The sequence below is a fragment of the Pseudomonas lini genome (assembly GCF_964063345.1).
In the GTDB taxonomy this organism is placed as follows: Bacteria; Pseudomonadota; Gammaproteobacteria; order Pseudomonadales; family Pseudomonadaceae; genus Aquipseudomonas; species Aquipseudomonas lini_B.
This window is the reverse complement of sequence record NZ_OZ061318.1, coordinates 3842799-3900469: the sequence shown is the minus strand read 5'-3', so window position 1 is coordinate 3900469 and position 57671 is coordinate 3842799. Positions and strand designations below refer to the sequence as shown.

Here is a 57671-nt window from a genome sequence, read left to right as displayed (position 1 = left end):
AAATGGCAGCTGCGTTTGCCGCCGCTGGTGTTGTTGTATTTGCAGGTGTTGGTGGCGGTGGTGGTGCTGTTTCCGCTGTTCCTCGTCTCACCGAAAATCGGCCCGACCCTGCAGAACATTCCGCTGGTGCTCTATGCCTGCCTGCTGGCCTCGATGCTTGCGCCACTGGCGTGGATGCAGGCCGTGGTGCGCCTCGGGCCGAGCCGGACCACGCTGTTTTTCAACTTGCTGCCGTTGATTACGGCGCTGATTGCGGCGGTGGTGCTGCATGAGCAGTTGGCGCTGTATCACCTGGTGGGTGGGGTATTGACGTTGGGTGGGGTGATTTTGTCGGAGCGCTGGATCATGGTGCTGGGGCGTAAGGTCAGCGCTGCCTGACCGGACGCCTTCGCGGGCAAGCCACGCTCCCACAGGTTTTGTGTCGTGCCTGTTACGGGCGTCCGACACAAAACTTTCCACAGGTTTGGCGTCGTGCCCATTGCCGGCGTCCGACACAAAACCTGTGGGAGCGTGGCTTGCCCGCGATGAACGATAACGCGGTCCAACTGCCGTTCACACACCGGCTGCTTTCAACCGCGCCGCATGCTCGACAAACAACCGCACCGGTTCTGCCCCCTTGCCCACCAGCCCAAGCGATTGGTTGACGATATCGAAGTGATCCATCGGGTATTCATCACCAATCACCGTCCCCAGATGCGAGCTGTAACGCCCGACCATTCCGTCGCAATGCCCCGCTTCACGCACGAAGGTTCTGGCAAACAACCGGCAACTGCGATTGGTCCCGTCGAACAGGTTGCACCCGCGATCGGTCTTGCCCGGCTGCAAGGTTCCGGACCAGGAGTAATACCGCACGCCATTGACCACTTCCGGGCCGTTCCCGCCCCAAGTGTCAGGCAGGCCCTGTGGATAACGCTGATTGAACAGCGCCACGCCCGCCGTGGTCAGCGACTGGTGCGAAGCCGGGATATCCACTGGCAATCTCGGCCCGCGATAGCCGGCTTCCAGCAGGCACATCAGCGCGCTGATCAGCCACAGTAAAAAGCTGAGTAGCCGGCCCTTGGCGCTGTCAGCTGGATAATTTTCCTGCAGATGGTCCGCCAGCTCCGAGCCGTGATTCGGCCCGGCCACCGAGGTCACTGAAGCCACTTGATCCGGGCGTTTTGCCGCCGCATAACGGGCGGTCAGCGAGCCCTGGCTGTGGCCGATCAGGTTGACCTTCTCGGCCCCGGTTTCGCGCAGAATCTCCTCGATCCGCGCCAGCAATTGCTCGCCGCGCACCTCGCTGGAGTTGAGCGGCGAGACTTGCACCGCAATCACGGTCGCCCCATCCCGGCGCAGCGCCGAAATGATTCCGTACCAATAGGGATAGAGCAACAGACGGATAAACCCGAGCATCCCCGGGACCAGCACCAAGGGGTAACGCGTGGCGGAACCTTGCGACATGGATGAACATCCTTGTGATCGGTGAGATGAAGCAAGGCCGGATGCAAGGCCTCAGCCAAGCATCGCCACCCAAGATGACAACTCAACGACCAGTCTATGACATCGCTTACTTCAACCCCACCACGCCCGCCACAATCAGCCCGACCGACACCAGCTTGAGCGCGGTCAGGCTTTCGCCCAGCAGCGCAAAGCCGAGAAACACCGTGCCCAGTGAACCGATGGCGGTCCAGATCGGGTAGGCGATGCTCACCGGTAATTCGCGCAGGGCCAGCGTCAGGAAGTAAATCCCGCCCACCGCGGCCACCACTGTCAATACTGACGGCCAGAGCCGGGTGAAGCCTTCGGCGTACTTCATGCCCATGGCGAAGGTGACCTCAAACCCGGCGGCGATCAGCAAGAACAACCAGGCCATTTAGAACTCCCTGGCCAGCGCCAGCAAACGCTGCTCGGCCTCGGCCACGGACACCTGGAAAGTGCGTTCGGCGGACTCTTCGCCCTCGGCGGCAACAACGGTGACGTCGGTGATGCCGATGAAGCCCAAAGCGGTACGCAGCAACGGATCGGCATGGTTCATCGCTTCAAGTTCACCGCCGGGGCCGAAACCAAAACCGCCGCGACTGGTGACGATCAACGCCTTCTTGCCCCGCACCAGCGGCTCGTACTGAGCGACGCCGTTGTCCAGGGTGTGATTGAACGTTAGCCCGAGCCGCACAATCTGATCGATCCAGGCCTTGAGACCGCTGGGCACGCTGAAGTTGTACATCGGTGTGGAAATCACCAACAGATCATGGCCGAGCAACTCCCCCACCAATTCATCGCTGAGTGCCAGGTCGGCCTGCATCGACAGCGGTCGCGCCTCAGGTTCCGGATGAAAAGCAGCCGCCACAAACGCTTCGTTGACGGCCGGAATCAACGCCCGACCGACTTCACGGCGGGTCAGTTGCGACTGCGGGTTGCGCACCTGCCAGGCGCAAAGAAACACCTCGGCCAAACGGCGCGAATGTGAACGGTCGCCACGGGGGCTGGCGTGAATGGCAAGAATTCTGCTCATCTGAATCTCCTTGAGGGGCTAAACTGAAACGGCTTGTGCTTGCAGCTTGAAGCGCGTAACCGCCTGTCTTCAAATGAACAAAAATCAGTCTGGATGAATCTATTTCATCCATGGAGTTTTAAATGTTTGCTTCGTTGCCGCTGACCGCCCTGCGCGCCTTCGAATCCGCCTCGCGCCTGTTGAGTTTCAAGGCCGCCGCCGAAGAGCTCTCCGTGACGCCGACGGCGGTCTCGCACCAGATCCGCTCCCTGGAAAACTGGCTCGGCGTGCCGCTATTCGAACGACTGCCACGGCAGGTACGGCTCACCGAATGCGGCGAACGGCTGTTCCGTAGCCTGCACGGCGCCCTGCTGGAAGTGGCGCAGAGCGTCGATACCTTGCGCCCGCAACGCAGCGGCACGAACCTGACGATTTCCACCACGGCCGCCTTCGCTGCCCTTTGGCTGGTGCCAAGGCTCGGCCGGTTTTATGCCCGCCACCCGAGCATCAGCCTGCGCCTGGACACTCACTGCGAAGTCATCGACCTGCATCAGGACGCCAGCGTCGATCTGGTGGTGCGTTACAGCCTTGACGATTACCCGAACCTGTATGGTCTGTGCCTGTTCGATGAGTCCTTCGGGGTCTACGGCTCGCCTGAACAAGTGGCCCTGGCGTCCAGTCGGGTACCGACCCTGATCAGCGTGCGCTGGCACAACTCCAAGCTGTACGCCCATGGCTGGGAGGCCTGGTGCGCGCAGTCCGGCGAAACCTGGCTGGCCGCGCAACCGGCGGTGCGTGAATACGACGAAGAGCATTACGCCTTGCAAGCGGCCATCGCCGGGCAAGGCCTGGTGCTGGCGAGCAATATTCTGGTGTCGGAAAGTGTGGCCAGCGGCTTGCTACGGCCTTATCGGGGGGACATTCAGGTCGACGGGGCCGGATACAGCGCACTGTGTGTACCAGGCCGTGAACGGCATCAGCCGGTGCGGGCGTTTTTTGCGTGGCTGCAGGAGGAGGCTCGATTGTCTGGTCTATTGCCAAGATCGCAGCCTGCGGCAACTCCAGGGGAACGCATTCCAATGTAGGAGCATCGAAGACATTCTGGCCTGAGACGTAGAGCCTGCCGATGACATGGCCGATATTCTGAAAGATCTATAACGACTATCGAACCGCCATCGCGGGCAAGCCACGCTCCCACAGGTTTTGCGTCTTGCCCATTGTCGGCATACGACACAAACCCTGTGGGAGCGTGGCTTGCCCGCGATGGCGTCTTTACAGACGCCGGAGGTTACTTGGTGGGCTTGACCGTCACCGGCGCCTTCCCAGCCTTCATCTGCTCCAGCAACGGTGCACACTGATTCGGCTCTCCAGCGCTGGGCGCTATCAGCGCCAGCAAACCCGCCGCCGGCGCGGCGATCACACCCAATGCAACCATCCCGGCCCCGCGCAGCATCAACGGCACCGGTTTCACACCCGCATCCGGCTTGATGAACTTGCCCCGCACATACAGCGGCGAACGCAGCGAAATCAAACGCCAGCCCTTGGATTCCGGGGAGATGGTCAGGTCCAGTTGCTCGGTCGCCATGTTCGCCGTGCCGTCGACGTAGACGATCGCGTTCTCGGTATCGAAGACGAATAGCCGCGTGGTCGCCAGACCGGCCTTGATATCGAAATCGGCCGCCGCGCAGTTGATCTTCACTTCCTTGTCGCCAAAGATCTTGCCGACCACATAGTTACCGACGTTGAGCCCCGCCAACTCCATCAACTCGCGACTGATAGCGCCGTCATTCATCAGCATCTTCAGATTGCCGTCGGCAGTGCCCAGCAGTTTGGCCACCGAGTTGCCCCGGCCGGTCAGGTCGGCGTCGCCATTGAGCTCACCGAAACTGGTTTTCATGATTTCAAAGGTGGGAAACAGCTGCTTGAGCTTGAACTTGCGCGCCGTCAGTTTGGCCTGGCCCTCTAAAGGCTCAGTGCGCCCGTTCAGACGAATCTGCGCATCCAGATTGCCGCCAGCCACGCCGAAACGCAGGGGCTCGAGGCTGAGTACACCATCGGTCAGCACCAAATGAGTGTAGAGATCATTGAACGGCAGCTTTTCGCTGTGGACGATACGTTTGCCAGTGAATTCAACGTCGGCGTCCATCGCGCGCCAGCGCTCGGTCTTGAATTCCTCGACCGGCAGCACCTTATCCGCCGGCTGCTTGCTTTCACCGCCGCGGTCCTTTTGCTTGGTATTGGAGTCGGCGCCGATCAGCGGGGCCAGGTCGGTAAACAGCAGTTGATTGGACTCCAGCGCCCCGCTGAGTTTGGGCCTCGGCTGGCTCGCAACGTAGGTCAGGTTGCCATGGATGTCACTCTCGCCGATCTTGCCGTTGAAGCCCTCATAGCGATATACCGCCCCGCCCGGCTCATGCAGCTTGGCGATCAAATGCCCGTCGGTGGCGTAAGGCGGAGTATCCGGCAGCGTCACGCCGATCAGGGGATACAGATTGCCGAGGCTGGCACCGGCCAGTTTCAAGCGCAAATCCAGGGCGCCGAGGTTCAATGGATCGGTGAGCGTACCGGCCAGCTCGACGCTGGTGTCGGCGATCTTCGCTTGCGCCTGAAGCGGGAACGGCTTGGTGGCGTCCTGTAAAGCCAACAAGCCGCCGGTCTTGCCCTGGCCCGCCAGATTCTGACCGTGGTATTGGCCTTTGACCTTCAACGCGAAGGCGTAATCCTGTGGCGAACCACCCTTTTCAACCGTTTTTTTTGCCGCTTTGTCGCCAACAATGTCGCTGAATGGAATCGGTTTGCCCAACGGATCGATGAGCAGATCAAGCTGAGTCTTCAGCTTCTGGTCGTCGAGCGTGACGTGGCCCTTATCGAAGCCGATGGCACCGATGTCCAGCGCCCAGTTCGAAGGCTCCGCGTTCGGGTCTTTGGGGTCGAACTTGAACGTCCAGTTGGCGCGGCCGTCGGCCAGACGCTGCAGGTCGGCATTGGGTTCCCTCAGGTCGATACGCGGGATCACCACCCGCTGCGCCAGCAAGGCCAGCGGCGAAATGCGCAGCTCGACGCGTTTGAGGGTGGCCATCTGTGGTTGCTTCGACCAATCCGGGTTGCCCAGGCTCAGATCTTCAGCCACCACATGCGGCCACGGCACCCAGGCCCGCCAGCCGCCCTCGTCGGGCTCGCGCTGCCAGATCACCGCAAGGTTGCCATTGATGGCGAACGGACGATGCAGTTCTTCGGACACTTTGGCGTTCAGGGGCGGTTTGATCCGGTTCCAATCGAAGAACGCGATGATCAGAACCAATACCGCTAGCAAGACAATCAGGCTGGCGAAGGTCCAGGCGAGAATTTTACGAGTGCGCGTCATTGCACAGGGCTCCTGAATACGACTGAGCGCCCTGACTGCGACGCACTGATGAAACGTTAGGCCAGAACCGGCCTGCCATGAAATCTACGACTGACAAATGCGCCGCAGGTTTAACCGAAAGGCCATATGGACGCAAATGTCCGCCCCCACCCCAGTCATTTGACGTTACCCGCCCCGCACTTTTGCGAGGCAAAAGTGAGTTGAAAATACCCACTTCAGGGCAAAAACGCTCACCGGAAACGCCCGGTCTAGAGCCTTTCGGCGAAACAATCAATTCTGTTGATTATTACCATTGCGTTTATGAACTTTTATATCGACTTATCGAGAGTAGCATTGCCCTCGTACCCACTTTATCGCCCTCCCAAGGAGCAACCCATCATGAAACGCCAACTACTGCTTAGCCTGACCCTCTCGATGTTAGCCAGCACCGCTTTTGCTTTGCCGGCCGCTGATCAAGCCACTCCACAAGCCAAAGACAGCCACTCGGTGTTCAGCCAAACCGTTGCCGCTGAGGGTTCCGACCGCACACCACAAGGTCAGACCCTGGCCGAAGGTGGTAATGATCGCCTGAAAGAAAAAGGCCTGATCACTCAAGATGGCTCGGATCGCACCCCACAAGGGCAAACCCTGGCTGCCGATGGCACCGACCGCACTCCACAAGGCCAGACCCTGGCTGCCGATGGCACCGACCGCACCCCACAAGGCCAAACCCTGGCTGCCGACGGCACCGACCGCACTCCACAAGGCCAGACCCTGGCTGCCGATGGCACCGACCGCACCCCACAAGGCCAGACCCTGGCTGCCGATGGCACCGATCGCACTCCACAAGGCCAAACCCTTGCTGAAGGTGGTGGTGACCGTGTAATCGAACGCAACAGCGCTGTGAGCTAAGCCCATGGCGGCCCCGAAAAAAAGCCCAATCCCCGGATTGGGCTTTTGACTTTATAGAAGCTGCATTTCCCCGCGTGATCTCCCGATAGTCGTTCGACGCCAGCGAAGCCGATTTGCTAGAGTGCGCCGCTGTCCTTATCCAGAAAACACCCTTGCGATGCTGCCCCGCGCCGAACAGAAACAACAGACCCGCAACGCCCTGATGGACGCTGCCCGCCACCTGATGGAAAGCGGCCGAGGATTCGGCAGCCTGAGCCTGCGCGAAGTGAGCCGAACCGCCGGGATCGTCCCCACCGGTTTCTACCGGCATTTCGCCGACATGGATGAATTGGGCCTGGTGCTCGTGAGCGAAGTCGGTCAGACCTTCCGTGAAACCATCCGCCTGGTGCGCCATAACGAGTTCGTCATGGGCGGCATCATCGACGCCTCGGTGCGGATCTTTCTCGACGTGGTCACCGCCAATCGCTCGCAGTTTCTGTTTCTTGCCCGCGAACAGTACGGCGGCTCGCTGCCGGTGCGCCAGGCCATTGGCCGCTTGCGCGAAGACATCAGCTCGGACCTGGCGGCGGACTTGTCGCTGATGCCGAAACTGCAGCATCTGGACATCGCGGGGTTGGGTGTCATGGCTGATCTGATCGTTAAAAGCGTGTTCGCGACCCTGCCGGACATTATTGATCCCCCGGCCGAGGCGCTCCCCGAGCATTTGACGCCGCAGGCGAAGATCACGCAGCAGTTGCGCTTCATCTTCATAGGCCTAAAACACTGGCAAGGCCTCGGCAGCACCGAGTAAATACACCTCCTGTGGGAGCGAGCCTGCTCGCGATAGCGTCGCCACAGTCAACACTTGATGTGACTGATACTCCGCCATCGCGAGCAGGCTCGCTCCCACATTGGTGCGCGAAAACACCACGCGCACCAACATGATCCAAAATTCTGAACCATCCCCTACGCTCCGACAGGCATTTCCTACGCCTCCCCCGATTGGCAAGCCCCTTGCTCTATCCCTGAGCATTGCCCATTGCTGGAAGCCTTCCGATGCTGGTGATTCATCGCAGAATCGACTCTCAACCCGTCTGGGTCGCCGAGTTGCACCTGACCTTCGAAGCCCGGAGCAAAAGCCGCTTGCGCTGTTTCAGTGCCGAGGGTGAAGACGTCGGGTTGTTTTTGGAGCGCGGTCAGCCGCCGCTGTATGACGGCGAATGCCTGCAAGCCGAAGACGGGCGCGTCGTTCGCGTCTGCGCTCGCCCCGAACAATTGCTGCACGTTACCTGCGCCAACGCCTTCGAACTAACCCGCGCTGCCTATCATCTGGGCAACCGCCATGTGGCCCTGCAAGTCGGCGATGGCTGGTTGCGCCTGCTCGACGATTACGTGCTCAAGGCCATGCTCGAACAACTGGGCGCCAATGCCGAGAACATCGAAGCGCCATTCCAGCCAGAACACGGTGCTTACGGCGGCGGTCATCACCATTCGCGCCATGGCGATGAGGATTTCAACTACCCGCCGAAACTGCACCAGTTCGGCGTGCGCTTATGAACCCAGCCTGGGCGCTGCTGCGTCTGGCCAGCCCGCAGCTGCCGATTGGCGGCTACAGCTACTCCCAAGGTTTGGAGATGGCTGTGGATAACGGCCGCGTGAACGATCCCGATAGCGCGCGGCGCTGGATCAGCGATCAGTTGCGGCTCAATCTCGCGCGTTTCGAAGCGCCGCTACTGCTCGCCCATTGCACCGCTGCGGCTGAAGAAAACTGGGCCGAATTGCTGCAACGCTGTGAAGAGCATCGCGCCAGCCGGGAAACCCGTGAGCTACATCAGGAAAGTCGGCAGATGGGTTATTCGTTGAAGCAACTGCTCAACGGTTTACCGGAACTGGATGCACCTGCCCGGGCCTTTCTCGACCAATGCCCTGAACCACACCTGGCCCTTGGCTGGGCGCTGGCGGCCCGCGCCTGGCAGATCAGCCCGCAAGATGCGCTGGCCGCCTGGCTCTGGAGCTGGCTGGAAAACCAATTGGCGGTGTTGATGAAAACCCTGCCCCTGGGCCAGCAAGCCGCCCAACGCCTGACCAGTGAACTGCTGCCGCTGCTGCAACAGGCCCAGCAAGACGCCACCCGAATCAACCCCGAACACACTGGCAGCGCCGCTTTCGGCCTGTCCCTGGCGTGCATGGCCCATGAGCGCCAGTACAGCCGACTGTTCCGTTCCTAGGGCCTTTTACTTTGGAGAATCACATGAACGCACAACCTCTGCGCGTCGGCATCGGCGGCCCGGTCGGTTCCGGCAAAACCGCCCTGACCCTGGCCCTGTGCCTGGCCTTGCGTGACCGCTACAACCTCGCCGTCGTGACCAACGACATCTACACCCGCGAAGATGCCGACTTCCTGGTGCGCAACGAAGCCTTGGCGCCCGAGCGAATCATCGGCGTGGAAACCGGCGGCTGCCCGCACACGGCGATCCGCGAAGACGCCTCGATCAACCTCGAAGCCGTGGATCAACTGAACCGACGCTTCCCGGGGCTGGACCTGATCCTGGTGGAGTCCGGTGGCGACAATCTCTCAGCGACCTTCAGCCCGGAACTGTCCGACCTGACTATCTACGTGATCGACGTTTCGGCCGGCGACAAACTGCCGCGCAAGGGCGGTCCCGGCATCTGCAAATCCGATCTGCTGGTGATCAACAAGATCGACCTCGCGCCGCTGGTGGGTGCCTCGCTAGAGATGATGGACAGCGACACTCAACGCATGCGCAACGGCAAGCCATTCGTCTTCAGCAATCAGAAAACCGGCCAGGGCCTGGAAGCAATCATCGCCTTCATCGAACGCCAAGGCTTGCTGACTGCGGCCTGATCACACTTATCAACAAGGAAGCTTATCCATGACACTGAAACGCATTCTGGGCGCCATGGCCCTGCTGCTGACCCCGGCCATCGCGTTCGCTCACCCGGGCCACGGCGACAATGGTTTGATGGCCGGCATCAGCCACCCGATCGGCGGACTCGATCATTTGTTGGCAATGGTTGCCGTGGGGTTGTGGGCCGCACAACAGAAAGGTGCCGCGCGCTGGGCGCTGCCCTGCACGTTCGTGGGCACTATGCTGATCGGCGGCCTGCTGGGTTTTGAAGGGCTGAACCTGCCGGCGCTGGAAAGCGGGATTGCGGCATCGGTATTGGCATTGGGCCTGGCGGTGGCTTTGGCGGTGCGTCCGCCGTTGAGCCTGGCGGTGGGTGCGACGGCATTGTTTGCGCTGTTTCATGGCGTGGCGCATGGACTGGAGTTGCCGGAGATATCGAGCCCTTGGGCGTATGCGGCGGGGTTTGTGGTGGCGACGGCTGCGTTGCATGCAGCGGGTTATGCGGTGGTTCGAGTGCTGCCTCAAGCGGCAGCGCCGTTGATTCGGTTAGCGGGTGCGGCTTCGGCGGCGACTGGGGTGTGGTTGCTGGCGGGTTGATTCTCTAGCGCCTGAACTGGCCTCTTCGCGGGCAAGCCTCGCTCCCACAGGATATTCGTCGCCAACACAGATCGTGTGAATACCGATGATCCCTGTGGGAGCGGGCTTGCCCGCGATAGCGTCCGATCAGACACCGCCTCTCTCAAGCCTGCCTCTCTGCTACCATGTCGCGCAATCGCCCCTGCCGTGACGACGCCAGCCAATGCCCTCTGTTTCCCGCTCTGCTTCCCAGCCTGAATTGACCGCCCTGTTCGCCTCGGTGCAACAGCACTTCCAGGACGTGATCGTGCCGCTCTGGCAAGGCCCCGGCTGGAATGCCGACATGGCATTGCCGTATGAAGCGCTGGACGCCGAGCATCAGCCGCTGCCACCACAGCGCTACCGGGCCATGGCTTGCGCGCGGCAGCTGTATCTGTTTTCCAGCCTGATCGGCCAAGTGCCTCAGGCCGAAGAACGGGCGGCGGCGCTGTTCCGTTCCTTGCAACAGCATTTCCACGATGCCGAGCATGGCGGCTGGTTCTACAGCATCGACCCGCAAGGTGCGCCGCTGGATCAACGCAAAGACCTCTACACCCACGCCTTCATCCTGTTCGCCTGCGCCCATTACTGGGACAAGGTTCGCGAACCGCTGGTGGCGTCGGTGCTCAACGCCACGCTGGAAGTGTTGGCGCAGCGCTTCGCCACAGGCGACGGCCTGTACGAAGCCAGCCTGGAGCGTGATTGGTCCTCGCTCAACTCCGGGCCGCTGCAGAATCCATTGATGCATTTGGCCGAAGCCTTCCTCGCCATCCTTTCGGTGCGCGAGGACGCCGCTGTGCAGAGCGCGCTTGTCGAGTTATGCACAGCCATGCAGAAGCGCTTCATCGACCCGCAACACGCGGTATTGATGGAAAAGCCGCTGGGCGCTGTGGATAACTGGTTCGAACCGGGCCATCAGTTCGAATGGTATTTCCTGCTGGAATCCTCACCGTTGCTGCGCGGCTCGAAACTGCACGCCTCGCTGGACCGCGCGTTTGCGTTCACCGAGCAACTGGGCGTGGATCAGCAGACTGGTGCGGTGCGAGCGATGCTGGAACTGGACGATGAACCTCGCGACGCGACCCAACGCATCTGGGCCCAAGCCGAATACCTGCGTGCCCTGACTTTGCGTCCGGGCAGCGAAGCCTCTGTGCAGCGTCAATTGCTGGCGCTGCAACAGCGCTTTTTGCATGCGGGCGGCTGGTATGAGTGTCGCGATGTGCAGGGCGAAGTGAGCCGCAAGGACATGCCTTCGACCACGCCTTATCACTTGGCGACCTGTTATCGCGGGTTGGCCGAATATCTTCGCTGACTGAGAGATAGCCATCGCGGGCAAGCCACGCTCCCACAGGGTTTGTGTCGTTCGCGAAATGGCGATTCAACACAAACCCTGTGGGAGCGTGGCTTGCCCGCGATGGCCGTTACGCAGTCTTAAGCTTTGGCATTACGCTCAATGGCAAACCCGCTCCAGGTCTGGCTCACCGGCATCAGCTCGAGGCTGTTGATGTTGATGTGGGCCGGTGCGTTGAGCACCCAGAAAATGGTCTCGGCGATGTCTTGCGGCTGGATCGGCTCGGCGCCGGCGTAAGTGGCGTTGTAACGCTCCTGGTCACCGGCGAAACGCACCAGCGAGAATTCGCTCTCGCACAGGCCCGGTTCGATGTTGCTGACCCGCACGCCCGTACCTTGCAGATCGCAACGCAGGTTCAGGGAGAACTGTTTGACGAACGCTTTGCTCGCGCCATACACGTGGCTGCCCGGGTACGGGTAGTTGCCGGCGATGGAACCGAGGTTGACGATGCCGGCGCCACGACCGTGGGCGATCAAACGCGGTAACAACAGGCGAGTGCTGTACATCAGGCCTTTGATGTTGGTATCGACCATGGTGTCCCAATCATCAAGATCGCACTTGGGGGCCGGGTCCACGCCCAAGGCCAGGCCGGCGTTGTTGATCAGCCCGCGCAGCTTGGCGAAGGACGGCGGCAGGCTGGCAATCGCCTCCTCCATGGCCTTGCGATCGCGGACGTCGAGCACCAGCCCATGGACCTCGGTCTGCTTCGACAACTCGGCGCACAGGGCGTTGAGGCGCTCTTCACGACGACCTGTCAGCACCAGTTTCCAGCCGGCTTCGGCAAAACGACGGGCACAGGCTTCACCAAAACCGGAAGTCGCGCCGGTAATAAACAGGGTGTTGGACATCGTGTTCTCCTTGCTTCGGCTGATCGACAGCCCTTGGAATAGAAAATCAATTGCCAGCATGCCCGGCCTTGTCCACAGCGGCAACCATCGCAAAAACCGTACAAAAAACAATCAACACCGGCAACGCCATATGCGCTGGGGCTTGCAGCCATGTACGCGCACCTTATCCACAGGCCGGTCCACAGTTTCCGGGGGCAAGTGCAAAAGCTGCAAGCCGCTGCCCACAAGGCTTTGCGGGCAGATTAGAAAGTTTTTTGCTTGACCCTCGGGTACCTGCTGTGTAACCCCGGGCAATTTGCACGACCGGGCGGTCAAACCGACGATGGCTCCAAGCCAGTAACTACGGCCCTCAGCCGACTCTTTCCAGAGTTTAACCACAGACTTATCCACAGGCTTGTGCACCTCGATTCATACCAGGTTTGCCCCTAACAAAAAGGTTGACAAAGGCAGCTCGAGGTCCAGCAAAAACACCTGATCAAAAAACAACCATATCTCTGTAAGCCACGGATTCAAAGGCTTTCAGCCAGCTACTCCCACGTTATTCACAGCCAGCTCCACAGCAAACGGGGACAAGTCAAAACCGTGATAAAACAGCAATTTGCAGCGGTTTTATGTCGCGCTTTGAGAGGTCATGAATATTGTTTTCCACAATTTGCCCGCGGTCCCTGTGGGAGCGGGCTTGCTCGCGAAGAGGGAGTGTCAGTCGACATCAATGTTGCCTGGCCCACCGCCTTCGCGAGCAAGCCCGCTCCCACAGGGTTAGTGGTGTTTGATAGATAGAAAAAAGCCCCGGCGATTGCTCGTCGGGGCTTGTTTGTTGCAACGGCGAACTCAGTGGCCGCCGAGGTAGGCGTTGCGCACCTCATCGTTCACCAGCAACTCCTTGCCGGTGCCGCTGAGGCGGATCTCGCCGTTGACCATCACGTACGCCCGGTCCGACAACTTGAGGGCGTGGTTGGCGTTCTGCTCCACCAGAAAGATGGTCATGCCGGTGCTGGCCAGTTCCCGCAGGGTCGCGAAGATCTGTTTCACCACAATCGGCGCCAGCCCCAGGCTCGGCTCATCGAGCAGCAACAGCTTCGGCCGGCTCATGAGCGCCCGGGCGATGGCGAGCATTTGCTGTTCGCCGCCGGACATGGTCATGGCGCGCTGGGTACGCCGCTCTTCGAGCCGTGGAAACAACTCGAACATGCGCTGCATGTCTTCCTTGGCGTACTTGTCACCGATTGGAATCGTACCCATCAGCAAGTTTTCCTCGACGGTCATGTCAGGGAATACCCGCCGGCCTTCCGGCGATTGAGCGATACCGTTGGACGCAATGTAGTGGGACGACTTGTGCGTGATATCCACACCCTGATAGATGATTTGCCCGTCAGCGGCCCGCGGCTGGCCGAAGATCGACATCAGCAGGGTCGATTTGCCGGCACCGTTGGAGCCAATCAGGCTGACGGTTTCACCTTCATTGATGTGCAACGAGACTTTCTTCAGGGCCTGAATCGGCCCGTAGAACACGTCCAGATCCTTGAGTTCGAGGATGGGTGCACTCATACCACTTCCTCTTCTTCGGCGCCCAGGTAGGCGGCAATCACTTTCGGATCGTGTCGAATCGCTTCAGGCCCGCCCTCGGCGATGACAACGCCGTGGTCCAGCACCACGATGTGGTCGGAAATACTCATTACCATGCCCATGTCGTGTTCGATCAGCACCACGGTCAGATCGTGCTCGTCGCGCAGCAGCCGGATCATCGCGCTCAGCGCTTCGGTTTCCTGAGGGTTGAGGCCGGCGGCCGGTTCGTCAAGGCAGATGATCTGCGGCCGGGTGCACATGGCCCGGGCGATCTCCAGACGGCGTTGCTGACCGTAAGACAGCTCACCGGCCAGGCGGTTGGCGCAGTCCACCAGGTTCACCACTTCCAGCCAATAGAACGCGTGGTCCAGCGCATCGCTTTCGGCCTTGCGGTAACCCTTGGTGTTGAGGATGCCGGCCAGCATGTTGCGGTTGACCCACATGTGTTGGGCCACCAGCAGGTTTTCCAGCACCGACATTTCCTTGAACAGGCGAATGTTCTGGAAAGTCCGCGCCAGACCGGCACGGTTGATCAGGTGCGTGCCACCGAACATCTTGTAGCGGAGCCGGCTGACGAAGCTTTTCGGCGAAACGAAATCGATGGCCTTGAACGGTTCCCCGAGCATTTTGATGACGTCGGTTTTCACCCCACGGGCATTGAGTTCGATATGCCCGCCGGACGCTTTATAGAACCCGGTCAGGCAGTTGAACACAGTGGTCTTGCCCGCGCCGTTGGGGCCGATCAATGCGAAGATCGAGTTGCGTTTGACTTGCAGGCTGACGTTACTCAGGGCCTTGATGCCGCCGAAGTGCATCATCAGATTTTCGACTGAGAGAACGATTTCTTCGCTCATGGCGCCACTCCTTTACGTGGGGTCACACCGGTGCGGCTGATCCGAATCAGGCCGCGCGGTCGCCAGATCATCATCAACACCATCAGGATGCCGAACAGCAGCACGCGATATTCAGCGAAGCCGCGCAGCAGTTCCGGGGCTACAGTCAGCACGAACGCCGCAATCACCACGCCGATGGTCGAACCCATGCCGCCGAGTACCACGATGGCGAGGATCAGTGCCGATTCGAAGAAGGTGAACGAGGTCGGGTTGACGAAACCCTGATAGGTGGCGAAGAACACACCGGCCAGACCGGCAGTCGATGCACCGATGGTGAATGCCGAGAGTTTCACCAGAACGTGATTCAGGCCCATGGAGCGGCAGGCGATTTCGTCTTCACGCAAGGCTTCCCAGGCGCGACCGACCGGCATGCGGGTCAAGCGATGCTTGATGTACAGCACGGCCAGAACCACCAGGAACAACACCGCGTATATGAAGTAGTACTTCACGTCCGGGTTATAGGCGATGCCGAAGAACTCATGGAACGGGACGCCCCCCTCCTTCGCTCTTTTGCCGAACTCGAGGCCGAAGAACGTCGGCAATGGAGCCGCCATACCGTTCGGGCCGCCGGTCAGGGACAGCCAGTTATTGAGGATCAACCGGATGATTTCACCAAACCCCAGGGTCACGATCGCCAAGTAGTCACCGTGCAGGCGCAGCACCGGAAAACCCAGGATGCAACCGGCCAACCCGGCAGTGATCGCCGCCAGCGGCAGCACCGTCCAGAAACCCAGCCCCAGGTATTGATAACCGAGCGCCAGCCCATAGGCACCGATGGCGTAGAACGCCACGTAACCCAGGTCGAGCAGCCCGGCCAGGCCGACCACGATGTTCAGCCCAAGCCCCAGCAGCACGTAGATCAGCCCGAGGATGACCACACCCAGCAGGTAGGAGTTGGAGAAAAAAGGAAACACCACGGCGATAACGATCATCACCGGGATGATCCAGCGCAAGCGGGATTTGTAATCAGGCGGCAGTACATGAACCCCGGAGCCGGTGCTTTCAAAGCCTTCAAGAATTCTCAGGCCCTTGGGGGTTTGCAGGAACAGGCTCAAGGCAAAGCGGCCGGCCATGACGATGGCGACAATCCATGCCACCCGGGTCGCTTCCAGGTTGAAGCCGTAGCCGTCGAGGACTATGCCGACAATCGGGCCGAACACAATCAGGGCCACCAGACCGGCAAGAATCGCGTCAACCAGGCTTTTTTTGAGATCAATGGTTTTTTTAGTGGTTGAAGACATCGCTTACACCTTCGACACAAGAGGACGGCCGAGCAGGCCTTGGGGCCGAAAGACCAGAACGAGAACGAGCAGCGAGAAGCTGAAAACGTCTTTGTAGTCCGAGTTGACCAATCCTGAGAACAGCGACTCGGAGATCCCGAGAATGATCCCGCCGAGCATCGCACCTGGCAGCGAGCCGATCCCACCGAGCACCGCGGCGGTGAACGCCTTGATGCCAATGATGAAGCCCGCGTAGAAGTCGAATGTGCCGTAGTTCATGGTGATCAGCACGCCGGCCAGGGCCGCCATCGCAGCACCAATGATGAACACGTAGGAAATGACGCGATCGGTGTTGATCCCCAGGATCGAGGCCATCTTGCGGTCTTGCTGAGTGGCGCGGCACATGCGGCCGAGCTTGGTGTACTTGATGACGTAGGTCAGCAGGCCCATCCCGACAAACGCTGCGACCAGAATGAAGATCTTGGTGTAGGTAAGCTGGACGAAGCCGCTCCCGACCTCAACGCGCCATGCACCGGTCAGCAGTGTCGGTACGCCTTGTTGACGGGCGCCTTGGGCAATCTGTGCATAGTTTTGCAGGATCAGCGAAATACCGATGGCGCTGATCAGCGGTGCCAGCCGGGTGGAGTTGCGCAGCGGTTTATAGGCGACGCGTTCGATGACCCAGCCATACACCGCCGTGACGATGATGGTGAAGACCAGTGTGCCAAGCATCAGCAGGGGGAAGGATTCAATACCGAAGTATGCCAGCAGAGCCAGACTGATTGCCGCGAGGTAAGCGGAAATCATGTAAACCTCGCCGTGGGCGAAGTTGATCATGCCGATGATGCCATAGACCATTGTGTAGCCGATGGCGATCAGGCCATAGACCGACCCGAGGGTCAGGCCGTTGACCAGTTGCTGCAGGAAAATACCATCCATAACGCAATCTCACGCAGTGAGAACCTGCACGCCTGAGGGTGTGCGGTTCTTCTAGGGAAAATACAGATTTACGTCGGAGCAATGTCAGGCGCGATCAGCCCAGACACCATCGCCCCTGTGGGAGCTGGCTTGCCAGCGATAGCGGTTGAACATTCAACAAAGTTGTCGTCTGCCAGGCCGTCATCGCGGGCAAGTCGGATCGCTGCACCGCCGCTCCCACAAGGAACTGAGGGATCAGGCGATCGCGTCAGCCCTTACTTCTGTTTTTCCAGCTGGTGGTATTTGCCATCCTTGTCCCACTGGTAAACCACGTAGTCGGAGACTTTCAGGTCGCCCTTGGCGTCCCAGGTCTTCTCGCCCATCACGGTTTTGACCGGATTTTTCTTCAGCCACTCGGCGGCTTTCTCGCCACTGTTGGATTTGGCGCCATTGAAGGCTGCAGCCAGGGTCTGGACCGAAGCATAGGCGTACAGGGTGTAGCCTTCAGGCTCGGTGCCTTTCTTGCGGAACTCGTCCACGACGGTCTTGCTCTCTGGGAGCATGCGTGGGTCGGCACCAAAGGTCATCAGCACGCCGTCAACGAATTGCGGACCGCCAGCGGTGGTCACCAGTTCGTCGGTCACGATGCCGTCGTCGGACATGAACTTGACGTCTTTGAGGCCTTGCTCGCGCAGTTGACGAACCAGAGGACCGGCTTCCGGGTGCAGGCCACCGAAGTAAACGACATCGGCGCCAGCGCCGCGGATTTTGGTGACGATGGTGCTGAAATCTTTTTCGCCACGGGTCAGGCCTTCATACAGCACCGGTTTCACGCCGCGTTTTTCCAGCTGGGCCTTGGTAGCATCCGCCAGGCCTTGACCGTAGGTGTCCTTGTCGTGCAGGACCACCACTTTCTTGCCCTTGAGTATGTCGACGATGTAGTCACCGGCCACGATGCCTTGCTGGTCGTCACGCCCGCACATACGGAACATGGCACTCAGGCCGCGCTCGGTAACAGCCGGGTTGGTGGAACCTGGAGTGATCGCGATGATGCCTGCTTCGTCGTAGATCTCGGAGGCCGGGATGGTCGACGAGGAGCAGAAGTGACCGACTACGCCAGCGACTTTCTGGTTGGTCAGGTCCTTGGCGACCGTCACAGCCTGTTTCGGTTCGCAGGCGTCATCGCCTTTGACCAGTACGATTTTTTCCCCGTTTACACCGCCAGCGGCGTTGACTGCATCAGCCGCTGCCTGCGCACCCTTCATGTACTGCTCGCCAAATGCGGCGTTGGCGCCCGTCATCGGCCCCGCCACACCAATTTTCACATCAGCCTGTGCAAACGCAGAAACACCCAATGCAGTTGCCACTGCGAGGGCAAGAAAGCCTTTCTTGTAAAACGTCTGGGACATGAGGTGGTGCTCCAAGGTTTTTTTTAGTTGGCACTGCGACTTCTCTGAATGCTCAGAGCAAGGGCCGTGCCATCGGTTTTTTATTCTGGGAAAAGTCGCTGCCTTATTGTTTTTTCGACTGTTTCGGGCCCATTTTCATTGGGCGTGCAACCGTCTAAACCGCGAGAGGTGAAACCTTTTATGTTTAAAGGCGCAACCCGCACGCGCCATCATTGCAACCGCAGCCCCAAACGATGTGCAACCAGCCTGTAACAGCTCGCGTCACCGAACTGCACACTGCTGGTGCGGGGACTGCTACAACCCGCACCATTACAGGCTAGCCGCTTCGCTGAAAATCGCCGCTTCCAGCAACATATTTCAACAATCAGATCACGATCCGCAGGCACTGGCCCGCGTGATACAACGAAAATCCAGCCTCATACAGGCAGCTTCGCAGCCCGACACCCGCCAATGGCTGCATGGGGGCGAAGGGAATCGGCAAAGCCTGAGGATTTCCGTTACATAAATAATCGGCAAAGGCTTTGCCGACCACTGTACCGGTGGTTACGCCGCGACCGTTGTAACCGGTGACGGCCACCAGCCCCGGCGCCGGCTCGAACAGGCGCATCAAATGATCAGGGGTGAAGGCGATGCAACCGGTCCAGGTGCATTCCCACTCCACCGGTTTCAGGTACGGAAAGTAATGCTGCTGAACCCGGTCGGCCCAGGCTTTCAGGAACCAGGTCGGTTTCTGGTTGCCATTGCCGAGACTGCCGAGCAACAACCGTCCTTCGGCATCGCGACGGATACTGCTGAGTACCTGCCGGGTGTCCCAGGAACCCTGGCCGCCGGGCAGAATCTGTTGCGCGGCGTCTTCGGTCAGCGGCACCGAGGCCACTTGATAGTAATAACCGGGGAAGAAATTGCGCCGCAGCTCCGTCCAGTCACCTTCGGTATAGGCGTTGGAGGCGATGACCACCTGCTCGGCCAGCACCGAACCCTGGGCGGTTTGCACCGACCAGCGCTGGCCCTGACGTTCAAGTCGGGTCACCGGGGAATGATCGAACAGCTGACCGCCGAGGCTGATGGCCGCATTGGCCAGCCCCGTGGTGTAGGCCATCGGGTTTATCGTGCCGGCACGCCGATCGAGCAGAGCGGCGGCGATCTTTTTTGTGCCGGTGGCTTGTTCGCAGGCTTGACCGGTTAACAGTTCCACCGGTGCACCGCGACGCTTCCATTGTTCTTCGCGACTGCGCAGATCCGCCTCGCCCCGCGCGTTGTGCGCCATGTGCAGCGTGCCTTCGCGGCGTAACTGGCAATCGATGTTGTATTTGTCGACCAGGCTGAACACCAGCGACGGCGCCGCACCCAGCATGCGGTTGAGCTGACTGCCGACCGCCTCGCCGAAACCGGCTTCGATTTCATCCGGTGGAATCCACATCCCGGCGTTGACCAGCCCGACGTTACGCCCCGAACCGCCATGCCCGGCGCGATGCGCTTCCAGCACACAGACACTTTTACCTTGTTCCAGCAGATGCACCGCCGCCGACAGGCCGGTGAAACCGGCACCGATGACGCAGACATCCACCGTCACCTCGCCCTTGAGCGCCGCGTTGTCGGGCCTTTGCGGCGTCAGTTTTTCCCACAGACACTCTTCGCGTAACGGCATTGCCAGACTCCAATCCGAAACCTAACCAACACACCATTCCCCTGTGGGAGCGGGCTTGCCCGCGATAGCGTCAGCACATTCAACATCTGAGTGACTGACAGATTGCTATCGCGGGCAAGCCCGCTCCCACAGTGTTTTTCATGGGTTCAAAGGAAGCCGTCAGTCGAACGTAATCCCCTGAGCCAACGGCAACTCCAGCGAATAGTTCACGGTATTGGTCTGCCGGCGCATGTACCCGCGCCATGCATCCGAACCGGATTCACGACCACCGCCCGTTTCCTTCTCACCGCCAAACGCGCCGCCGATCTCTGCGCCGCTCGGGCCGATGTTGACGTTGGCGATGCCGCAATCGCTGCCCACCGCCGACATGAACCGCTCGGCTTCACGCACATCGGTGGTGAAAATGCACGACGACAGGCCTTGTGGCACGGCGTTGTTCAGGCGCAGCGCCTCTTCAAAATCGTTGTAACCGATCACGTACAGAATCGGCGCGAAGGTTTCGTCGCGTACCACATCGCTCTGCTCCGGCATTTCGACGATGGCTGGCGAAACGTAGTAAGCGTTGGGGAATTTTTCTTCCAGCTGACGCTTGCCGCCAAACACCCGGCCGCCTTCGCTCAAGGCCTGCTCAAGCGCGTCCTGCATGTTTTCGAAGCTGTGTTTGTCGATCAGCGGACCCACCAGATTGCCTTCCAGCGGATGGCCGATGCGCACCTTGGAGTAAGCGGCCTTGAGGCGGGTGATGATTTCTTCCTTCACCGACTCATGGGCAATCAGGCGACGCAAAGTAGTGCAACGCTGACCGGCGGTGCCGACGGCGCTGAACAGAATCGCCCGTACGGCCATGTCCAGATCGGCGCTCGGGCCGAGGATCATTGCGTTGTTGCCGCCCAGCTCGAGAATGCTGCGGGCAAAACGTGCAGCGATTTTCGGCGCCACTTCGCGGCCCATGCGGGTGCTGCCGGTGGCGCTGACCAGCGCGACACGCGGGTCATCGACCAGGGCTTCGCCAGCATCGCGACCACCAATAATCACCTGGCTCAGGTGCGGCGGTGCATCGCTGAAATTCTTCAGGACGCGGTCGAACAACGCCTGGCAGGCCAACGCGGTCAGCGGGGTTTTCTCCGACGGTTTCCAGATCACCGGGTTACCGCAGACCAGTGCCAGCGTCGCGTTCCAGGCCCAAACGGCGACCGGGAAGTTGAACGCACTGATCACGCCGACGACGCCCAGCGGATGCCAGGTTTCGCGCATGTGGTGGCCAGGACGCTCGGAGGCGATGGTCAAACCGTACAGCTGACGGGACAGACCGACCGCGAAGTCGCAGATGTCGATCATTTCCTGAACTTCACCCAAACCTTCCTGAGTGATCTTGCCGGCCTCCCAGGAAACCAGCTCACCGAGGTCGGCCTTGTACTCGCGCAAGATGTCGCCCAATTGGCGCACCAATTCGCCACGGCGCGGCGCTGGAACCTTGCGCCACAGTTCGAACGCATGATCTGCGCGACTGATGTGCTGCTCGACTTCAGCGGCGCCTTCCCAGTTCACGGCAGCGATACGGCTGCCATCGATAGGCGAATGCACCGGCACTTTGCCGTTCTGATACAGGGCCGGGTTCACACCAAGACGATCAAGCAATGCGGCAACCATGGGTCACTCCTCAAGCAAAAAACAGAAAACGTTCAGCCGGATTCATTCGGCTGATCAGACCTGTAGTTTTAGCTCCCCGGAGGTTACCCAACAAACGACCTTTAAGAGAGATATCATTCCGTTTATTCATGCTGCGAATCTGCCGGTAAAAAAGAGCACAGAGAAACAAGAAAAAGGACCACCCATGCTGAATAAACGCTACTTGCCGTCGATCACCGCGTTGCAGTGCTTCGAGGCCGTGACCCGGCATTTGAGCTTCACCCGTGCCGCCGAAGAGCTGAACCTGACGCAGAGCGCCGTGAGCAAACAGGTCGCGCAACTTGAAGAATTGCTGCAACACCTGTTGTTCCGCCGGGTGCGCCGACGCCTGCAAATGACCCCCGCCGGCGATTTGTACCTGGTGGAAGTGCGAAAAATCCTCACCCAAGTCGAAATGTCGACCCATTACCTGCGCTCCTACGGCGGTGAAACCGAAGTCTTGCGAGTCTCGACGCCTCCGACCTTCGGCGCGCGCTGGCTCGTGCCGCGCTTGAAAGGCTGGCGCCTGCGCCATCCGTCGATCCATTTGGACCTGTGCAGCGAACAGGAAGCCGATGATCTGCTGCAAGGTCGTAGCGACCTGGCGTTCTACTTTGGCCAGGGCTCACGGCCCGGCACCGAATGCCTGAAGCTGTTTGGCGAGGAGCTGGTGCCTGTCTGCGCACCGGGCAGCCTGCCGGACACGCCGTTCACCGACCCTACGCAACTCACCGACCTGGTCCTGCTGCAGAACGCTTCCCGGCCCCAGGCCTGGCACGACTGGTTCGACAGCCAGGGCTACCACACCGAACACAGCTACCACGGCCCGCGTTTCGAAACCTTTTACATGTGCATCCGCGCCGCCCAAGTCGGCTGCGGCGTGGCGCTGCTGCCGAAGTTTCTGGTGGAGGAGGAATTGGCCGACGGCAAACTGGTCATTCCCTGGAAACATGCGATGCCCAGCACCGACGCCTATTACCTGGCGTATCCGGAGCATTCGGCGGAAGTACCCAAGGTGCGGGATTTTGTGAAGTGGATGCTGGAGCAGATTGATAGCCCGGACATACCGCAAATTTAGGGTTGCAGCCAATACCTGTGGGAGCGGGCTTGCTCGCGAAGGGGCCGGCACACTCAACATCAATGTTGACTGGCAGTACGCTTTCGCGAGCAAGCCCGCTCCCACCGGGATCTGCTGCGATCTAAAAAATTGCTGGCAATACCTGCCGTTGATATGCGCCACTAGCCCCATTCATTGAAACAGCTGCAACGTCGCTGCCACGGGCCGCGGCCAGCCTGGAGACCCCTTATGAGCGAGAGTGTGTTTGCCGATCGCATCGTGCAGAACCTGCTCGACACCGACTTCTACAAACTGACGATGATGCAGGCGGTGCTGCACAACTACCCGAACGTGGAAGTCGAATGGGAGTTTCGTTGCCGTAACAGCGAGGATCTGCGCCCGTACCTGGCGGAGATCCGCTTTCAGATCGAGCGGCTGGCCGAATTGAGCCTGAGTGCCGATCAGTTGAGTTTCCTGGAGCGCATCAGCTTTCTGAAACCGGATTTCCTGCGCTTTCTCGGGCTGTTCCGCTTCAACCTGCGCTATATCCATACCGGCATTGAAAACGGCGAGTTGTTCATCCGTCTGCGCGGGCCGTGGCTGCACGTGATTCTGTTCGAAGTGCCGCTGCTGGCGCTCGTCAGCGAAGTGCGCAACCGCTATCGCTACCGGGAAATCGTTCTGGAACAGGCCCGCGAACAGCTCTATCGCAAGTTCGACTGGCTGACCGCCAACGCCAGCGCGGACGAATTGTCCGAGTTGCAAGTAGCCGATTTCGGCACCCGCCGTCGCTTCTCGTACCGTGTGCAGGAAGAAGTGGTGAACGTGCTCAAGCATGACTTCCCCGGCCGCTTCGTCGGTACCAGCAACGTGCACCTGTCACGGGAGCTGGACATGAAGCCGCTGGGCACCATGGCCCACGAATGGATCATGGCCCACCAGCAACTCGGTCCGCGGCTGATCGACAGCCAGATTGCCGCCCTCGACTGTTGGGTCCGCGAATACCGGGGTTTGCTGGGAATCGCCCTGACCGACTGCATCACCTCCGATGCCTTCCTCAATGATTTCGATCTGTTCTTTGCCAAGCTCTTCGACGGCTTGCGCCACGATTCCGGTGACCCGGTGCAGTGGGCGGAAAAAGCCATCGCCCACTATCACAAGCTTGGCATCGACCCGATGAGCAAAACCCTGGTGTTTTCCGACAGTCTGACGCTCCCCAAATCTCTGGAGATTTTTCGGGCATTGCGCGGTCGGATCAATGTCAGCTTCGGCATCGGCACCAACCTGACGTGCGATATTCCGGGTGTCGAACCGATGAGCATCGTGCTTAAAATGACGGCCTGCAACGGCCAGCCAGTGGCCAAGATTTCTGATGAGCCTGGCAAGACTCACTGCAAAGACCCGAATTTTGTCGCCTATTTGCGACATGTTTTCCAAGTACCTGCCGCCATTTCCAGCCCATCTAGCAAGGAGTGAATTCATGCAAGCCGTACAGCGTGAGATTGCTGAACAGCTCAAGGTCCAACCGCCCTTCGCGGATCAACTCGCCCTCGAGGCTGAAGTTGCCCGGCGGATTACCTTCATTCAGGACTGCCTGGTCAATGCCGGGCTCAAGACGCTGGTGCTTGGCATCAGCGGCGGCGTTGACTCCCTGACCGCCGGCCTGCTGGCCCAGCGCGCCATGCGTGAACTGCGCGAGAGCACCGGTAATGCCAGCTACAAGTTCATCGCCGTGCGCCTGCCTTATGGCGTCCAGTTCGACGAACATGATGCCCAGGCCTCAGTGGACTTCATTGTCCCCGATGAGCGCCACACCGTAAACATCGGCCCGGCAGTCAAATCCCTGGCCAGCGAAGTGGCGGCCTTCGAGGGTAAGGAGGCGGTGCAGAAGGATTTCGTGCTGGGCAACACCAAGGCGCGGATGCGCATGGTCGCGCAGTACACCATCGCTGGCGCGGCTCATGGCCTGGTGATCGGCACCGATCACGCGGCAGAAGCGGTGATGGGCTTCTTCACCAAGTTCGGTGACGGCGCCTGCGACCTCGCACCGCTGAGCGGCCTGGTGAAGAATCAGGTCCGGGCGATTGCCCGCAGCTTCGGCGCGCCGGAGTCGCTGGTGGAAAAAATCCCGACCGCCGACCTCGAAGACCTGTCGCCGGGCAAACCGGACGAAGCGTCCCACGGCGTGACCTACGCCGAGATCGACGCCTTCCTGCACGGCGAACCGGTGCGTGAGGAAGCGTTCAAGATCATCTGCGACACGTACAAAAAGACCCATCACAAGCGTGTGATGCCGTTTGCGCCTTGAGGACTTAGGTGCCTGTGCTGACGCCTTCGCGGGCAAGCCACGCTCCCACAGATTTTGTGTCGGACACCGGTAATGGGCACAACGCAAATCTTGTAGGAGCGAGGCTTGCCCGCGAAGAACGATGACGCGGTCAACCGTCAGACACAAAAAAAGCGTCCCTGGCGGACGCTTTTTTTATGCACTTGATTCGATTACTTCAGAGTAACCGTACCTTTCATCATCGAGATGTGGCCCGGGAACGAGCAGAAGAAACCGTACTTTTCAGCAGCATTGAGCTTCGACACATCAAAAGTCACCGAGTCGGTTTCCTTCGCGCCGATGACTTTGGTGTGAGCGATGATGCGGGCATCACCTTCTTTCAGATAGTTCTTGTCGATACCTGCCGCCAGGCCGTCGGTGGCGATCGGCTGCATGTCGGCTTCTTTGCTCAGTACCCAGTTATGACCCATGACGTTTTTTGGCAGGCTGCCAGAATGTTTCAGTTCCACGGTGAAGGTCTTGCAGCTCTTGTCGATGGTGATGTCCTTGGTATCGAAGGACATCTGGTCAGTGGAGTCGACAGTGACCTTGCATTCGGCAGCCATCAATTGACTGCTGGCCAGTGTCAGCAGGGATACCGCAACAAGTTTGGCAAACATGGTGAATCTCCAAGGCAGGGTTAACAAACGTTCTAATGGACAGAAGACTGCCTGAAATCTTCGCAAGTTCCTATGACCTGAATCAAAAATTGTATACAACTTTCGGGCTATGACACTCATCGAAACAATCTACCAGCCAGACGTCTGGCACGGCCCTATCATCAGGGCCGTCATCTCTCATCCGGAGCGTCTGTCATGTCTTTCAACAGTTTATTGAGCAGTTTGCTCGCCGCTTATGCCTGTGGCGCCAGCGGTACCTGTGAAACACCTGAATACGAGGTTTAACCCTTGGAACGATGCAAGCCTGCCTTTACTCTGTGGCCCTGATGACCATGGAGTAAGGCATGTCTTTAGCGTCCGTTTGTGTATTTTGCGGTGCCAGCGCTGGCACTAACCCGGCTTATCGTGAAGCGGCTGTCGCCCTGGGGCGAGCATTGGCCGAACGTAAGCTGACTCTGGTCTATGGCGGCGGCGCCGTCGGGCTGATGGGGATCGTTGCCGATGCCGCGCTGGCGGCCGGCGGTGAAGTGATCGGGATCATCCCGCAGAGCCTCAAGGACAAGGAAATCGGCCACAGCGGCCTGACCCGCCTGGAAGTGGTCGATGGCATGCATGCGCGCAAGGCGCGAATGGCCGAGCTCAGCGATGCCTTCATCGCTCTGCCCGGCGGCCTTGGCACGCTGGAAGAGCTGTTCGAAGTCTGGACCTGGGGCCAGCTCGGCTATCACGGAAAACCGCTGGGTTTGCTGGAAGTAAACGGTTTCTACAGCAAATTGACGTCTTTTCTTGATCATATCGTCGGCGAAGGCTTCGTTCGCGAAGCGCACCGTGACATGCTGCAAATGAGCGAATCGCCGCAAACCCTGCTCGACGCACTGGACGCCTGGCAACCCTCGGTACCGCCAAAATGGACCGAACAAAAACCCAGCTAACGGCTTGGCATCGATACAGGGCAGAATATGCGCCGCTCAACCTCACCTTCGACCCCAGAGGATCGCCCATGGCTAAACCTAATTATTCCTTCGCCAAACGTCAGAGAGACTTGGCCAAGGAGCAGAAGAAAGAGGAAAAGCTTCAGCGCAAGAAAGCTACAGCTGAAGAAGAAGCAGCAGCACTGAACCCGGATACCGAAGGCGAAGTGGCTACAGACGAAACTGAAGCACCGAAAGATCAGGCGCCCGACGCCTGAGACCCTCAGGGCCCGATGATCTGATCAGGCCCACCGGATCTGTGTCCAGGGTCAGCAACGTTGTTGCTGACCCTCACAGTCCCAGCGCCTTACCAATCGAATCGCGATAACCCTTGGGCAAGTTGGCAGGCAATTGCGCCGGATCGAACAAGCCGATTTCCTTGTGTTCATGACTGATCGTCGGCACAAAACCGCCTAGCAACTGACAGCGGTAAGTGGAGATGAACACGTGTTTGCCGGGGATCACCTCGAATAGGTATGAATCCAACGGCTCCCCCACTGCGACTTCAACATCCAGTTCTTCGACGATCGCGCGCGCCAGGCACTGTGGTGCTGTCTCGCCCAATTCGATTCGCCCGCCGGGCAACTCCCATTCATCGCGCTCGTTAAGCATCAGTACGATGAGGCCTTCGGGGGATCGTAGTACGCCTTTGATTGAAACCGGGAACATGGAAAACCCTCATCCGTAAAAGCAACACATCCACTGTGGGAGCGAGCCTGCTCGCGATAGCCGCTGTACATCCAACATTCATGTGACTGTCAGGCCCCTATCCAAGCAGGCTTGCTCCACACTGGATCTTCGTTAATCCAATGGCATTACGGTAACCCGCACCTCTGGATCATGGCTACCGCCACCCAGAATCACCCCACGCAACGGTGACACATCTGAAAAGTCCCGGCCCCAGGCCAGGGTGATGTGCTCCAGCGCCGGTTGCACATTGTTGGTCGGGTCGAAATCCACCCAGCCCAGCACCGGACAAAATACCGACACCCAGGCATGAGACGCATCGGCACCGATCAGCCGTGGCTGGCCCGGCGGGGGCTGGGTCAGCAAGTAGCCGCTGATATACCGCGCCGCTAATCCACGGGAGCGGACACAAGCGAGCATCAAGTGCGCAAAGTCCTGGCAAACCCCGCGTCGCCTCTCCAGCACTTCCACCAGCGGCGTTGCCACTTGAGTCGCTTCGGCGTCGAAGGTGAATTCGCTGAAGATCTTCTCCATCAACGCCTGAACCCCCAGCAGCAATGGCCGGCCAGGAGGAAAGCAACTTCCGGAGAACTCGACGAAGTTGCGCTTCAAGTGCACGTAAGGCGATTCGAACCGGTAACGGCAGGCTTCCAGCAATTCAGCAGACAGTGGCTGACTGCTGTAGGTCAGCGCATTGCAGGTTTTTTCCCAGGCTGGCGATTGATTGAAATCCAATGATGGTCGGGCCAGCACTTCGATCGTCAGGCTGGCATTGACCAGCAACTCATCGTGCGGCCGCTCGAATGCCAATCGGGTCAGCGGATTACCAAACACATCCAGCTCATCCCGGCGCGAGGTCGGATCGGGACTGATCTGCAATTGCTGATCGGTGCAGCGCTGCCAGTCACAGGGCCGTGGCCACAGATGCGCCAGTTGCTGGGCCAGGGACACCGGGCTGTCATAGTGATAATGGGTGTCGTGGAAAATCTGGTAATGGGCATTCATCAGACGGACACCGTGCGTTGGCTGACATCATCGACATGGGCGAAATGGCGCAAGGCCAGGCGATCCGACACCTGGCCACTGGCATCGGCGATCTCCTGCAACAGATCGGCCAGCCCCTCTATGGCGGCACGGACACTGGCCTCGCCAAACAGTGCGTTTTCCAGGCAACCCAGATCGAAGCGCGCCAGCCGCTCCACCAACTGCGGCAGACCTGTTTCACGCGGCGCACCAAAGTCGTCGTTCAAGCGCTTCAGCGTGCGGGTCACCAGCTTCAACTGGAACAACACCGCATGAGGGTTCTGCTCATCGAGCAACAACAGGTCCAGCACCGGGATCAATTGCGCCACCGCCAAGTACCGCGAGCGGTAGGTGATGCTGCTGTTGCCCAACTCCAGCAGCCATTCCAGTCCGGCCTGATCGCAAGTTCCGGCGCCACGCAGAAACGCCGCCAGGCTGCCGCTGAGAAATTGCAGCCGCTCGATCCGTCGTCCTATCATCAGGAAACGCCAGCCTTCGTCCCGGGTCATGTCGTCGAGGGCAAAACCAGACAGCGCCGCCAGCGACATCACCAACCGGTTGAGAAAATCCAGCAACTCGCCGAAATCCGGCTCGTCGGTTTCCAGCGCCATGGCTTCGCGCTGCAATTCCACCAGCGCTTGCCAGTTCTCTCGCGAGAGCTTGCCGCGCACTTGCGACGCCGCCCACTGCAAGCGTTGCAGGTTGGAGCGCAGGCTGAACGGCCAATCATCGCCAAGCAGCGCCGCCAGCAATCGCTCCGGCAACTCGCCCTCCTCCGGCAACAGATTCAAGCGTTCACCGAGATCGACCGCCGCCTCCAGGGCTTGCGGGTCATCGCCGTCAACATAGCGCGCGAGCATGATGCGCAGCAGCCGCGCGCTGTCATCGCAGCGTTCACAGTAACGGCCGAACCAGAACAGGTTTTCGACCACCCGCGATGGCAGATACGGATCGCGTCGCACCAGATCGTGAACGCCAATGTTGCGCTGGGCTTTCCATTGTTCGCCGCTGGGCGGGCGATCGCCCAATACCCAAGTGTCCTTGCTGGCGCCGCCGCGCTGCATCGACACCACTTCGGCGTCGGCTTCGGCGGCAACCCGGGTCAGCCCGCCGGGCAATACTCGATAGCCGTCCCGACTGGCCACCGCATACACGCGCATGCCAATGGCACGCGGCTGCAATTGGCCACCTTCGGCCTGCCAGATCGGCGCTTGGGACAGTTGCGCCAATTCTTGCGCAACATAGGCGTAAGGCCGTGCCTGCATGCGCTCCGCCAAGTCTTGACGCTGTTTTTCACTCAAGTCACGACCAAACACCGGAGCAAAGCTCTGCGAAGGAAACGCCGGTTTGATCAACAGCTCCGGCAGTTTTTCCAGGGCTTGGGCCAGCACAGGCGCTTCACCGCACCACCAAGTCGCGATAGACGGCAGAATCAGCTCTTCGCCGAACAGATACTGATTAATCTTCGGCAGGAAACCCAGCAATCCCGGCGATTCCAGCACGCCGCTGCCGAGGGCGTTGGCCACCAACACCCGGCCCTGGCGCACGGCTTCAAGCAGCCCCGGCACGCCGAGGGCCGAGTCGGTGCGCAGCTCCAGCGGGTCGCAGAAATCATCGTCGAGCCGACGCATGATCGCGTGAACCCGACGCAGGCCGCTCAAGGTTTTCAGGTAGACCGTGGCATCCCGAACGGTCAGGTCGCCACCCTCCACCAACGGATATCCGAGCTGACGAGCCAGGTACAAGTGCTCGAAATAGCTTTCGTTGAAACGTCCTGGCGTCAGCAGCACCACCAGTGGCGCTTCGTCATCGCTCGGTGCCTGACGGGCGAGGGTTTCCTGGAGTGTGCGGAAGAATCCGGCCAGGTGCTGCACCTTCAAATCGCGGTACAACTCGGGGAAGGCCCGGGACACGATGGTGCGGTTTTCCAGCGCGTAACCGGCACCGGATGGCGCTTGCGTCCGATCCGCCGTCACCCACCAGCAACCGTCAGGCGTGCGCGCCAGATCCACGGCGTACAGATGCAGAAACGCCCCGTCGGGCGGCGCAATGCCCTGACAGGGCCAGAGGAAGTTGTTGTGACCGAACACCAGCTCAGCCGGCAGCAGGCCTTCGGCGATCAAGCGCTGAGGGCCGTACAAGTCCGCCAACACAGCATTGAGCAACCGCGCCCGTTGAGCGATCCCGGCCGATAACTGTTCCCACTCATCGGCGGCAATCACATGGGGCAGCAGGTCGAGTTCCCATGGCCGGTCGGCGCCCTTGGGGTCGGCGTAGACGTTATAGGTCACGCCGTTTTCCTGGATCTGCCGGGTCAGCAGCGCCTGACGCTGCACCAGTTGCGCTGGCGTGCTGCGTTGCAATTGATCGAACAGCCGCCGCCAGTGCGGGCGCACGGCACCGCTGTCGTCGAGCAGTTCGTGATATGTGCCCGCGGTCAGCGGGTAGCGGTCAAGCAGATCAGGCATGGAAAGCTCGGCAGACAGCAAAGAACGGTCAGACTAACGCAGGCTCATGACGCCCGGATAGACGAAAAATCCGAGCGTCGCGTAGGGTTTAGAAACGTCGCAAATCGAGAGTCATCGGTAGCTCGTCGTTAATTTCCAGATTCGGTATAGGAAGTTTCCCTGGCGAGTGTCCGACGCGGAAGAAACGCGCCATCCGCCGACTCTCGGCCTCATTGGCGTTCACCGGCAGGCTGTCGTAGTTACGCCCACCCGGGTGGGCGACGTGGTACTGACAACCGCCCAGCGACCGCCCCATCCAGGTGTCGAGCACGTCGAACACCAACGGCGCGTGGACCGGGATGGTCGGTTGCAGGCAGTTAGCCGGTTGCCAGGCGCGAAAGCGTACGCCGGCGACGAACTCACCGACCCGCCCCGTGGGTTGCAACGGCACCGGGATGCCGTTGCACGTCAGCAGATAACGCTGGGGCGGCAGGCCACTGAGCTTGACCTGCAAACGCTCCAGCGACGAGTCCACATAACGCACCGTGCCACCTGCCGCGCCTTCCTCGCCGAGTACATGCCAAGGCTCCAGCGCCTGACGCAATTGCAGTTGGATGCCGCTGACGGCGTAGTCGCCGACCTTGGGAAAACGGAATTCCAGATGCGCCGCGAACCACTCGGCCCGCACGGGGTAACCGGCGGCATTGAGGTCGACGATCACATCAGCGAAATCCTGCTCGATAAAGTGCGGCAACAGGAACCGGTCGTGTAGCTCTGTGCCCCAGCGCGCCAGTTTCGGCGGTGCATAAGGCTCGCGCCAGAACCGCGCCACCAGCGCCCGCAGCAACAATTGCTGAGCCAGGCTCATGCGCGCATGGGGCGGCATTTCAAAGGCCCGCAATTCCAGTAACCCGAGGCGCCCGGTGGCGCCGTCCGGCGAATACAGTTTATCGATGCAAAACTCGGCGCGGTGGGTGTTGCCGGTCACGTCGATCAGCAGATTGCGCAGCAAACGATCCACCAGCCAAGGTGGGCATTCTTCGCCCGGCTTCGGCATCTGTGCGAAGGCGATTTCCAGTTCATACAGCGAATCGTTGCGCGCCTCATCCACCCGTGGCGCCTGGGACGTCGGGCCGATGAATAATCCGGAAAACAGGTAGGACAAGGATGGATGGTTATGCCAGTAACTGATCAAGCTGCGCAGCAGATCGGGACGGCGCAGAAACGGTGAGTCAGCCGGGGTCGCGCCACCCAATACGAAATGGTTGCCGCCGCCGGTGCCTGTGTGCCGGCCGTCGATCATGAATTTTTCGGTGGTTAGTCGAGTCTGGCGCGCCTCTTCGTAAAGAAACTCGGTGCGCTCCACCAACTCATCCCAGGTGGCGGACGGCTGGACGTTGACCTCAATCACACCCGGATCCGGTGTAATGCGCAAGTTGCTCAAGCGCGGATCACTCGGCGGTTCATAGCCTTCCAGCAACACCGGGCAATGCAGTTCCTCGGCGGTGGCTTCGATGGCGGCGACCAGTTCCAGATAGTCCTCTACCCGTTCCAGTGGCGGCATGAACAGGTACAACCGGCCTTCTCGCGCTTCGGCGCAGAAAGCGGTGCGGGTCAGCCAGTCGGCGGACTCGTCGATCTTTGGCGCACGCTCGTCGGCCGTTTGCGGTTGAGCATGATTCTGTAGCTGGTCGGTGCCCGGCAGCTCAGGAAAATCCTGATTGGGGTCGACAGGGTGAATGAACGGATACTCCGCTGCCTTCACCCAAGGCTGTGAGCCGAGTGGCAAGCGATACCCCAGCGGCGAATCCCCCGGCACCAATCGGCAATGATCTTCGCGCAGATACCAGCGACCGCTCTGCCACTGATCGCCCTTGGCGGTGCGCGCCAGCGGCAGGACCTGACCGATAACCTTGTCCAGCCCCTGGCTGAAGACTTTGCGCAGGCGCGCCCGCTCCAAAGGTTCTTCGAGACGAGAGTCTTCGGCGCTGACGTTCTGCGGCAAAGCGCCTTCGCGCCAGAGATAATAGAAATTGTCTTCGTAGGCCGGGAACACAAAGCGTGTCGGAATTCTCAGGCGTTCGGCGACACTCGCCAGAAAACGCCCGGCCAACTCGCCATCGGCGCCGTAGTCTTCCTGCTCATCGGCGATCAGCGCGCTGTTGTGCCAGATCGGCACGCCGTCGCGGCGCCAGTAGCAGTTCAGCGACCAGCGCGGCAGTTGCTCGCCGGGATACCACTTGCCCTGACCGAAATGCACCAGCCCCTTGGGCGCGTAATGCTTGCGCATGCGCTGGAACAGTTCGGCCGACAGCCGACGCTTGTCCGGCCCTAGAGCTGCGGTGTTCCACTCGGCGCCGTCCGGGTCATCGATGGAAACGAACGTCGGCTCACCGCCCATGGTCAGGCGCACGTCGCCCTCGAGCAGGTCGGCATCGATCTGCCGGCCCAATGCCTGAATCGCCAGCCATTGGTCTTCGGTGTAGGGCTTGGTAACCCGCGGCGCTTCCCAAATCCGCTCGACCGACATCTCGTGGGTGAATTCGCACTCGCACGGTTCCACCAAGCCACTGATCGGTGCCGCAGAGGACGGATCGGGACTACACGCCAACGGAATGTGTCCTTCACCGGCAAACAGCCCAGAAGTCGCATCCAGGCCGATCCAGCCGGCACCGGGCAAATAGACCTCGCACCAGGCGTGCAGGTCAGTGAAATCCACTTCGGTGCCCGAGGGGCCGTCGAGGCTTTTGACATCGGCGGTCAACTGAATCAGGTAACCGGACACGAAACGCGCCGCCAGGCCGAGGTTGCGCAGCAATTGCACCAGCAACCAAGCCGAGTCGCGGCAGGAACCGGAGGCATGCTCGAGAGTGTGTTCCGGGGTCTGTACGCCCGGTTCCATGCGAATCAGGTAGCCGATGTCTTCGCTGAGGCGCTGATTGAGGGCGACCAGAAAATCCACGCTCGGTAGCGGTGTGCGATCGATGCCATCCAGATAGGCCTTGAATTTCGGCGTCAGGGGCAAGGTTTCCAGATACGGCGCCAGCTCTTTGCGCTCATCCGCGGCGTAGGCGAAAGGGATCTTTTCGGCGTAGGGCTCGAGGAAGAAGTCGAACGGATTGAACACCGCCATCTCCGCCAGCAAGTCGACCTCGATCCGCAGCTCATCGGTTTTCTCCGGGAACACCAACCGCGCCAGGTAGTTGCCCTGGGGATCCTGCTGCCAGTTGATGAAATGCTGCTCGGGCGTGACTTTCAGCGCATAGGACAGTATCCGCGTGCGGCTGTGGGCAGCCGGGCGCAGACGAACGATCTGCGGACCGAGCTCGACGGCGCGGTCGTAGCGGTAATGCGTGACGTGATGCAATGCGACATGAATCGACACGGCGGCCTCCTGCGAGCCAGGGCATGGACACAAAGCGCGCAAGACTTATGCCAGAGCGGCCGTCATTGCGCTTTATCAACAGACCCGGTGCAGTACAGCACCAAAACGGCGCCGTGGCTGCGGTAATAGTGCAAGGGCTGCACATATTTGTGGCGCACGTGTGAGGGGCGGGTGCCGAATCCACCCAACTAACGGGCTTTGTGCTTTGCAATAACAGCTTGGCGCAAGTGACGTACTTCAAGCAGCTTCTGGCGCATCTCGCGGTGACGCTTGCTGTTGAGCAGCAATAGCGCCAGCAGTGGGAACAGCAACGTCACAGCATAAATCAGGGGATGCACCTCATATGCAATGGTGGGCAATACCCCAAGAAAACAAAGGGCCAGGAGTACGACCAGAGGCCGCACCCATTGCGGGCGACCGCGCGCGACCATGAAATTGCAGTGCACGACGATGAGGGTCAGCGCGATTCCCCCGAAAAAAGAGTACTTGGCGTTGTCAGCCAACGGAAGGTTTCGAAAATAGCTTTCGAAAAACAAAGGCACCGCAAAGACCAGGGTAAAAATTGACGCGAATATTGCCCCCATGAAGACCGGGAAATACTTCGGTAGAAAACTGCGAATGCTGGGCAGCTCATTCATTGCTCAGACTCCTCGTACAGGCCTACGGCAATGGTGCGGACATTCCCTGAAATTGCACTGCCGGTAAAACCGATAGCGGCGCCCAAGGCGTCTTTTATCTGAGTGACCGTTGCATGCTTGACCTCGGTGGGTGTGAAACGCTTGGGCAATTCACCCGACAACTGCTTCAACTTGATCATCTTCGACGTCAAGCGCGGGTCGTTGATGCTCAATAGTTCTTTGGTCAGCTTGGCACGTTCCTGTCGATTCAGCCCCCTGAGCACTTCCCTGACACTTTTCCCGGTCGTGGCCTTATTCAGTCTGACCAGTTTGAGCGTTGTCAGCGTGGATGCGCCTACCCCGACCAAGGACGCAGCATCCAGCGCAATCATGGTGTACTGGTACCACTCTTCGCTGTCGAGCTGATCGTTACGGGCAGGGTTGACGATCTCATTGCGGGTCCGATAGCCGCTGGCAAAACACTGCACTGAGCTGGCAGCCGCAGCGGTATAACCGAGCGCAGCGACCACAGTACTTGCCCCTGCCGAAAACGGAATAGCCACGGAGCCACTGAGCACTACGATCCAGCCGATCACTGCACCCGCGCACGATAAGGTGGTGTTGACTGCCTCACCAACCAGGCGTGATTCGCGAGGATTGTCCTGCACCTGCTGGGCAAACTGCGCAGGCGCAATGTACTTCTGCGCCTCGCGCAAAATGATTCGCTTGGGCCTGATACTGCAAATCGGCTTGAACTCGCGCAGGGTCACTACGTTGAACTCGGCGTCGATGTACACCACGCCCGCGCCGACGATTCCGGGATCGGCGTCGATGGCGGCGAACAGCCGTGGCAGGTTGATCTGGCTTTCGATGCGTTGGCGGGCCATGAACTGGGAGGGGCTGTAATCCATGCCGATGCCCGGTAAAGGGTTGCTCATGTGAATCGTCCTTGAAGATCGGGGATCTTTATTGCCTGTGCCGCCGTCATCGCGGGCGAGCCCGGCTCCCACAGGTTTTGGCGTCGTATAGGGAAATCGGCTTCCCGGGCAGTCATGAAGCGCGCGTCACCTTAGCAAACAGGCCGCACGCTCGCTAGAAAACAAAACGCCAGCACTGAGGCTGGCGTTTTGCGATAGGGCGAGCAGATTAACGCGGCACGACTGGCTTGCGGGCCGGTTTTGGCCCCTTGCCTTTGGCCGCATCCTTGCGCTCCTTGGCCGCCTGCTGATTGCGGGCAAACGCCGCAGCCTTGGCCTGTTCACGCTTGTCCCACGGGTTGCCGCCATCGCTGGCACGCGGCGGCAAGCCAGTGTGCTGGGTCAGGATCCTGGTGGTCTTTTCCCCGGCCACTTTGTGGCTGCCGGCCGGTGTCGAGTTCTTGCGACGGGCGCTCTGGTAGCTGTCGGTCGCCGGCTGATGCAGCGGGATCAACTGGTTCTTGCCCGGCCCGATCAAATCGGCGCGGCCCATGCGGGTCAGCGCTTCACGCAGCATCGGCCAGCCTTTCGGGTCGTGATAACGCAAGAACGCCTTGTGCAGGCGACGCTGCTCTTCGCTCTTGACGATGGTTACGCCGTCACTCTTGTAAGTGACCTTGCGCAACGGGTTCTTGCCCGAGTGGTACATCGCGGTAGCGGTAGCCATCGGCGACGGGTAGAAAGCCTGCACCTGGTCGGCACGGAAACCGTTGCCCTTGAGCCACAGCGCCAGGTTCATCATGTCTTCGTCGGTGGTACCCGGGTGAGCGGCGATGAAGTACGGAATCAGGTACTGCTCTTTCCCGGCTTCCTTGGTGTACTTCTCGAACATGCGCTTGAACTTGTCATAGCTGCCGATGCCCGGTTTCATCATCTGGTTGAGCGGACCTTCCTCGGTATGTTCCGGGGCGATCTTCAGGTAACCACCGACGTGGTGAGTCACCAGCTCCTTGACGTATTCCGGCGACTCGACCGCGAGGTCGTAGCGCAGACCGGACGCGATCAGGATCTTCTTCACACCCGGTAAGGCACGGGCGCTGCGATAGAGTTGGATCAGCGACGAGTGATCGGTGTTCAGGTTCGGGCAAATGCCGGGGAACACGCACGAAGGTTTGCGGCACGCCGACTCGATTTCCGGCGTCTTGCAGGCGATGCGGTACATGTTCGCGGTCGGGCCGCCAAGGTCGGAAATGACACCAGTAAAGCCTGGGACCTTGTCGCGAATCTCTTCGATCTCACGAATGATCGACTCTTCGGAACGGTTCTGGATGATCCGGCCTTCGTGCTCGGTGATCGAACAGAACGTACAGCCGCCGAAGCAGCCGCGCATGATGTTCACCGAGAAGCGAATCATGTCGTAGGCAGGAATCTTTTCCTTGCCGTACGCCGGGTGCGGAACCCGTGCGTAAGGCATGCCGAACACGTAGTCCATTTCTTCGGTGGTCATCGGAATCGGAGGCGGGTTGAACCAGACATCGACTTCGCCATGCTTCTGCACCAGCGCGCGGGCGTTGCCCGGGTTGGTTTCCAGGTGCAGCACGCGGTTGGCGTGAGCATAAAGCACCGCGTCGCCACGGACTTTCTCAACCGATGGCAGACGAATCACCGTCTTGTCGCGGGTCATCTTGGGGCTTGCCAGAATCTGCACGACTTTGGCTTCGCTCGGGTCTTCAACCGGACCTTTTTCCTGCTCGATGGCGCAGGCTTGCGTGTCCTGGGTGTTCACGTACGGGTTGATGATCTTGTCGACCTTGCCCGGACGGTCGATGCGCGTGGAATCGACTTCGTACCAGTCTTTGGGCGTGTCACGACGAATGAACGCGGTGCCGCGCACATCGGTGATGTCTTCGATCTTGTGACCATAGGACAGGCGTTGGGCGACTTCGACGATCGCGCGCTCGGCGTTGCCGTAGAGCAGAATGTCGGCACAGGCGTCGATTAGGATCGAGTTACGCACCCGGTCCTGCCAGTAATCGTAGTGGGCGATGCGGCGCAGGGAAGCTTCAATGCCACCGAGAACGATTGGTACATTCTTGTAGGCTTCCTTGCAGCGCTGGCTGTAAACCAGGCTCGCGCGGTCCGGACGTTTACCCGCCAGGCCACCGGGGGTGTAGGCGTCGTCGGAACGGATTTTCTTGTCGGCGGTATAGCGGTTGATCATCGAGTCCATGTTGCCGGCCGCGACGCCGAAGAACAGGTTCGGCTCGCCGAGCTTCATGAAGTCGTCTTTGGACTGCCAGTTCGGCTGCGCAATGATCCCGACGCGGAAGCCCTGGGCTTCCAGCAGTCGGCCGATGATCGCCATGCCGAACGACGGGTGGTCGACGTAGGCATCACCGGTGACGATGATGATGTCGCAGGAATCCCAGCCAAGCTGATCCATCTCCTCCCTGCACATCGGCAGGAATGGCGCTGGCCCGAAACATTCGGCCCAGTACTTGGGATAGTCAAATAACGGCTTGGCTGCTTGCATGTCGATAACCGGTGTTGGCTTTCATTGAATTTCGCGGGCGCGGAATATAGCACAAAATTTGATCAATTCCGACGGCTACGGTCGGAAATTGCGGCGACCCCATCGCGGGCAAGTCGAATCGTCGCACCGCCGCTCCCACAGGTTCGGTGTGATCCCTGTGGGAGCGGGCTTGCCCGCGATGGGGCCCTCTCAGGCGCAACACAACTTATTCGTCGTCGAAGTTGTAGCTACCCGGCGCCAGGTTTTCGAAGCGGGTGTATTTACCGATGAACGCCAGTCGTGACGTACCGATCGGGCCGTTCCGCTGCTTGCCGATGATGATCTCGGCGATGCCTTTATGCTCGGTTTCCGGGTGGTACACCTCATCCCGGTACACGAACATGATCACGTCAGCATCCTGCTCGATCGCTCCGGATTCCCGCAAGTCGGAGTTGATCGGGCGTTTGTTCGGGCGTTGCTCCAGGGAGCGGTTGAGCTGGGACAGCGCCACCACCGGGCAGTTGAATTCCTTGGCGAGGGCTTTCAAGGAACGGGAGATCTCGGAAATCTCGTTGGTCCGGTTGTCGCCGCCGGAACCTGGAATCTGCATCAACTGCAGGTAGTCGATCATGATCAGGGCGATGTCGCCGTGCTCACGCACCAGACGCCGGGTCCGCGCGCGCATCTCCGAGGGACTGATACCAGCCGTGTCGTCGATGAACAGCTTGCGATCGTTCAGCAGGTTGACCGCCGAGGTCAGGCGTGGCCAATCGTCGTCGTCCAGGCGACCAGCCCGGACCTTGGTCTGGTCAATACGCCCAAGGGACGAAAGCATACGCATGATCAGCGATTCGCCTGGCATCTCCAGCGAGTAAACCAGCACGCACTTGTCGCTGCGCAACACGGCGTTTTCCACCAGGTTCATCGCAAAGGTGGTTTTACCCATGGACGGACGGCCAGCGACGATGATCAGGTCGGAAGGCTGCAAGCCGCTGGTCTTCTCGTCGAGGTCGGTGTAACCGGTGGACAGGCCGGTGATGGCGTTGTCGGTGTTGAACAAGGTGTCGATGCGGTCGATAGCCTTGGTCAGCAGGTCATTCACGCTCACCGGGCCGCCGGTTTTTGGCCGGGCCTCGGCGATCTGGAAGATCTGCCGCTCAGCTTCGTCGAGAATCTCTTCAGCTGTGCGGCCTTCCGGGTTGAAGGCGCTGTCGGCAATTTCGGTGGCGATGCCAATCAACTGCCGCAACGTCGCCCGTGCACGAACGATTTGCGCATAGGCCTTGATGTTGGCGACGGACGGCGTGTTTTTCGCCAGCTCACCCAGGTAACCGAGGCCACCGACCTGGGACGTCTGACCTTCCTTGTCCAATTGCTCGGCAAGGGTCACGACGTCGATCGGGGAGTTCTGATCGGCCAGTTTGGCGATCGCACGGAAGATCAAACGGTGGTCATGACGATAGAAATCGCCGTCCGAAACCTGATCGAGCACGCGTTCCCAGGCGTTGTTGTCCAGCATCAGACCACCGAGCACGGCCTGTTCGGCCTCGATGGAATGCGGCGGCACCTTCAGGGCAGCGGTTTGCAGATCGTATTGCTCGGGAGCGGAGATATCGTTCATGGCCACTTGGTTTATTTAAGAAAAGCAGGGGGTTCAGAAAGACAAAGGGCACGACCTGTAAACAGGATCGTGCCCGATGTTACCGGCAAGCACCCGAGGGTGCCAGCCGACAAGTGCTGCTTAAGCTGCTACCACGACAACGCGTACGGTGGCTTCAACTTCGGCGTGCAGGTGCACGGCTACGTCGAATTCGCCTACGTTGCGGATGGTGCCGTTCGGCAGACGAACTTCGCTTTTTGCAACTTCAACGCCAGAGGCGGTCAGTGCATCAGCGATGTCGTGGGTGCCGATCGAACCGAACAGCTTGCCTTCGTCACCAGCGGTGGCAGTGATAGTCACTTCCAGCTCAGCCAGTTGGGCGGCACGGCTTTCAGCCGAAGTTTTACGGTCTGCTGCGGCTTTTTCCAGCTCAGCGCGACGCTCTTCGAACGCAGCCAGGTTGGCAGCGGTCGCAGCGGTAGCTTTGCCGTAAGGCAGCAGGTAGTTACGACCGTAACCAGCCTTAACGTTCACTTTGTCACCCAGGTTGCCCAGGTTGGTGACTTTTTCCAGAAGGATCAGTTGCATGTGAAAATCCTCTTAACTTTTAACCTTCACCGTTCGCGTTATCGGCATCTTTCGGTGCCGAACGACCGCGAAAATCAATCAGGCTGTCGACGATGGCCAAGACCACCAGCAACGGATAGATCAGCTGCATGAACAGCAACAGCGTGACGTACAACCCCACCAGCCAGAATTTGGCCAGTCGCTTTTGCGCCACCAGCCCGTGAATCAGGGCCAGCCCGGCGAACACCAGCGGTACGCTGCACAACGGTGTCAACATGGCCATCTGCGAACCTAAGTTAGGCCCCAGAAGCATCAACACCAGCAGCAACATCGCCGGTAAAAGCGGGATTCGGATGGCGCGAAACTCGCGACCAAAACCACCCGGGTTGTACAACAACGCCTGCCAGTAGCGCCCGACAATCAGGCTCAGCACACTGACGATTTGCAACAAGGCCGCAATCAGGCCGGTCAGGACCGGTGCAATCAGGGACGCGAAACGCGCTTGCTCGTCTACCGACAATTGCTGGTAGACATCACCGAGTAGCGACGGCATGACTTTTATCAAAGCCTGCGCCAGCATCTCGATCTGGGGCGCAAAAGCCGCCCCCAGCACCACTGAAAACACCAATCCCATCGCTATGCTGACCAGCAGCACGCGGTTCCAGGACTCACTTGCGCGCAAAACCAACGCAAGGCTCGAAGACCCCAGCAGCACCAGAAGTGCCCGTGGGTCGTCGGAGTAAAGCCACCAGATCAACGCCGGCAGCAGTCCCAGAGCAAGAACGCCCAAGGCGTCCTTCAATCCGCGCCGCAGGAGCACAAGGCATCCGGCGGCAGCACCCAACCAATACAACAACGGCAATGTTGCGCATCCGGCCACTACCAGAGTGGCCTGCATACGGCCGCGCATGATGAACTCAGCTAAGGCGCGCATGCATTCAATCCTTTGCTACGTGTCGACTGCCCGGTCTCAGCGGCCGTGGCTGTCGGTGTAGGCCAGCAGGGCCAGGAAGCGGGCGCGCTTGATAGCGGTGGCCAGCTGACGCTGATAACGTGCTTTGGTACCGGTGATGCGGCTTGGAACGATTTTGCCGGTCTCGGATACGTAAGCTTTCAGAGTGTTGAGATCTTTGTAATCGATCTCTTTCACGTCTTCAGCGGTGAAGCGGCAGAATTTACGACGACGGAAGAAACGTGCCATTTGATAGGCTCCTTAAAAGGTCCGTGGATTACTCGTCAGCGTTATCGCTGGCGTCGCTGTCATCACCATCAACGCCTTCGGCGTCGGAGTGCTCAGGACGGTCGCGACGCTCACGGCGCTCACTGCGGTTTTCTTCAGCCTTGAGCATCTCGGATTGGCCGGTAACGGCTTCTTCGCGACGGATGACCAGGTTACGGATCACTGCATCGTTGTAGCGGAAGTTGTCTTCCAGCTCGGCCAGGGCCTTGCCAGTGCACTCAACGTTCAGCATCACGTAGTGAGCCTTGTGAACATTGTTGATTGCGTAGGCCAGTTGACGACGGCCCCAATCTTCCAGACGGTGGATTTTGCCGCCGTCTTCTTCGATCAGCTTGGTGTAACGCTCAACCATGCCGCCGACTTGCTCGCTTTGATCCGGGTGGACCAAAAAGATGATTTCGTAATGACGCATGAATGCTCCTTACGGGTTGTAGCCTGCCGCTCAAAAGCGGTCAGACAAGGAGTGAATGACACTAATGGACTTGCTTGCGATAGACACATGCGTGCCTGCCGTCACAGCAAGGGGCGCAATTGTAGAGAAGGGACAGGAGAGGCGCAAGGCAATTGGTGATTATTTGAACAACCCCCAATCTTCGCCCAGACACAAAACCACTGTGGGAGCGAGCCTGCTCGCGATGGGGTGCAACATTCAACATTAGTGCTGAATGTAACTCCGCTATCGCGAGCAGGCTCGCTCCCACAGGGATTACAACCGGATCAGGACTTTTTGGCGGTCCCGGCAGCTTTGACGCCGCGCTGGCGCAGGGCTTCGAACAGACAGACGCCAGTCGCCACGGACACATTGAGACTGCTGACACTGCCCGCCATCGGCAGACGCACCAGGTAGTCGCAAAGATCGCGAGTCAGGCGGCGCATTCCGCTGCCCTCCGCGCCCATGATCAGGATGGTCGGGCCGGTCAGGTCTTGCTGATACAACTCCTGCTCAGCCTCACCCGCCGTACCGACGACCCACAAGCCACGCTGCTTGAGTTTTTCCAGGGTGCGCGCCAGGTTGGTCACCGCCACCAACGGAATCACTTCCGCCGCGCCGCAGGCGACTTTACGCACTGTCGGGGTCAGGGTGGCTGACTTGTCCTTTGGCACGATCACCGCCAGCGCGCCGGCCGCATCGGCCGAACGCAGGCAAGCGCCGAGGTTGTGCGGATCGGTCACGCCATCGAGCACCAGCAACAGCGGTGCGCCTTCAGTGCGATCGAGCAATTCGTCGAGCATCGCCTCGCCCCAGACCTGACTCGGACTGACGTCCGCGACCACGCCCTGGTGCACGCCTTCTACCCACGCATCCAGCTCGCGACGCTCAGCCTGACCGACCGCTACGCGATTTTCGGCAGCGAGTGCGATCAGCGTCTGCACCCGCGGATCACTGCGGCCTTCAGCCAGCCAGATCTGCTTGACGCGTTTTGGGTGGTGACGCAGCAACGCTTCTACAGCGTGCACGCCATAGATCTTTTCCAACTGACTCATGACTTGGCCTTAGGTTTACGCGCCCCGCCGCTTCTGGCGGCTGGAGCGGAACCCGCTTTTGGCGGGCCTTTACGGTGTTTGCTCGGTTTTGCTGGCTTGCTGCCGGAGGCCTTGTCAGGCGCCGACCGCCCGGTCTTTCCCCCAGACGCCGCTTTACCGCCGCTTTTCGCTTCAGACAACAACGCCTGTTTCAGTTCACGACTTTTGCGCAACTCGGCATTTTTTGCCGCGGCATCGCTGGGACGATAGGCTTCGACAGCCTTTTCCTTGGCAGGACGACGGCCGGTTTTCGCCGGTGCCGGCTCTGCAGCCGATTTGATAGCAGCGCCAGCAGGAGCAGCAGTTTCAGTCCCACGCTTCTTGCGGCCGATCGGCGCGCTGATGGTTTTTTCAGCCATCTCGAAGTCGATCTTGCGCTCGTCGAGGTCGACGCGCATGACGCGCACTTCAACGGTGTCGCCAAGACGGAAGCTGCGACCGGTACGCTCACCGGCCAGGCGATGGTGCACTGGATCGAAGTGGTAGTAATCGCCAGGCAACGCGGTGACGTGCACCAGGCCTTCGACGTAAATGTCGGTCAGCTCGACGAACAGACCAAAACCGGTCACGGCAGTGATCACACCCGGGAACGATTCGCCCACGCGATCTTTCATGAACTCGCACTTGAGCCAGTTCACCACGTCGCGGGTCGCTTCGTCGGCACGGCGTTCGCTCATCGAGCACTGCTCGCCGAGCTGCTCCAGGATCGCTTCGTCGTACGGGTAGATGCGTGCTTTCGGAATGATCATCGCGCCGGCACGGCGAACGTGCGGGGTGTCCATTTTCGAATGGATGACGCTGCGAATCGCCCGGTGCGTGAGCAAGTCCGGGTAGCGGCGAATCGGCGAAGTGAAGTGGGTATAGGCTTCGTAATTCAGGCCGAAGTGGCCCTGGTTATCAGCGCTGTACACCGCTTGGCTCAACGAACGCAGCATGACGGTCTGGATCAGGTGGAAATCCGGACGGTCCTTGATGCTGGCCAGCAAAGCCTGGTAATCCTTCGGCGACGGACCATCCTTGCCTTTGTGCAGGGACAGGCCGAGTTCGCCAAGGAAGGCGCGCAGTTTTTCCAGACGCTCCGGTGGCGGGCCGTCATGGACGCGATACAAAGCCGGGATTTCGTGCTTTTTCAGGAATTCGGCAGTGGCCACGTTGGCCGCCAGCATGCATTCCTCGATCAGCTTGTGGGCGTCGTTGCGAACGGTTGGACGGATTTCGGCAATCTTGCGCTCGGAACCGAAGATGATCCGGGTTTCCTGCGTTTCGAAATCGATAGCGCCACGCACATGACGGGCCGCCAGCAGAACCTTGTACAGCGCGTACAGCTGCTTGAGGTGCGGCAGAACGTCGGTGTATTCACCACGAAGCTGACGCGCTTCGGTGGCTTTCGGCGTTTCCAGCATGGCGCTGACCTTGTTATAGGTCAGGCGAGCGTGGGAGTGAATCACCGCTTCGTAGAAGCAGTAATCGGTCATCTCGCCGGATTTGGAGATGGTCATCTCGCAGACCATGGCCAGGCGATCGACGTGCGGGTTCAGCGAGCACAGGCCGTTGGACAGTTGCTCTGGCAGCATCGGCACAACGCGCTCGGGGAAGTACACCGAGTTGCCACGCACCTGGGATTCGTTATCCAGTGCCGAACCGATTTTCACGTAGCTGGAAACGTCGGCGATCGCCACGTACAACTTCCAGCCACCGGAGAACAGGCGCAGCTTGCCCGGCTTGGCTTCGCAGTAGACCGCGTCATCGAAGTCGCGCGCATCTTCACCGTCGATGGTCACGAACGGCAGATGGCGCAGGTCGATGCGCTTCTCTTTGTCTTTCTCTTCGACTTCCGGCTTGAGCTTGGCGGCTTCCTTGAGCACCGCTTCAGGCCAGACGTGAGGAATATCGTAGGTGCGCAGGGCGACATCGATTTCCATGCCTGGCGCCATGTAGTTACCCACGACTTCGACCACGTCGCCTTGCGGCTGGAAGCGTGGCGTCGGCCAGTGGGTGATCTTCACTTCGACGAACTGACCGATCTGGGCGTTGGCGTTGCGGCCCGGAGTCACCAGCACTTCTTGCTGGATCTTCGGATTATCCGCGACGACAAAACCGATACCGCCCTCTTCGAAGTAACGACCGACGATAGTCTCGTGGGCACGGGACACCACTTCGACGATCATGCCTTCGCGGCGACCGCGACGGTCGAGGCCGGAAACACGGGCCAGGGCACGGTCGCCATCGAACACCAGGCGCATTTGCCCCGGGCTCATGAACAGGTCGTCACTGCCGTCATCCGGTACCAGGAAGCCGAAGCCGTCACGGTGACCGCTGATGCGGCCCAGGATCAAGTCGAGCTTGTCCACCGGCGCATAAGTGCCGCGACGGGTATAGATGAGTTGAGCGTCGCGCTCCATGGCACGCAGGCGGCGACGCAGGGCTTCGATCTGGTCTTCTGTGGTCAGACCAAACTCTTCGACCAGCTGCTCGCGGTTAGCAGGCGAACCTCGATCAGCAAGGTGCTGAAGGATCAGTTCGCGGCTAGGAATAGGGTTTTCATATTTTTCCGCTTCACGAGCGGCCTCGGGATCGAGGGACTGCCAATCGGCCATTAGAGAGTTTTCACCTTGTCTATATGCGGGTTAGTTTGGCATAGGCGTAATGAAACGGGAAATTTCAGGCTATGACAGCCCATCTAAAGCCCTTTATCGACATCGCAACGCCGATTTGAATACCACTGGAGAAATTTTCCAGGTTTTTTCGATGCTGGGGGTTTACAGTTAAAAAGACGCTCCGTATAGTGCGCGCCATCGACGACGCACACGCGCTGCCGATACTGCCCAGATGGTGAAATTGGTAGACACGCCAGCTTCAGGTGCTGGTGACCGCAAGGTCGTGGAAGTTCGAGTCTTCTTCTGGGCACCAATTTCGAGCTTGAGATTAGATCAATTTCAAGGCTCATACAAAAACCCGCGAAAGCGGGTTTTTGCATTTCAGGCTTCCGGTTTATTAAAATTAAATCAGGGGTTTACAGATCAAAATGCTCTCCGTATAGTGCGCCACATCAACAGCGGCAACGCTTGCGATTATGCCCAGATGGTGAAATTGGTAGACACGCCAGCTTCAGGTGCTGGTGACCGCAAGGTCGTGGAAGTTCGAGTCTTCTTCTGGGCACCAATTCAAATTCAAGGTCACGATCTTGAATTTCACAGAAACCCGCGAAAGCGGGTTTTTGCGTTTCTGGCTTTCGAAAACTTCAAGCCATTACTTCCCTGTGACGAGGGAGCTTGCTCCCGCTGGGTCGCGAAGCGGCCCTCATCACTCGTTAGTCATACCGCAATTTCAGGTTTACGACTGCTTCGCAGCCGAACGGGAGCAAGCTCCCTCGCCACAGAAACTCGCCCCTGCCCCTCTAGCAAACCCTCCTCAGACCCGCAAGACGCACATGAGAAACAATATCGTTTATCATTGTTGCAAGATTTTGCAATGCGACAGTGAGGAACCCTGCGAATGATGTTTCGAAATACCCTGCGCCGCGGCCTGACCATCACCCTGCTCGGCCTGACACTCGCCACTCCCCTCACCCAAGCCGCCGATCCGGTTTCCCTGACACTCTACAACGGCCAACATAAGGAAGTCGGCGACGCCGTCGCCAAAGCCTTCGAAGCCAAGACCGGGATTCACGTCAATGTGCGCAAGGGCAGCAGCAACCAGCTCGCCAGCCAGATCGTCGAAGAAGGCGATCGCTCCCCCGCCGACGTGATCTATACCGAAGAATCCCCACCGCTGAACAAACTCGGCGAACAAGGCCTGCTGGCGAAAACCGATGCCGCTACCCTCGCCGTTCTGCCAAAGGACTACGTTGCCGGGAACGGAACCTGGATCGGTATCACTGCGCGAGTCCGCGTGGTTGCATTCAATCCCAAGCTGATCGATGAGAAGGACTTGCCCAAGTCGGTAATGGAATTCTCCGATCCGAAGTGGCAAGGCAAGGTCGGCTTCGTGCCCACCAGCGGCGCATTTCAGGAACAAGCCGTAGCAATCATCAAAGTGCATGGCATGGATGCGGCTGAAGAATGGCTCACTGGTCTGCGCGCTTTCGGCAAAACCTACAGCAACAACATGGTCGCGCTGAAGGCTGTGGAAAACGGCGAAGTCGCCACCGTGCTGGTGAACAATTACTACTGGTTCGCCTTGCAGCGTGAAAAAGGCCAGCTCGATTCGAAATTGCATTACTTCACCGGCGGCGACGTCGGCGGGTTGATCACCGTTTCCAGCGCTGCGGTGCTGAAATCCAGCAAGCATCCAAAGGAAGCCCAGCAATTCCTCGCCTACATGGCGAGCGAAGAGGGTCAGCGAGTGATCACCCAGACCACCGCCGAATACCCGCTGCATAAAGGCATGGAATCTGATCGCGGCCTCAAGCCGTTCAGCGAACTGCAAGCGCCGAAAGTCACCCCAGCCGATCTCGGCAACGCCGAAGAAGCCCTGGACCTGGAACGTGACGTTGGCTTGAACTGATGAGCGCATCGTTATCTGCCCCCGCGTTGCGCGGGGGCTACGTGCCACGGCGCAAGCGTCCGTCAATTTGGTTGTTGCTGCCGGTTTTGCTGCTGGTGGTGCTCAGTCTATTGCCACTGGCTTATGTCGGCCTCAAGACTTGGCAAGCTGGCTGGGCCGAGGCGCTGCATCTGTTGTGGCGCCCCTACGTGTTTGGCCTGCTGCGTAATACGCTGGCGCTGATGGTGGGCGTTACGCTGGCCTGCGGCGTGATTGGCCTGTCGCTCGCCTGGCTGCTGGAACGCAGCAATCTGCCGGGGCGACGGCTATGGGGCGTGATCCTGTGTCTGCCATTCGCGGTGCCGGCGTTTGTCAGCAGTTTCACCTGGGTCTCGTTGAGCGCTCACTTCGAAGGGCTGGGCGGGGCGATCCTGGTGATGACCCTGTCCAAATACCCGCTGATTTTTCTGCCGGTGGCGGCAACCCTGCGCAATCTCGATCCATCTCTTGAGGAGTCCGCACGGACCCTGGGGCAGAATCGCTGGGGCGTGTTCTTCAAAATCACCCTGCCTCTGCTTTGGCCGTCACTGCTGGCCGGTTCGCTGCTGATTGCGCTGCACATGCTGGTGGAGTTCGGCGCACTGTCGATCATTGGCCTGCAGACTTTCACGACAGCGATCTACCAACAGTTCGAGCTGGAATTCAGTAACGCTAACGCAGCGATGCTCTCGGCGGTGCTGCTGGCGCTGTGTCTGGTGCTGCTATGGCTGGAGCTACGCGTGCGTGGCAAGGGTCGACATGTACGCACCGGCCAAGGCGCGGCGCGACATGCGCAGCAGGTTCGTCTGGGGCCGTGGACGACTGGCGGACAGCTTTACTGCCTGCTGTTGGCAATCATCGGCAGCGGCATTCCCCTGGGGATGCTGGCGTACTGGCTGATGGTGGGTTCGTCAGCGGCGTTCCCGGTGGCCGCGATCAGCGAGGCCTTGTTGTCGTCTCTGGCGCTGTCTCTCGGTGGCGCGGCGTTGTGCCTGGTGCTGGCAGTGCCGGTGGGATTGTTGGTGGTGCGCCATAAAGGCCGACTGGCAATCTGGGCCGAACGCCTGCCGTATCTGCTGCATGCACTGCCGGGATTGGTGATTGCGCTGACCCTGGTGTATTTCGCCCTGCATTATGTGCCGGTGCTGTACCAGACCTCGGCGCTGCTGCTGATTGCTTATGCGCTGCTGTTTCTGCCGCTGGCACAGGCGCCGATTCGCACCGCGCTGAACAAGGCAGCGCCGCAACTGGAAGAGGCCGCACGCACGCTGGGAGCGTCGTCCTTCAGCGCGTTTTGTCGGGTGACGCTGCCGATAATCTTCCCTGCCTTGGGGGCAGCGTTTGCATTGGTGTTTCTGGATGCGATGAAGGAGCTGACGGCGACGCTGCTGCTGAGTCCGACCGGACTGAATACGTTGGCGACGGAAGTCTGGGCGCATACCGCAAATGTGGAGTTTGCGGCGGCGGCGCCTTATGCGGCGTTATTGATACTGGTGTCGGGGTTGCCTGTGTACCTGTTAACAACCCGGATGTACTTGAGCCGTTGAGATCGCTATCGCGGGCAAGCCCGCTCCCACAAGGGGAGCGGTCATATACAAAATTTGTGTACGGCACAAATCCTGTGGGAGCAGGCTTGCCCGCGATGGCGTCCGCACAAACAATACAAAACTTAAGCCCTGAACTGCCCCAAGCTAGCCTTCAACTGCGCCGCCAAACCATCCAGCACCTTGCCACTCGCCGTGGTCTCCACCACCGCCTGAGCAGCCTTCTCAGCCTGCGCATGAATGGTCTCAACCCGCCCCCGCACGGCCTGTGCACCTTGCGCCTGATGCGCCGCGGCCTGGGTCGCCAGACCGATCGCCGCATGAACCTGCTCGACCGACGCCTGCACCGACTGCTGCAACCGCGCACTGTCGCGCAACACCAGCAAACCTTCGCTGGCCTGACGTCCGGCCTGGCCAATCGCTGCAACTGCCTCCCGTGCGCCCTGCTGCAACGCAACGATGTGAGCCTGAATGTCGCCGGTTGAGCTCTGAGTCTTGCTCGCCAGTGCCCGCACCTCATCCGCCACGACAGCAAACCCGCGACCGGTCTCGCCGGCACGCGCCGCCTCAATGGCCGCGTTCAATGCCAGCAAGTTGGTTTGCTCGGCGATCCCGTGAATCACCGTCAGCACCACTTCAATCTGCTCACTCTGCTGCGCCAGGCGCTCGATGACTTTCGCGCCGGTGTCGACCTGCCCGGCCAATGCTTCGATCAGGCTGCCGACTTTCGCCGAGGTCCGAGTGTTTTCATCCGTGGCCTGACGAATGCCCACCACCTGCTGCAAGGCGGCCTGCATGGCGTGGCTTTCAGACTGAGCTTCGTCAGCCATTTGCGACAACGCGCGCAAGCTTTCGGCCACTTCATCGCGCTGCATGCCCGCCGCCGCATCAGCGCCGGCATTGCGCAGGGTCATGGCGCCGATTTCCACGCCGGTACGCTGGGCCACATCGCCCGCCTCCCGCACGATCGGCTGCAACTTATCCACAAAGCGATTGACCGCCGAGGCCATGTCGCCAATCTCATCCTGGCTGTTGATCTGCACACGCTTGGTCAGATCGCCCTCGCCTGCCGCCAGGTCATCCATGGCAGCGATCAGCAGCTTCAAGCGATTGACCACGCGACGACCCAGCACCACCGCCAGCAACAGCAGCACACCAAAACCCACCACCGCCAGGCCCATGCCGATGCGCCAGCGCAAAGTCCCCGCAGCTTCCTGCACGGCAGTGGTGGTATTGGCTTTCATTTCAGTGGCGGTGGACTGCGCCGATTGCAGACGCCCGCGCATCGCCATTGCGCTGTCAGCTGCCGCGCCTTTGAGGCTGTCACCCACCAGTTGATCGCTGCTGGCGATCAGTGCCGAGAAGCGCTTGTCCAGTGCCGCCAGATCGGTTTCCACGGAGGCGGTCGAGACGCCCATCAAAACTTTGCCGATCTCCACCCCATTGGGGTTGATCGAGGCTTCAAGGTAGTAGACCGACGGATCGTTTTTCGCCGCATCCAGGACTTTGTCCAACGCTCGTTCGCCCTGGCCTTTTTCCAGAAGCGCCTTGTTGATCGGGTTCTCCCGGTTGAGGTAGCGCGTCAGGTGCTGGCCCGTGGCGTCGTCGTAGACCACGAACAACACATTGGGATTTCGCTGGGCACGGCGAGCGAATTCGGACAGGGTGGGAATGTCGCTGTCCCACATGGCGCGGGGTGCGACCGAGGCCAGAAGCTGCGCCATGTCGTTGGCCGATTCCTTCAGGTCCTTCTCCAGCGTCGTACGCAGTTGTGCCTGCTCGTCCTTCAGACGCGAAGACAGCCCGACGGTCAGGCGCTGACGGGTACTGGTGGACAGGCTATCCAGGCTCGACGTGACTTCACGTCCTGCCTGCTCAAGCTCACCAGAGAGCTTTTGGCTGTCGGCGTCCAGCCGCATACCCAAATCAGCTTCCAGCGCAGTCACCGTGCTCCGGGTCAGAGCGACAGCCACCAGCACCTGCACCAAGAGGGCGATACCAAGGGTAACGAACACGGGCCGCAAGAGACGGCTTTGTAACAGTGAGAGAACGGCCGACACTGAAAATCCCTCTGCTTTGACGCCATCAAATTGATAGCACGTCAGAAACGATGCCTTTTCAATGTTCGCAGCAAAGGTCATGCCGTTCGACAGGCATAAACGACAAAGGCCCCAATTAAGGGGCCTTTGTGTTTTACATCAACGACTTATTAAGCGAACGGGTGACGCAGAACGATGGTTTCGTTGCGGTCCGGGCCCGTCGAAATAATGTCGATCGGCGCACCGATCAGCTCTTCAACGCGCTTGATGTAAGCACGGGCGTTAGCTGGCAGCTCTTCCAGGGTTTTGGCACCCACGGTCGACTCTGTCCAGCCCGGCACTTCTTCGTACACCGGCTGCAGGCCCATGTAGCTGTCAGCGTCAGTCGGGGCAACGTCCTTACCTTCTGCATCTTTGTAGCCGACGCAGATGTTGATGGTTTCCAGACCGTCGAGTACGTCCAGCTTGGTCAGGCAGATGCCCGAGATGCTGTTCACATCGATAGCGCGACGCAGGATAACGGCGTCAAACCAGCCACAACGACGAGCACGGCCAGTAGTCGCGCCGAACTCGTGACCTTGTTTAGCCAGGTGCGCACCGACTTCGTCGAACAGCTCAGTCGGGAATGGACCCGAACCTACGCGTGTGGTGTAAGCCTTGGTGATACCCAGGATGTAGTCCAGGAACATAGGACCAACGCCCGAACCGGTAGCAACGCCGCCAGCGGTGGTGTTAGAGCTGGTCACGTACGGGTAGGTGCCGTGGTCGATGTCCAGCAAAGAACCTTGGGCACCTTCGAACATGATGTCTTTGCCAGCACGACGCAGGTCGTGCAGCTCGGCAGTCACGTCCAGCATCAGCGGCTTGAGCAGTTCAGCGTATTCTTTGCATTCGGCCAGGGTCTTGTCGAAGTCAATGGCTGGCTCTTTGTAGAAACCGACCAACATGAAGTTGTGGTATTCCACCAGTTCACGCAGCTTGGCTTCAAAGCGCGGCATGTTGAGCAGATCGCCTACGCGCAGACCGCGACGGGCAACCTTGTCTTCGTAAGCCGGGCCGATGCCGCGACCGGTAGTACCGATCTTCAGCTCGCCACGGGCCTTTTCACGGGCCTGGTCCAGCGCTACGTGATAGGACAGGATTAGCGGGCAGGACGGGCTGATACGCAGGCGCTCGCGCACCGGTACGCCTTTCTCTTCCAGCTTGATGATTTCCCGCAGCAATGCGTCGGGTGCAACCACCACGCCGTTACCGATCAGGCACTGCACGCCTTCGCGCAGCACGCCCGACGGAATCAGGTGCAAGACGGTTTTTTCGCCGTCGATCACCAGGGTGTGGCCAGCGTTGTGGCCACCTTGGTAGCGCACTACGGCGGCAGCATGTTCGGTCAGCAGATCAACGATCTTGCCTTTGCCCTCATCACCCCATTGGGTGCCCAGGACTACGACATTCTTACCCATAACACTTGTCCTCATTCGCGCAAACTTGGTGCCGGCGGCGGCCGGCAGGAAAACTCAAGAAGCCAGCGGCAATACTTGCCAAAGCCCGTTCTGCTGAATCAATTGCCGGTCGCAGTCCGCTTCACGGGCGGCGGCCAAAAGTTGCCCAGGCAATGCCTGAACGACACGCTGACCCTCACTGCGCAACTGGCAAACCTGCTGCCAGAGTGCTGCATCCGTACTGTCAGGCATCCAGATACCGCCAGACGGTAGCTCGATTTCAGCACGCCCCAGGGTCACCAGGGTTTTCAAATCGGTAGAGAAACCAGTTGCCGGACGGGCACGACCGAAGTCGGCGCCGATGTCGTCATAACGACCGCCCTGAGCGATGGACTGGCCAACACCCGGTACGAACACGGCGAACACTACACCAGTGTGGTAGTGATAGCCGCGCAACTCGCCCAGGTCGAAATACAACGGTAATTCCGGGAAACGCGTGGACAGACGCTCGGCAATTGCCAGCAAATCGTCCAGGGCCGCCAGTACGGGTGCCGGCGCATTGGCCAGACGCTCACGCGCTGCGCTCAACACTTCACGACCGCCACACAGGCCGACCAGCGCTCGCAGCATGCCCGACAGATCGGCCGGCAGGCCTTCGGTCAAGGTAATAACCTCGTCGATGGCTTTACGTTGCAACGCATCGAACAACTGTTGCTCGACCTCGCCGGACAAACCGGCGGCGCGGGCCAGGCCGCGGTAGATACCGACATGGCCGAGGTCCATGTGCACATCCGGCACATCGGCCAGTTGCAGCATGGCCAGCATCAGGCTGATGACTTCCACGTCGCTGCTTGGGCTGGCATCGCCGTACAACTCGGCACCCAGTTGAATCGGGCTGCGCGAGGACGACAAGGCACGCGGCTGAGCATGCAGCACGCTACCGGCATAACACAGACGGCTCGGACCTTCGCGACGCAGGGTGTGCGCATCGATGCGCGCCACTTGCGGCGTGATGTCGGCACGGAAACCCATCTGCCGGCCCGATTGCGGGTCGATGACCTTGAAGGTACGCAGATCGAGGTCCGAACCCGCGCCGGTCAGCAGGGACTCCAGGTACTCGATATGGGGAGTCACGACAAACTCGTAACCCCAGCTCTGGAACAGATCCAACACCTGGCGACGCGCTACTTCGATGCGCGCAGCTTCCGGTGGCAGTACTTCTTCGATGCCATCTGGCAGCAGCCAGCGGTCTACCGTTGCCATTACGCCATTCCCCTATGATCCGGGCGACAAGCCTTTGGGCGAGCCTTGAGTGAAGCAGAAAATGGTCGGCTCATGTGCAAACCACGCGCATGAACAACGGGGCGAAAGCCTGAAATCGGCTTCACCAACCACTTTCCTCGAAAAACCTGTCGAGTCATTCAACTCGGGCGCCTGCATAAAAACAGCAATCAAACGTGCAGACGCAAAAAAGCCGGGAATTTCCCGGCTGCCGCATCATACACACGTTTTCCCAAAGGATCACCCCGCCCGAGGCTTTAGCCGCCAGGCGGGGGATGATTCAGGTCAACGTCGTATCAAGGCTTGGCTTTTTCCAGGTAACGGAAGAAGTCGCTGCCCGGGTCCAGGACCATAACGTCGGATTTGTTCGCGAAGCTTTCACGGTAGGCACGCAGGCTACGGTAAAACGCGTAGAACTCCTGATCCTGACCGTATGCCTTGGAGTAGATCGCAGCAGCCTGGGCGTCACCGTCACCGCGAACCTCTTCGGATTCACGATAGGCTTCAGCCAGCAGCACGCGGCGTTGACGATCGGCGTCGGCACGGATGCCTTCGGACAGCTCGTTACCCTTGGCGCGGTGCTCGCGAGCTTCACGCTCACGCTCGGTGCTCATACGTTCGAACACGCTGCGGTTCACTTCCTTCGGCAGGTCGATGGTTTTGACCCGGACATCGACAACTTCGATGCCCAGTTCTTTCTCAGCCATCTTGTTCAGCGAAGCCGTGATATCCGCCATCAGCGCATCACGCTCACCGGACACCACTTCGTGCAGGGTGCGTTTACCGAACTGGTCACGCAGGCCCGATTCCAGACGACGGGAAAGACGCTCATCGGCAATCTGCTTGAGGCCGGAAGTCGCGGTGTAGAAGCGCTCGGCATCTTTCACGCGCCACTTGGCGTAGGCATCGACCATTACGGCTTTCTTTTCCAGCGTCAGGAAGCGTTGTGTCGGTGCATCCAGTGTCATCAGGCGTGCGTCGAATTTGCGCACCTTGTTCACGTAAGGCACTTTCACGTGCAGGCCCGGCTGAACATCGGCCTGGACCACGCGACCGAACTGCAGCATCACCGCGCGCTCGGTCTGAGCCACGATGTAGAAGCAGTTCCAGGCAACGATCGCCACGACGACGCCGATAATAAGGGCGATCAGCGATTTATTGCTCATCAGCGACTCTCCCTGGTACGTGCTTGCTGTTGCTGCAGATCAGCTGCCGCACGCGCATTCACTTCATTACTGCTGGCTGCTGCGCCGGTTACTGGAGCGCCGGGGCTGCGACCACTGTCGATCATCTTGTCCAGCGGCAAGTACAGCAGATTGTTCTGGCCATTCTTGTTGCCGGTCACGAGAACCTTGCTGGTGTTGCTGAAGATTTCCTGCATGGTGTCCAGGTACAGACGCTGGCGGGTGACTTCAGGGGCCTTGCGATACTCGGCCACCAGCTTGGTGAAGCGATCAGCCTCACCCTTGGCGCGGGAGACGGTCTCGTCGCGGTAACCGTTGGCATCCTCGAGGATGCGCTGGGCCTGACCACGGGCTTCCGGCACGACGCCGTTGGCGTAGGTTTCAGCCTGGTTGCGCGAACGCTGCTCGTCTTCACGGGCGCGGATCACGTCGTCGAAGGCTTCCTGAACTTCACGCGGTGCAGCTGCGCTCTGTACGTTGACCTGGGTGACGGTGATACCGGTGCGATAGGTATCGAGGAAGCGTTGCAGACGCTCCTTGATTTCGCTGGCCATCAATTCACGACCTTCGGTCAGCACCTGATCCATGGCGGTAGAACCCACCACGTGACGCAAGGCACTGTCGGTCGCATGCTGCAGACTGATTTCCGGCTGATCGACGTTCAGCACGAAGTCTTGCAGATTGCTGATCTTGTACTGCACGGTCAGCGGCACTTCGACGATGTTTTCGTCTTCAGTCAGCATTTGACCCTGCTTGGTGTAGGCACGCTCACGCGTGACGTTCTCCAGGTACTTGCGATCGATCGGCGGGAAATAGATGTTCAGGCCCGGGCCGACAGTTTCATAGTATTTGCCGAAGCGCAGCACCACGGCCTGCTCCTGCTCGTCGACCACGTAGACAGCGCTGTACAGCCACACGGCCGCCAGCACGACCAGGCCGATGCCGAGCAGGCCGCCGAAACCGCCACTCTTGCCCGAACCGCCGCCCTCGTCACCGCGTTTTTTACCACCACCGAACAACCCGTTCAGGCTTTCCTGCAGCTTTCGGAAGGCCTCGTCGAGATCCGGTGGTCCCTTGCGGTCGCCGTTATTGCGGCGCTTGCCACCCCAAGGATCCTGATTATTCGAGTTGCCACCCGGCTCATTCCAAGCCATAGCGCTCTCCATCTGATAAAGCAAAGACGCACCCACGGCGCGCCGACCAATGCTACAGAATGCCTGTCACCACGGCACAACCGCTTTCTCAGGCTTTTATTGCAAAGTGTGTTGCTCGATGAATTCCATCGGTTGCAGACCTTCGCGGCTCACGAGTCGATTCAATTCGATCCGTGGCAAGCGAACGGCCAGCAAGCTGATGCCTTCTTCGTCGTGTTCTTCTTTTTGCACCGCACCGAGTTCGAAAAACTGCGCTCGCAGTCGAGCAAAACGTTGCGGCAAGCGCAAGGTGCCAACAAACAAATCACTGCCCAACAGTTCCGCCACAGCCTGCTTGAGCAGGTCCAGGCCGGTACCGTCCTTGGCCGACAACCAGACCCGCTGCGGTTTGCCATCGGCATCGCGCTGGATCTGCGGCTCAACACCCTCGAGCAAATCGAGTTTGTTGTATACCTCAAGGATCGGCAAGTCTTGCGCCCCGATCTCCCCGAGTACCACCATGACCTGTTCAATCTGGGCCATCCGCTCAGGCTCATGCGCATCGATCACGTGCAGCAGCAGGTCGGAGTTGCTCGACTCTTCGAGCGTAGCCCGAAATGCTTCGACCAGTTTGTGCGGCAAGTGGCGAATGAAGCCCACGGTGTCGGCCAGCACGATTGGCCCGAGGTCATCGAGTTCGAGTCGACGCAAGGTCGGGTCGAGGGTAGCGAATAGCTGGTCGGCGGCGAAGACGTCGGAATCGGTGACCGAGTTGAACAGCGTCGATTTGCCGGCGTTGGTATAACCCACCAGTGAAACCGTCGGGATGTCAGCACGTTTGCGCCCGCGACGAGATTGCTCGCGCTGGCTGCGGACCTTTTCCAGGCGCCCCTTGATCTGCCGCAGGCGAACCCGCAACAGGCGCCGGTCGGTTTCCAGCTGGGTTTCACCCGGGCCGCGCAGACCGATACCGCCCTTCTGCCGCTCAAGGTGAGTCCAGCCACGAACCAGCCGCGTACTCATGTGTTCAAGCTGGGCCAGTTCAACCTGGAGCTTGCCTTCATGGGTGCGGGCGCGTTGGGCGAAGATATCGAGAATCAAACCCGTGCGATCAATCACGCGACACTCGAAAATACGTTCGAGGTTACGTTCCTGACTGGGCGTGAGGATGTGATTGAAAATCACCAGATCGACCTGTTCGGCGCTGACCAGGTCGCGTAATTCTTCGACCTTGCCACTGCTAATCAGGGTTTTGGCGGTTGGCCGATGACGCGGCACGTTAAAAAACGCGACGGTCTCGGCGCCAGCCGAAATTGCCAAC

The 57671-nt window shown here is 59.7% G+C and carries 49 protein-coding genes and 2 tRNA genes (2 of these 51 cut by a window edge); 18 read left to right on the top strand and 33 right to left on the bottom strand.

Annotated elements, in window-relative coordinates; all coding sequences use genetic code 11:
- On the top strand, positions 1-378 hold the end of the coding sequence (locus AB3226_RS17645; protein ID WP_367373985.1) for a DMT family transporter. 510 nt of this gene lie to the left of the window's left edge; 378 of the gene's 888 nt are visible here — the last part of the coding sequence; the start codon falls outside the window, past its left edge; its stop codon occupies positions 376-378.
- 174 nt (positions 379-552) lie between these two features.
- Here the strand turns inward: AB3226_RS17645 and AB3226_RS17640 are convergent, their stop codons facing one another.
- From AB3226_RS17640 to AB3226_RS17630, 3 genes are all read right to left on the bottom strand, one after another.
- Positions 553-1443: an alpha/beta fold hydrolase gene (locus AB3226_RS17640; protein WP_367373984.1), complete on the bottom strand. Its 891-nt coding sequence runs from the start codon at positions 1441-1443 to the stop codon at positions 553-555.
- A 106-nt stretch (positions 1444-1549) separates the two neighbouring features.
- Positions 1550-1855, bottom strand: a complete 306-nt coding sequence (locus AB3226_RS17635) for a multidrug efflux SMR transporter (protein WP_367373983.1) — start codon at positions 1853-1855, stop codon at positions 1550-1552.
- The gene (locus tag AB3226_RS17630) at positions 1856-2494 is read right to left on the bottom strand and encodes an FMN-dependent NADH-azoreductase (protein ID WP_217855634.1); all 639 of its coding nucleotides are present in this window, start codon (positions 2492-2494) and stop codon (positions 1856-1858) included. It lies immediately after the preceding gene.
- Positions 2495-2616: 122 nt separating this feature from the next.
- On the opposite strand from AB3226_RS17630, the gene AB3226_RS17625 reads away from it, so the two are divergent.
- Positions 2617-3558, top strand: a complete 942-nt coding sequence (locus AB3226_RS17625) for a LysR substrate-binding domain-containing protein (RefSeq protein WP_367373982.1) — start codon at positions 2617-2619, stop codon at positions 3556-3558.
- Positions 3559-3761: 203 nt separating this feature from the next.
- Here AB3226_RS17625 and AB3226_RS17620 read toward each other — a convergent pair whose 3' ends face one another.
- Positions 3762-5837, bottom strand: coding sequence for an AsmA family protein (locus tag AB3226_RS17620; RefSeq protein WP_367373981.1), 2076 nt, complete (start codon positions 5835-5837; stop codon positions 3762-3764).
- Positions 5838-6215: 378 nt separating this feature from the next.
- Here AB3226_RS17620 and AB3226_RS17615 point away from each other — a divergent pair, with 378 nt between their 5' ends.
- The 7 genes from AB3226_RS17615 to AB3226_RS17585 all read left to right on the top strand — a co-directional run bounded on the left by AB3226_RS17615 (position 6216) and on the right by AB3226_RS17585 (position 11504).
- Positions 6216-6728 carry a hypothetical protein gene (locus tag AB3226_RS17615; protein ID WP_367373980.1) on the top strand — a complete coding sequence of 171 codons (513 nt, stop codon included), beginning with the start codon at positions 6216-6218 and terminating at the stop codon, positions 6726-6728.
- A 157-nt stretch (positions 6729-6885) separates the two neighbouring features.
- Positions 6886-7518 carry a TetR family transcriptional regulator gene (locus AB3226_RS17610; protein WP_367373979.1) on the top strand — a complete coding sequence of 211 codons (633 nt, stop codon included), beginning with the start codon at positions 6886-6888 and terminating at the stop codon, positions 7516-7518.
- A gap of 245 nt (positions 7519-7763) precedes the next feature.
- Complete coding sequence (ureE, locus tag AB3226_RS17605; RefSeq protein WP_367373978.1) at positions 7764-8264, top strand: urease accessory protein UreE; 501 nt, start codon at positions 7764-7766, stop codon at positions 8262-8264.
- On the top strand, positions 8261-8935 hold the full coding sequence (locus AB3226_RS17600) for an urease accessory protein UreF (protein ID WP_367373977.1): 675 nt from the start codon (positions 8261-8263) through the stop codon (positions 8933-8935). The genes ureE and AB3226_RS17600 overlap by 4 nt, the downstream gene beginning before the upstream one ends.
- A 23-nt stretch (positions 8936-8958) precedes the next feature.
- Complete coding sequence (gene ureG, locus AB3226_RS17595) at positions 8959-9573, top strand: urease accessory protein UreG (protein WP_038978736.1); 615 nt, start codon at positions 8959-8961, stop codon at positions 9571-9573.
- Between the two features lie 28 nt (positions 9574-9601).
- A complete protein-coding gene (locus tag AB3226_RS17590; RefSeq protein WP_367373976.1) occupies positions 9602-10174 on the top strand; it encodes a HupE/UreJ family protein in 573 nt (190 codons plus the stop codon).
- A 202-nt stretch (positions 10175-10376) separates the two neighbouring features.
- Complete coding sequence (locus tag AB3226_RS17585) at positions 10377-11504, top strand: AGE family epimerase/isomerase (protein WP_367373975.1); 1128 nt, start codon at positions 10377-10379, stop codon at positions 11502-11504.
- Between the two features lie 119 nt (positions 11505-11623).
- On the opposite strand, the gene AB3226_RS17580 is transcribed toward AB3226_RS17585, so the two are convergent.
- From AB3226_RS17580 to AB3226_RS17545, 8 genes are all read right to left on the bottom strand, one after another.
- Positions 11624-12391: an SDR family oxidoreductase gene (locus tag AB3226_RS17580; protein WP_367373974.1), complete on the bottom strand. Its 768-nt coding sequence runs from the start codon at positions 12389-12391 to the stop codon at positions 11624-11626.
- 831 nt (positions 12392-13222) lie between these two features.
- Positions 13223-13939 carry an ABC transporter ATP-binding protein gene (locus AB3226_RS17575; RefSeq protein ID WP_030128307.1) on the bottom strand — a complete coding sequence of 239 codons (717 nt, stop codon included), beginning with the start codon at positions 13937-13939 and terminating at the stop codon, positions 13223-13225.
- A complete protein-coding gene (locus tag AB3226_RS17570) occupies positions 13936-14811 on the bottom strand; it encodes an ABC transporter ATP-binding protein (protein WP_367373973.1) in 876 nt (291 codons plus the stop codon). Before AB3226_RS17570 ends, AB3226_RS17575 begins: the two co-directional genes overlap by 4 nt.
- Positions 14808-16091: a high-affinity branched-chain amino acid ABC transporter permease LivM gene (livM, locus tag AB3226_RS17565; protein WP_367373972.1), complete on the bottom strand. Its 1284-nt coding sequence runs from the start codon at positions 16089-16091 to the stop codon at positions 14808-14810. Before livM ends, AB3226_RS17570 begins: the two co-directional genes overlap by 4 nt.
- Before the next feature lie 3 nt (positions 16092-16094).
- Positions 16095-17009 (bottom strand): ABC transporter permease subunit, encoded by a 915-nt coding sequence (locus tag AB3226_RS17560; protein WP_008009775.1) that lies wholly within the window; start codon positions 17007-17009, stop codon positions 16095-16097.
- 254 nt (positions 17010-17263) lie between these two features.
- Entirely contained in the window at positions 17264-18397 is a 1134-nt protein-coding gene (locus AB3226_RS17555; protein WP_367373971.1) for an ABC transporter substrate-binding protein, read from the bottom strand.
- Between the two features lie 364 nt (positions 18398-18761).
- On the bottom strand, positions 18762-20045 hold the full coding sequence (locus AB3226_RS17550; protein ID WP_367373970.1) for an NAD(P)/FAD-dependent oxidoreductase: 1284 nt from the start codon (positions 20043-20045) through the stop codon (positions 18762-18764).
- Positions 20046-20204: 159 nt separating this feature from the next.
- The gene (locus AB3226_RS17545; RefSeq protein WP_367373969.1) at positions 20205-21695 is read right to left on the bottom strand and encodes an aldehyde dehydrogenase family protein; all 1491 of its coding nucleotides are present in this window, start codon (positions 21693-21695) and stop codon (positions 20205-20207) included.
- 184 nt (positions 21696-21879) lie between these two features.
- Here AB3226_RS17545 and AB3226_RS17540 point away from each other — a divergent pair, with 184 nt between their 5' ends.
- From AB3226_RS17540 to nadE, 3 genes are all read left to right on the top strand, one after another.
- Positions 21880-22791, top strand: a complete 912-nt coding sequence (locus tag AB3226_RS17540) for a LysR family transcriptional regulator (protein ID WP_367373968.1) — start codon at positions 21880-21882, stop codon at positions 22789-22791.
- 228 nt (positions 22792-23019) lie between these two features.
- Entirely contained in the window at positions 23020-24246 is a 1227-nt protein-coding gene (gene pncB / locus AB3226_RS17535; RefSeq protein ID WP_048396150.1) for a nicotinate phosphoribosyltransferase, read from the top strand.
- Between the two features lie 4 nt (positions 24247-24250).
- Positions 24251-25078, top strand: a complete 828-nt coding sequence (gene nadE / locus AB3226_RS17530) for an ammonia-dependent NAD(+) synthetase (protein ID WP_367373967.1) — start codon at positions 24251-24253, stop codon at positions 25076-25078.
- A 191-nt stretch (positions 25079-25269) separates the two neighbouring features.
- On the opposite strand, the gene azu is transcribed toward nadE, so the two are convergent.
- Complete coding sequence (gene azu, locus AB3226_RS17525) at positions 25270-25716, bottom strand: azurin (protein ID WP_095052895.1); 447 nt, start codon at positions 25714-25716, stop codon at positions 25270-25272.
- A gap of 344 nt (positions 25717-26060) precedes the next feature.
- On the opposite strand from azu, the gene AB3226_RS17520 reads away from it, so the two are divergent.
- Complete coding sequence (locus AB3226_RS17520) at positions 26061-26648, top strand: TIGR00730 family Rossman fold protein (protein ID WP_367373966.1); 588 nt, start codon at positions 26061-26063, stop codon at positions 26646-26648.
- A gap of 68 nt (positions 26649-26716) precedes the next feature.
- Positions 26717-26905, top strand: coding sequence for a hypothetical protein (locus tag AB3226_RS17515; protein ID WP_007902706.1), 189 nt, complete (start codon positions 26717-26719; stop codon positions 26903-26905).
- Between the two features lie 73 nt (positions 26906-26978).
- Here the strand turns inward: AB3226_RS17515 and AB3226_RS17510 are convergent, their stop codons facing one another.
- The 14 genes from AB3226_RS17510 to rnr all read right to left on the bottom strand — a co-directional run bounded on the left by AB3226_RS17510 (position 26979) and on the right by rnr (position 45803).
- On the bottom strand, positions 26979-27356 hold the full coding sequence (locus AB3226_RS17510) for an NUDIX domain-containing protein (protein ID WP_367373965.1): 378 nt from the start codon (positions 27354-27356) through the stop codon (positions 26979-26981).
- A 132-nt stretch (positions 27357-27488) separates the two neighbouring features.
- Positions 27489-28379, bottom strand: a complete 891-nt coding sequence (locus AB3226_RS17505; RefSeq protein WP_367373964.1) for a transglutaminase N-terminal domain-containing protein — start codon at positions 28377-28379, stop codon at positions 27489-27491.
- Positions 28379-30865: a circularly permuted type 2 ATP-grasp protein gene (locus AB3226_RS17500; RefSeq protein WP_367373963.1), complete on the bottom strand. Its 2487-nt coding sequence runs from the start codon at positions 30863-30865 to the stop codon at positions 28379-28381. The genes AB3226_RS17505 and AB3226_RS17500 overlap by 1 nt, the downstream gene beginning before the upstream one ends.
- An 88-nt stretch (positions 30866-30953) precedes the next feature.
- A complete protein-coding gene (locus tag AB3226_RS17495) occupies positions 30954-34229 on the bottom strand; it encodes a DUF2126 domain-containing protein (RefSeq protein WP_367373962.1) in 3276 nt (1091 codons plus the stop codon).
- Positions 34230-34417: 188 nt separating this feature from the next.
- A complete protein-coding gene (locus AB3226_RS17490; RefSeq protein WP_367373961.1) occupies positions 34418-34867 on the bottom strand; it encodes a hypothetical protein in 450 nt (149 codons plus the stop codon).
- Positions 34864-35784: an NAD synthetase gene (locus AB3226_RS17485; protein WP_367373960.1), complete on the bottom strand. Its 921-nt coding sequence runs from the start codon at positions 35782-35784 to the stop codon at positions 34864-34866. The genes AB3226_RS17490 and AB3226_RS17485 overlap by 4 nt, the downstream gene beginning before the upstream one ends.
- A gap of 208 nt (positions 35785-35992) precedes the next feature.
- Positions 35993-38296 carry a YgiQ family radical SAM protein gene (locus AB3226_RS17480; protein WP_367373959.1) on the bottom strand — a complete coding sequence of 768 codons (2304 nt, stop codon included), beginning with the start codon at positions 38294-38296 and terminating at the stop codon, positions 35993-35995.
- Between the two features lie 205 nt (positions 38297-38501).
- Complete coding sequence (gene dnaB / locus AB3226_RS17475) at positions 38502-39896, bottom strand: replicative DNA helicase (protein ID WP_007902695.1); 1395 nt, start codon at positions 39894-39896, stop codon at positions 38502-38504.
- A 120-nt stretch (positions 39897-40016) separates the two neighbouring features.
- Entirely contained in the window at positions 40017-40463 is a 447-nt protein-coding gene (rplI, locus tag AB3226_RS17470; protein WP_003197251.1) for a 50S ribosomal protein L9, read from the bottom strand.
- Positions 40464-40482: 19 nt separating this feature from the next.
- The gene (locus tag AB3226_RS17465; protein ID WP_007902692.1) at positions 40483-41376 is read right to left on the bottom strand and encodes a hypothetical protein; all 894 of its coding nucleotides are present in this window, start codon (positions 41374-41376) and stop codon (positions 40483-40485) included.
- Between the two features lie 36 nt (positions 41377-41412).
- Entirely contained in the window at positions 41413-41643 is a 231-nt protein-coding gene (gene rpsR / locus AB3226_RS17460; RefSeq protein WP_002551829.1) for a 30S ribosomal protein S18, read from the bottom strand.
- A 28-nt stretch (positions 41644-41671) separates the two neighbouring features.
- The gene (gene rpsF, locus AB3226_RS17455) at positions 41672-42094 is read right to left on the bottom strand and encodes a 30S ribosomal protein S6 (protein ID WP_007902678.1); all 423 of its coding nucleotides are present in this window, start codon (positions 42092-42094) and stop codon (positions 41672-41674) included.
- A 305-nt stretch (positions 42095-42399) separates the two neighbouring features.
- Positions 42400-43167: a 23S rRNA (guanosine(2251)-2'-O)-methyltransferase RlmB gene (gene rlmB / locus AB3226_RS17450; RefSeq protein ID WP_123358679.1), complete on the bottom strand. Its 768-nt coding sequence runs from the start codon at positions 43165-43167 to the stop codon at positions 42400-42402.
- Entirely contained in the window at positions 43164-45803 is a 2640-nt protein-coding gene (gene rnr, locus AB3226_RS17445; protein ID WP_367373958.1) for a ribonuclease R, read from the bottom strand. Before rnr ends, rlmB begins: the two co-directional genes overlap by 4 nt.
- 226 nt (positions 45804-46029) lie before the next feature.
- On the opposite strand from rnr, the gene AB3226_RS17440 reads away from it, so the two are divergent.
- The 4 genes from AB3226_RS17440 to AB3226_RS17425 all read left to right on the top strand — a co-directional run bounded on the left by AB3226_RS17440 (position 46030) and on the right by AB3226_RS17425 (position 49277).
- Positions 46030-46116 (top strand) — tRNA-Leu (locus tag AB3226_RS17440).
- Between the two features lie 165 nt (positions 46117-46281).
- Positions 46282-46368, top strand: a tRNA-Leu gene (locus AB3226_RS17435).
- A 333-nt stretch (positions 46369-46701) separates the two neighbouring features.
- Positions 46702-47712 carry an iron ABC transporter substrate-binding protein gene (locus tag AB3226_RS17430; RefSeq protein ID WP_048396143.1) on the top strand — a complete coding sequence of 337 codons (1011 nt, stop codon included), beginning with the start codon at positions 46702-46704 and terminating at the stop codon, positions 47710-47712.
- Entirely contained in the window at positions 47712-49277 is a 1566-nt protein-coding gene (locus AB3226_RS17425; protein WP_367373957.1) for an ABC transporter permease, read from the top strand. Before AB3226_RS17430 ends, AB3226_RS17425 begins: the two co-directional genes overlap by 1 nt.
- A 122-nt stretch (positions 49278-49399) precedes the next feature.
- Here AB3226_RS17425 and AB3226_RS17420 read toward each other — a convergent pair whose 3' ends face one another.
- From AB3226_RS17420 to hflX, 6 genes are all read right to left on the bottom strand, one after another.
- Entirely contained in the window at positions 49400-51334 is a 1935-nt protein-coding gene (locus AB3226_RS17420; RefSeq protein ID WP_367373956.1) for a methyl-accepting chemotaxis protein, read from the bottom strand.
- Between the two features lie 149 nt (positions 51335-51483).
- A complete protein-coding gene (locus AB3226_RS17415) occupies positions 51484-52773 on the bottom strand; it encodes an adenylosuccinate synthase (protein WP_030128327.1) in 1290 nt (429 codons plus the stop codon).
- 54 nt (positions 52774-52827) lie between these two features.
- Positions 52828-54015, bottom strand: coding sequence for an ATP phosphoribosyltransferase regulatory subunit (locus AB3226_RS17410; RefSeq protein ID WP_367373955.1), 1188 nt, complete (start codon positions 54013-54015; stop codon positions 52828-52830).
- 314 nt (positions 54016-54329) lie between these two features.
- Complete coding sequence (gene hflC / locus AB3226_RS17405; RefSeq protein ID WP_123358683.1) at positions 54330-55199, bottom strand: protease modulator HflC; 870 nt, start codon at positions 55197-55199, stop codon at positions 54330-54332.
- Positions 55199-56371 (bottom strand): FtsH protease activity modulator HflK, encoded by a 1173-nt coding sequence (hflK, locus tag AB3226_RS17400; RefSeq protein WP_367373954.1) that lies wholly within the window; start codon positions 56369-56371, stop codon positions 55199-55201. Before hflK ends, hflC begins: the two co-directional genes overlap by 1 nt.
- Before the next feature lie 96 nt (positions 56372-56467).
- A protein-coding gene (gene hflX, locus AB3226_RS17395; RefSeq protein ID WP_008009827.1) for a ribosome rescue GTPase HflX crosses the window boundary here: on the bottom strand, positions 56468-57671 show its 3' portion. The gene runs 98 nt beyond the window's last position; the window shows 1204 of its 1302 coding nt (coding positions 99-1302); its start codon lies beyond the right edge, outside the window — the gene reads right to left on this strand; its stop codon occupies positions 56468-56470.

Coding starts and splice junctions, on each gene's coding strand:
- AB3226_RS17640 (WP_367373984.1), bottom strand. CDS start 1,443: ATGTCGCAAGGTTCCGCCACGCGTTACCCCTTGGTGCTGGTCCCGGGG.
- AB3226_RS17635 (WP_367373983.1), bottom strand. CDS start 1,855: ATGGCCTGGTTGTTCTTGCTGATCGCCGCCGGGTTTGAGGTCACCTTC.
- AB3226_RS17630 (WP_217855634.1), bottom strand. CDS start 2,494: ATGAGCAGAATTCTTGCCATTCACGCCAGCCCCCGTGGCGACCGTTCA.
- AB3226_RS17625 (WP_367373982.1), top strand. CDS start 2,617: ATGTTTGCTTCGTTGCCGCTGACCGCCCTGCGCGCCTTCGAATCCGCC.
- AB3226_RS17620 (WP_367373981.1), bottom strand. CDS start 5,837: ATGACGCGCACTCGTAAAATTCTCGCCTGGACCTTCGCCAGCCTGATT.
- AB3226_RS17615 (WP_367373980.1), top strand. CDS start 6,216: ATGAAACGCCAACTACTGCTTAGCCTGACCCTCTCGATGTTAGCCAGC.
- AB3226_RS17610 (WP_367373979.1), top strand. CDS start 6,886: ATGCTGCCCCGCGCCGAACAGAAACAACAGACCCGCAACGCCCTGATG.
- ureE (WP_367373978.1), top strand. CDS start 7,764: ATGCTGGTGATTCATCGCAGAATCGACTCTCAACCCGTCTGGGTCGCC.
- AB3226_RS17600 (WP_367373977.1), top strand. CDS start 8,261: ATGAACCCAGCCTGGGCGCTGCTGCGTCTGGCCAGCCCGCAGCTGCCG.
- ureG (WP_038978736.1), top strand. CDS start 8,959: ATGAACGCACAACCTCTGCGCGTCGGCATCGGCGGCCCGGTCGGTTCC.
- AB3226_RS17590 (WP_367373976.1), top strand. CDS start 9,602: ATGACACTGAAACGCATTCTGGGCGCCATGGCCCTGCTGCTGACCCCG.
- AB3226_RS17585 (WP_367373975.1), top strand. CDS start 10,377: ATGCCCTCTGTTTCCCGCTCTGCTTCCCAGCCTGAATTGACCGCCCTG.
- AB3226_RS17580 (WP_367373974.1), bottom strand. CDS start 12,391: ATGTCCAACACCCTGTTTATTACCGGCGCGACTTCCGGTTTTGGTGAA.
- AB3226_RS17575 (WP_030128307.1), bottom strand. CDS start 13,939: ATGAGTGCACCCATCCTCGAACTCAAGGATCTGGACGTGTTCTACGGG.
- AB3226_RS17570 (WP_367373973.1), bottom strand. CDS start 14,811: ATGAGCGAAGAAATCGTTCTCTCAGTCGAAAATCTGATGATGCACTTC.
- livM (WP_367373972.1), bottom strand. CDS start 16,091: ATGTCTTCAACCACTAAAAAAACCATTGATCTCAAAAAAAGCCTGGTT.
- AB3226_RS17560 (WP_008009775.1), bottom strand. CDS start 17,009: ATGGATGGTATTTTCCTGCAGCAACTGGTCAACGGCCTGACCCTCGGG.
- AB3226_RS17555 (WP_367373971.1), bottom strand. CDS start 18,397: ATGTCCCAGACGTTTTACAAGAAAGGCTTTCTTGCCCTCGCAGTGGCA.
- AB3226_RS17550 (WP_367373970.1), bottom strand. CDS start 20,045: ATGCCGTTACGCGAAGAGTGTCTGTGGGAAAAACTGACGCCGCAAAGG.
- AB3226_RS17545 (WP_367373969.1), bottom strand. CDS start 21,695: ATGGTTGCCGCATTGCTTGATCGTCTTGGTGTGAACCCGGCCCTGTAT.
- AB3226_RS17540 (WP_367373968.1), top strand. CDS start 21,880: ATGCTGAATAAACGCTACTTGCCGTCGATCACCGCGTTGCAGTGCTTC.
- pncB (WP_048396150.1), top strand. CDS start 23,020: ATGAGCGAGAGTGTGTTTGCCGATCGCATCGTGCAGAACCTGCTCGAC.
- nadE (WP_367373967.1), top strand. CDS start 24,251: ATGCAAGCCGTACAGCGTGAGATTGCTGAACAGCTCAAGGTCCAACCG.
- azu (WP_095052895.1), bottom strand. CDS start 25,716: ATGTTTGCCAAACTTGTTGCGGTATCCCTGCTGACACTGGCCAGCAGT.
- AB3226_RS17520 (WP_367373966.1), top strand. CDS start 26,061: ATGTCTTTAGCGTCCGTTTGTGTATTTTGCGGTGCCAGCGCTGGCACT.
- AB3226_RS17515 (WP_007902706.1), top strand. CDS start 26,717: ATGGCTAAACCTAATTATTCCTTCGCCAAACGTCAGAGAGACTTGGCC.
- AB3226_RS17510 (WP_367373965.1), bottom strand. CDS start 27,356: ATGTTCCCGGTTTCAATCAAAGGCGTACTACGATCCCCCGAAGGCCTC.
- AB3226_RS17505 (WP_367373964.1), bottom strand. CDS start 28,379: ATGAATGCCCATTACCAGATTTTCCACGACACCCATTATCACTATGAC.
- AB3226_RS17500 (WP_367373963.1), bottom strand. CDS start 30,865: ATGCCTGATCTGCTTGACCGCTACCCGCTGACCGCGGGCACATATCAC.
- AB3226_RS17490 (WP_367373961.1), bottom strand. CDS start 34,867: ATGAATGAGCTGCCCAGCATTCGCAGTTTTCTACCGAAGTATTTCCCG.
- AB3226_RS17485 (WP_367373960.1), bottom strand. CDS start 35,784: ATGAGCAACCCTTTACCGGGCATCGGCATGGATTACAGCCCCTCCCAG.
- AB3226_RS17480 (WP_367373959.1), bottom strand. CDS start 38,296: ATGCAAGCAGCCAAGCCGTTATTTGACTATCCCAAGTACTGGGCCGAA.
- dnaB (WP_007902695.1), bottom strand. CDS start 39,896: ATGAACGATATCTCCGCTCCCGAGCAATACGATCTGCAAACCGCTGCC.
- rplI (WP_003197251.1), bottom strand. CDS start 40,463: ATGCAACTGATCCTTCTGGAAAAAGTCACCAACCTGGGCAACCTGGGT.
- AB3226_RS17465 (WP_007902692.1), bottom strand. CDS start 41,376: ATGCGCGCCTTAGCTGAGTTCATCATGCGCGGCCGTATGCAGGCCACT.
- rpsR (WP_002551829.1), bottom strand. CDS start 41,643: ATGGCACGTTTCTTCCGTCGTCGTAAATTCTGCCGCTTCACCGCTGAA.
- rpsF (WP_007902678.1), bottom strand. CDS start 42,094: ATGCGTCATTACGAAATCATCTTTTTGGTCCACCCGGATCAAAGCGAG.
- rlmB (WP_123358679.1), bottom strand. CDS start 43,167: ATGAGTCAGTTGGAAAAGATCTATGGCGTGCACGCTGTAGAAGCGTTG.
- rnr (WP_367373958.1), bottom strand. CDS start 45,803: ATGGCCGATTGGCAGTCCCTCGATCCCGAGGCCGCTCGTGAAGCGGAA.
- AB3226_RS17430 (WP_048396143.1), top strand. CDS start 46,702: ATGATGTTTCGAAATACCCTGCGCCGCGGCCTGACCATCACCCTGCTC.
- AB3226_RS17425 (WP_367373957.1), top strand. CDS start 47,712: ATGAGCGCATCGTTATCTGCCCCCGCGTTGCGCGGGGGCTACGTGCCA.
- AB3226_RS17415 (WP_030128327.1), bottom strand. CDS start 52,773: ATGGGTAAGAATGTCGTAGTCCTGGGCACCCAATGGGGTGATGAGGGC.
- AB3226_RS17410 (WP_367373955.1), bottom strand. CDS start 54,015: ATGGCAACGGTAGACCGCTGGCTGCTGCCAGATGGCATCGAAGAAGTA.
- hflC (WP_123358683.1), bottom strand. CDS start 55,199: ATGAGCAATAAATCGCTGATCGCCCTTATTATCGGCGTCGTCGTGGCG.
- hflK (WP_367373954.1), bottom strand. CDS start 56,371: ATGGCTTGGAATGAGCCGGGTGGCAACTCGAATAATCAGGATCCTTGG.